The sequence below is a fragment of the Massilia rhizosphaerae genome (genome assembly GCF_016093545.1).
GTDB classification, from domain to species: Bacteria; Pseudomonadota; Gammaproteobacteria; order Burkholderiales; family Burkholderiaceae_D; genus Telluria; species Telluria rhizosphaerae.
In genome coordinates this window covers 27,170-84,840 of the sequence record NZ_JADKYX010000015.1, presented here as the reverse complement: position 1 = coordinate 84,840, position 57,671 = coordinate 27,170, and the positions used below count along the sequence as shown (strand labels likewise).

The following is a 57,671-nucleotide window of genomic DNA, read 5'->3' as shown; positions in this document are numbered from 1 at the left end:
ACGGGCACCGGCACGCTCCAGCTCAAGGTGACCGACAATGCCGGCAACGACGGCGCCGTCGCGAGCCAGGCCTACACGCTCGACGCAACCGCACCGGCGATCACGTTCGGCAACCTCGCGCTGTCGAACGACACCGGCACCAGCCATACCGACTTCGTCACGAACGCCGCGCTGCAAACCGTCACCGCCACCTTGAGCGCGGCACCGGCCGGCACCGACGTCGTCTACGGTTCGACCGACGGCGGCGCCACGTGGACGGACATCACGAGCAAGGTCTCCGGCACGACGCTGAGCTGGGACAACGTCACCCTCACCGGCGCCAACACATTGCAGTTCAAGGTCACGGACAGCGCCGGCAACGACGGCGCGGTTACCAGCCAGGCCTACACGGTCCGCAGCACCGCGCCGACCCTCAGCCTGGGCAACCTCGCCTTCTCGGACGACACCGGCACCAGCACGTCGGACTTCATCACCAGGACGGCCGTCCAAACCGTCACCGGTACGCTGAGCGCCGCGCCGGCGGGGAACGAGACGGTCTGGGGATCGGTCGACGGCGGCGCCACCTGGACCGACTTGAGCGGCAAGGTTTCCGGCACGGCCCTAAGCTGGGGCAATGTCACGCTCTCCGGCGCCAATACCCTGCAATTCAAGGTCACCGACGACGCGGGCAACCAGAGCGTGATCGGCAGCCAGGCCTACACGATCGACACGACCGCACCGGCCGCTTCGGCAACGTCGGTATCGTTCTCCAACGACACCGGCGCGAGCAATTCCGACCTCGTCACCGACGCGGCCGCGCAAACCATCAGCGGCACCTTGTCGGCGAACCTCGGCGCCGGCGAGACGGTGTCCGTATCGCTCGACAACGGCAAAACCTGGGCGGCAGCGACGGCCGGCGCAGGCAGCAATACCTGGTCGCTTGCCGGTCAGACGCTGGTCGCCAGCAGCACGCTCCAGGTGAAAGTCACCGACGTCGCCGGCAACGACGGCGCGGTCTTTTCGGCGACGTACGTTCTCGACACCACGGCACCGGCGATCACGTTCGGCAACCTGGCCCTGTCGAACGACTCGGGCACGAGCCATTCGGACTTCGTCACCAACATCGCCTCGCAGACCATCAGCGCGACATTGAGCGCGGCCCCCGCGAAAACCGACACGGTGTGGGGATCGCTCGACGGCGGCGCCACCTGGACCAACATCACGGGCAACGTCTCCGGCACGACGCTGTCGTGGAGCGGCGTCACGCTGGCGGGCAGCGGCACGCTGATGCTCAAGGTCACCGATGCCGCGGGCCACGACGGCGCGGCCGCCAGCCACACCTATACCGTCGACACCGCCGCGCCGGCCGCCCCGACCGCCACGGCCCTGGACACCACGAGCACGACACCTGCGCTCACCGGCACGGCGCAGCTGGCGAGCGGCGACGTGCTGACGGTCGCGGTCGGCGGCGCCACCTACAAGGTCACGCCCAGCGGCAACAGCTGGAGCCTCGACCTGACCTCGGCGACGCCGGCCAGCGGTGCGCTGTCGCTCGCCGTCGGCGGTACGTACGACGTCACCGCGACGGTCACCGATGCGGCGGGCAATGCCAGCACCGGCTCGAACGTGCTCCACGTCGTCGCCGTACCGCCGCCCGTGCCTGTGCCCCCGCCGGTCCCCGCACCGGCCCCCGCGCCGGTCGTCGTCAAGGACACGGGCGGCCAGGCCGTCCCCGGCAGCGGAGGTGCGACGCCGGCGCCATCGGTCCCGACCATCACCTTCCTGTCGCCCGCCGCGGAACCGTCTCTCGGCAACACCGCGGGCACGCCCAACATCGGCACGGGCAGCAGCCTCCCGGCCTTTACGAACGTGTCCGTCAACACGGGGCAGACGCTCCCGGCGGTCGGTCTGCTGACGCAAAGCGGCAGCGATCATTTCCCGGTCGTGGTCGTGAGCTCGACGCAGAGCGCGGGAGATGGCTTGATGGTCAATCGCGGGATGTCCGACCAGGCCATTCCATCGTCCGGTACGGCAACCATCAACGTCCCCGCGGACGCATTCGCCCATACGAACCCGAATGCCGTCGTCGAGTTGTCCGCGCAACAGGCCAACGGCCGCCCGCTGCCCAGCTGGGTCGCCTTCGATGCGGCGCACGGCAAGTTCGTCGTGAAGGCGCCGCCGGGAGTCAAGGGCGAACTGACCATCAAGGTCATCGCACGGGACGCGCAAGGACACGAAGCGGTGTCGACCTTCAAGGTTCACGTGGGCGCGAAGCGGCCCGGACAGGCGTCGCTCGACCATGGGGGACGCGCCGGCCTGACCGCGCAAATCCACGAGGCCGCGGTTGCGCATGCCAGGAACGCCGGACCGCTTGAACGCCTTGCGAAACTCGCGCAAGCGGCACGAAGGTCGAACGCATGAACGCGATGGAATCGCCTGTCAAAGCGGATCCGCTGCTCCAGCTCATCGGACTGTCGCGGCAGGCGCGCCTCGCAGGCAGCGTTGAGGAACTGGCCTTCCTGGCCGTCAACGAGAGCCGCCAGCTCTGCGCCTACCGCCAAGGCGCGCTGTGGTTCGCGGACGCCGGGGTCAAGGCGCTGTCCGGCGTGGTCGAGCCGGAAGCCAATGCGCCCTACGCGCAGTGGCTCGATCGGGTATGCCGCTTCCTGCACGGTACGCATACGGCCGCGGCGGCCGTCACGGCAATCGACCTGCCGGCGGCACTGGCGGGCGAATGGACCGAATGGCTGCCGCAGCACGCGCTCTGGCTGCCGTTCGCCGCGCCGGCAGCGGCGGCGGGCGGCTTGCTGCTCGCCGCGGACCATGCGTGGCATGAGGAAGACATCGCGCTGATGGAAGAGTGGACGAGTGCCTGGCATCACGCGTGGGTGGCGCGCATGCCGCGCACGGCATGGTCGTTGCATGGCTTGAAGCAAGCGTTCACAGGGAATCCCGGAGCGCCCTGGTGGAAGCAGCGCCGCGTCGCGGCGGCCGCCGCGGTGCTGGCCGCGCTGTGGTTTCCCGTGCACTTGTCCGTCCTCGCCCCCGCCGAACTCGTCTCGGCGAAGCCCGTGGTGATCCGCGCGCCGGTGGACGGCGTGATCGGCCAATTCGAGGTGCAGCCCAACCAGATGGTCAAGGCCGGGCAACCGTTGTTCAATTTCGATGAAGCGTCGCTCGACGCGCGGCGCGATGTTGCCGCACAGTCCCTGGCGGCTGCGCATGCGGAATACCGTCAGTACGAACAGCAAGCCGTTTCCGACACCAAGTCCAAGGCGCAACTTGCGCTCCTGCTCGGCAAGATCGAGGAGAAACGCACAGAGGCGGATTATCTGAAGGACCAGGTGGAACGCACCCGCGTGACGGCACCCCAGGACGGCATCGTGCTGTTCGACGACCCCAGCGAATGGGTCGGCAAGCCGGTACAGACCGGGGAACGCATCATGCGGATTGCCGCGCCGGGCGACGTCGAAGTGGAAGCCTGGCTGCCGATCGGCGACGCCATCCCGCTGCCGGACGACGCCAAGGTCAGCCTCTATCTGTCCGCCAGCCCGCTCTCGGCGATTTCCGCGCGGGTGCGCTATATCGCTCACGACGCCATGCCACGTCCGGACGGCACGTACGCCTATCGCGTGCGCGCCCGGCTGGACGATTCGACGTCGCAGCGTGTCGGCGCGAAAGGCACGGTCAAGATCAGCGGCGACCGCGTTCCGCTGATCTACTGGATCGTGCGCCGCCCGCTGGCGACGATCCGCCAGACCCTGGGCATCTGACACGGACTATTGGAACGCCGACATCATGCAGTCCCTCGCCCGTTCGACCGCCCCGTCCGCGATGCCCCTGCCTGCCCTGCGCGAAGAGCTGGCCCTGCTGCCCGGCCCGGTGCTGGCGGACGGCCAGCCTAGCCATACGCTGCACGACCCGGTACGCAACCAGTTTTTCCAGATCGACTGGCCCACCTTCGAGGTCTTGAGCCGCTGGCATCTTGGCAACGCCGCCGCGGTCGCTGCCGCCCTCGGCAGCGAAACGACGCTGCAGATGTCGGCCGACGAAGTCATGGAGATTGTCGAATTCCTGAGCGACAACCAATTGCTGCAACCATTGCCCGGTAGCGCGGCCGCGTTCGCGGCAAACCTGCGCAAGCGCCGCGGCACCCTCTGGCAGTGGCTGCTCCACAATTACCTGTTTTTCCGGATACCGCTGCTGAAACCCGACCGCTGGCTGGGCAGCTGGGCGCCCCGGCTGGATTTCTTTTATTCGCGGACGTTCCTGTTCCTGACGCTCGGCGCCTTCGGCTGGGGCGCGGTGGAAGTCTATCGGCAATGGGACCGCTTCGCCGCGACCATCGTCGACACCATGAGCTGGTCGGGCGTGGTCAGCTACGGTGTCACGCTGGCCGCGGTCAAGACGCTGCATGAACTCGGTCATGCCTTCACGGCCAAGCGGCTGGGCTGCAAAGTGCCGACGATGGGTGTGGCCTTCCTCGTCATGTGGCCGGTGGCCTATACGGACACGAACGAAGTGTGGAAACTGACCGAACGGCGCCAGCGCCTGGCTGTCGTCGCCGCCGGGATATTGACGGAATTGACCGTGGCAGCGTGGTCCACGCTGGCGTGGGCGCTGCTTCCGGACGGCACGCCGAAATCCCTCGCGTTCCTGCTGGCGACGACGACATGGGTCGCCAGCGTCGCCATCAATACCAGCCCTTTCATGCGATTCGACGGCTATTTCCTGCTGTCCGACTGGCTCGAGATGCCCAACCTGCATGCGCGCGCGTTCGCGCTCGCGCGCTGGGACATGCGCGAGCGGCTGTTCGGCCTCGGCATACCGGCGCCGGAACATTTCCCGCGTCCGCGCAAAACCGGCCTGATCCTCTTTGCCTATGCGACGTGGATCTATCGTCTGACCGTCTTTCTCGGCATCGCGGCGCTGGTCTATGCCTTTTTCATCAAGGCCGTGGGCATCATGCTGTTTGCAGTGGAAATCGGCTGGTTCGTATTCCTGCCGCTGTACCGGGAACTCAAGATCTGGAAGACCATGTGGCCCGTCCTGCGGCGCCTGCCGCGCGCGCGCGGCAGCATGGCGGTTGCCCTGGCGGCGGCCGCGCTCTTCGCGGTGCCGCTGCCGGCGCGCCTGACGGCCGGCGCCTTGCTGCGCCCCGCCGCGCAACTCGTCATTTACGCACCGCCGCACGCGCAGGTTGTCGCCTTGCCGGTCGCGGAAGGCCAGCATGTGGCGGCAGGCACATTGCTGCTCAAGATGACTTCCCCCGATCTGTCGAGCCGGCGCAACAGCGCCGCGGCACGCGCGGACAGCCTGCGCTGGCTGGCAACGTCGGGCGCGTTCGACAAGGATCTGCAAGCCCAATGGCAAGTCGCCAACGTACAGTTAAGCGCCGCCAAGGCGGAAATGGCGGCTGTCCAGGCGGATGCCGCGCGCTACGCACCGGCAGCGCCTTTTTCCGGCGTGCTGCGCGACCTGTCTCCGGATTTGCGTCCCGGCATCTGGTTGAGCGCACGGGAACCCTTGGCAACACTGATCGCGGATCAAGGGGAACTGGTGATCGCCTACGTCGACGAAGACGATGTCAGACGCATTTCAGCAGGCGATTCGGCAACATTTTACGCGGACAGCCCCGGCGGGCCGGTGATGCCGCTGAAGGTCGTCGGCATCGATTCCGACGCGAGCAGGGTATTGCCGGAGCCCGAGCTTGCCACACTCTTCGGCGGCAGCGTGGTCGCCCGCGAGAAGCATGGCGAGCTGTATCCTGAGCGTCCGGTGTACCGCGTCACCTTGAAACCGACGACGTCGAACGCAACGGCATCCCAGCATACCTGGCGCGGCAAGATCGTCATCTCGGGCCGCTGGATGCCGCCCGGCCTGCGCTATGCGCGCAGTGCCTTGGGACTGTTCAGGCGGGAGGCGGGGTTCTGATTGCGTTAACACGGCCTGCAAACCATCGACTAACTCGTTGATTTCCTGAAGAAGGCATGGCGCGGCTGGCGGGGATCAAACCCACGACCCTTGGCTTCGGAGGACGGTAGCAGAGCTCGGAAAAGTCGCGCGTTTTGCTATAAGTCCTTGAAACAAGGGCAGTCGATCAGCTCACCGACCGCAGCACATCATCAAAGGATCTTGCCACCAGATAACGCGCCGGGTTCTCGCCGGTAGCTAAGCTAGCGAAATGCGCTTTGCCACACTCGATCTTGCCCCACTCCTTGTCGCGTAAATCATCGGCGAACAGGCTGCTCTTGGTCTCCACCACGAAATACAAACGCTGCATGCCGTCTTTCTGCAACAGCACGGCCCAGTCTGGGTTGTAGCTGCCCAGCGGCGTAGGGACCTTGAACCAGTTAGGCAGCTTGGCGTAAAGGACAACGTCCCGGTTGCACTCCAGCGCCTGGGCGAAATCACGCTCGGTGGCGGAATCGTAAACGACATGCTCATGAATGGCCTTGGCCGTGTCCTCCAGCATACTTCTCAAATAGCCTGTCAGCTCCTGTTGCTCGAACAGCTCCTGAGCGTAAAACTGCTGCTCACCCAGCTTCTGGTACTTGATGCCATCCACCAGGGCCAAGCGCTTGCAACGGTTGATTCGCTCGGCCGCCTGCTCGATGAATTGCTGCGGATTGCGGCGGAAGTCTTCCAACCGGCCCGAATTGGTCAAGATCGTGACCAGGCTACGGCGTGTCAGGTGGGTGCGGTCCTGAAGGTCGGTCAACAGGTCGGGCAGCTCGATACCTGCATCCTCCAGCACCACGGTGTATGCACTGTTCTTCTGCTCGGCGGTCTGGACGCCAGCCTTGCCTATGGCGATATCGACTTTTCGCCATTGCAGACGTGCCTTGGGAATGGGCGGCGCGTCACGCAGCGCCTCCGTACAATCCTGAAGCAGCTTGGCGTTATCGAACTGAACCCGGTAGGTCGTCTTGTGCTTGATGCGGTCCCACAAGGCCTTGAATTCATCGCCTAGCGTGATCGCCTTACCGTCCGCGCCCTTGCGCAGTGCCACCGATTGACGCTCGTCCGCGTTCCTGACCTCCAGACGGCCGCTGACCTTGCGCAGCAGCTCCAGCACCTGCGCACGCTGTGCGGAGAACGCGTCGGGCAAGGCAAGCGTACCATCCTTCAAGGCCTGCTTGAGCGAGTCCTGCACCTTCCCCTTGGCGTCGATGTACCCGGTAACCCTCAAGTGCTCCCACAGCTGCTCGGATTGCTCTATCCCGAGGGCCGCCACCTGCCCATCGGCGCTCGTCACCGGGATGCCGGCGAACTGGTGCGGTTCCACGATGCCGAAGCGGATGCCCGTGTCGGCCTCGATTTCCTTCTGCAGGTTCTCCGCAAAGTCCTCGTAGGACTCGGTCGCGATCACGGTGAGCCGGTTGACGTCGAAACCTCGTACTCGCTCCCCGGCCTGGTTCACGCACAGGCGCAGGCCCCGGCCGATGGTCTGGCGACGCTCGCGCTCGGAGCCCATTTCACGCAGGGCGCAGATCTGGAACACGTTGGGATTGTCCCAGCCTTCCTTGAGAGCCGAGTGAGAGAAGATGAACTTCAGCGGCGTGGCGAAGTCCAGTAGCCGCTCTTTCTCCTTCATGATCAGGTTGTAGGCCCGCTCGGCGTTCTCGCGACCTGCGACGTTGTTGTCCGCCGTTTCCGTCCAGCCACCCTTCTTGTCGATGGAAAAGTAGCCGTTATGGACCTCCTCGGCCGCAGTGGTCAGGTCCACTTCGGCGAACAGGCTTTGGAAATTCGGGAGCTTGGCCGCACGGCGGTATTCTTCCTCGAAGATGCGTGCGTAGTCGCCCTTTACAGCCTGCCCCTGGGCATCGATCTTGCGGTAACGTTCCACCGACTCGATGAAGAACAGCGACAGCACCTTGATGCCCTTCGGCCGCAGCAATTTCTCCTTCTCGAGATGCTCGCGGATCGTGCGGCGGATCATTTCACGCTGCACAGCCAACTCGTCCACGGCGCCGTACGCCTGACCGATGACAAGGGCTTCTTCGCCTCCCGGGTAGCGCAGCTCCATGAACTCACCGCCCTTGGCGGTATTGATTTCGCCTACACGGATATCGGCATAGATCGCTCGTTTGGTGACCTGCTGCAAGTCGTCCCCATCGCTGACCGACACCTCCCTCGGCTTCGGTCCCCCGGCCTCCTGAACGTGCAATTCCACCAGCGCGCTGATGCGGCCGCGCTTGTTGGTGACGCCCAGCAGCCGCACGTAGGGCTTGTTGAAGGCGTCCTCCACAGTGGCCGCCGCCACCTCGATCTGCTTGACCAGCTTGCGCTCGTAGGCGTCCACCGCGTCCAGCCGAAATACCATATGGTGTTTATCAGCGTGGGTGGCCGAGTAACGCAGGGTGCACAGCGGATTCATGGCGTCCAGCGCGGTCTTGCCCGCGCCGCTCAGGCCGCCGTCCACGCTCTGGGGCTCGTCGACGATAACGATGGGGGAAGTGGCGCGGATCAGGTCGATGGGCTTCTCGCCGCCAGTCTTCTCGCTGTCCTTGTAGAGGTTGTTGACGTCCTTCTTGTTGATGGCCCCGACCGTGACCACCATCACCTGAATGGCAGAGCTGGTGGCGAAGTTGCGTACTTGCCCCAGTTTGGTGGAGTCGTACAGGAAGAAGTCCACCGGCACGCCCGCATACAGGGCCTTGAAGTGGTCCTCCGTGATCTGCAGCGACTTGTAAACTCCTTCCTTGATGGCGACGGAAGGCACCACGATGACGAATTTGGTGAAGCCATAGCGCTTGTTCAGCTCGAAGATCGTGCGCAGGTAGACATAGGTTTTGCCGGTGCCGGTTTCCATCTCCACCGTGAAGTCGCCGGACGCCAGCGCGCTGGCCGGGGCCAAGCCGTTGCGCAGCTGAACGTCCTGCAGGTTCTTCAGCAGCTGGTCATCCAGCAGGCTGAGACGGTTGCCGACCCCCAGGTCGGTTTCCGCCACGCCCAGGGTGAGTTGCTGTTCGGGCAGGCGCATGGTGACGGTGAACTCGGTACGACAAATCTCCTGGCCGCGGAACAGGTCGCAGACGGATTCGATGGCTTGCTGCTGGTAGTCCAGGTCAGGCTCGAAATGCAGCTTCATGCTCACAGGCTCCGAACGTTCTGAATGCCGTGCTGCTGCAGGATCGCTGCCATGTTCGTCTTGGCGACGTCATCGGCAAAAGCGCTGTCGCGGAACACGCACGTGACTTCGCCGACTGGCGCAAGCTGCCGATGCCACTGGACGATGCCTTCCGCCAGGACTTCCACCTCGTTGGCGGCGATGCTCTCAGTCAGACAGGCCAGCAGCACGCCGGCGCCCACTGCGTGAACGGACTTGCCTGCAATGACTTGCTGCTGGATGGGAACGCACAGGTCGAGGCCGAGTTTGAGTAGGAGTTCGTAGAGCAAGTCTTGCTCGGAACGCCCTGGCAACAAATGTTCCTGATGAGCCAAGAGGTCGGACTCAAGATTTCCGGACCCGGGCCTCCACGCTCGCAAATTGGACAAGTCAAGGCGAAACGCACGGAAGCCTAAATCGAGCGCAGCCTTTGTGTTGGATGCAATAACTCTTGCGGCGCGGCGCAGCCGCTGCTTTGTAATATCCGAGATACTTTTGAATGCGCCGTCTGTAATTGGTTCTTGCAACTGAACCAGAATAAACCTTCGATCCCCCCCATCCTCTTGGTTCGCAAGATAAACTGCGTGACCAGTCGTCCCAGAGCCCGCAAAAAAATCCATTACGATATCACTTTCGTCCTTCGACGTAGCCAATTGAAGCATTCGAAGAATCAATTTCGTCGGCTTCGGCGTATCAAAAGACTCGCTATCCGGAAACAAGGATCGAAGTTCATTCTTGGAGGTCCGATTACTTCCCACATCCTCTTTCTTCCAAAGCGTTCGCGGTGTGAGGTCTGCGACCTCAGTGAGGTACCTTTTGATGCTGGGCCGAGCGTCTTTTTTGGGCCCCCACCAAACGCGACCATCCGCGTCCAACTCTCTCAATCTCTCCTCTGATACACGCCAAAAACGTCCAGGAGGCGGCGCGAAAGTACGACCCGTTGGGCCAACAATTTCATAGTTGCCTTTGGAATAAGGTTTATTTGCAAACGGATCACCGGCGATCCACTCCCCCCTTGGATCGTTATCAGGGTTCGCGTAAATTGAGTTCGCCTCATCCGTGCGAGGCAGTTTGCTAGGAGCCCATTCGGGGCTTCTGGAGTAAACGAGAATGAAATCGTGATCTTCCGAGAATTGCCGTGCCGTATTGCGAGGGGAGTCTGCCTTTTCCCAAATTGCGGTTGCGCAAAAGCATTCGGAGCCGAAAATCTCGTCCATTACGTTTCTAAGGTGCTGCACTTCCTGATCCCCAATAGAAACAAATATTACGCCATCTTCCGTCAGCAAATTTCTTGCGACCTTTAGGCGCGGGTAAATCATATTCAGCCATTCTGTATGAAACCTACCGCCAGATTCAGTATTGCTAGTAATCTTCAGATTCCCATCAACTTGGCCTGTTAATTCCAAATAGTTTTTGACGCTGTCCTGGAAATTGTCGGGGTACACGAAATCCCTGCCCGTGTTGTATGGCGGATCGATGTAGATAAGCTTGACCTTGCCGGCATAGCTCTTCTGCAGCAGCTTCAATACCTCCAGATTGTCGCCCTCGATCATGAGGTTCTGAGTACTGTCCCAATCCACGCTTTCCTCGGGGCAGGGGCGTAACGTCCCGGTGCTGGGCGTCAGCGCCAGTTGACGTGCCCGTCGCTTGCCATGCCAGTTCAGGCCGTATTTCTCATCCGTGTCGGTGACTGTGGCGTCGCCCACCAAAGCCTTGAGTACGTCCACGTTGATTGCGGCGCCCTTGGAGCCTTCCGTGATGAGCTCCGGGAAAAGAGCTTTGAGTCGGGCGATGTTGCTGGCCACCAGGTCGGCGGACTGGGCCGCGGGCGAGGTGACGTCTATTTTCTGCATGGTCATGAGTCGTTGCTATGGTTCAATTCTGTGGCGATCCGGGGATTGTATATCGCTGATCGGGATGATTTTCCATTTCGGGAATGGTGTAGGCCAGCAAGCCCTCCGCTACCATGGGGCTGAGATGATTTCTGACGAGCTTCTTGACGTCTTGGCGGCCGAGTGCGGCAGCCAGTTCGCGCGAACTCAATGGGCGCCACTGGCACAGGGCCAGAAGAAGCCGGCGCACCTCTTTCTGGCGTGGTTTGGTTCCCGCCGCGACGATCTGGTCCCGGATAGCCTCGGGGATGGGCACCAGGGACTGGTGCCCAAAATCGGGAGGGGTGGTGCCCAAATCGGTACTGGGCACCAGTCTTGGCGTACTTTGAACAGCCATCGTTTCGAACACCGGTCCCGGAAGGTAATAGGTACGGCTCCCGCTCCCCTTCATGGTCAGCAACGCAAGGTCGCGCAGCCTACGCAGGTGGGTCGACGCATTCAGCGTGTCGGTGCGGTTGATCATCCGGTAGGCGGCGTTGTCAATGGCGCCGACTTCCCTGGCGAAGACGAGCGCACGCGCCTCCTCGTCGCTCAAGGCCTCGGTCGTCAACCGCCTCAGCCATATGAGGTCGTCCTTGCCCAGGAAATGGTGGAACAGGAAGGTGGCCACGAACTGGTCGGGCCTGCGCGTGGACTCGAAAGTCGGGGGCAGGAGGTCGTGCTGCACCATCAGCTCCCGCATGGCACGGATGCCGCTGCCCTTGGTTTCCGCCACGTTCACCTCGTGGAGCACTGCGGCGATGCGCGGGTTGCGCGTCTCGCTCCCCGGCTCCCCGAGCTGCTCCTCGGCCTTGATCGAGTGCCCGGGATTGCGGACTTCGAGCCGGTTCGCATACCGGATGACCTGGATGGCACCGTGAATGCGATAGCTGCGGTGCATCACCGCGTTGACGATGGCCTCACGGATCACCCGTAGCGGCAAGGTCGGCTCGTCTTCCCGCTCGATGGCGCCTTCCGGCAGGGAGAAGCTCTGAAACAGTTCGTCGCGCACGGCATTGGTCGCCCGCCGGATGGCAGTCAGCAGTGGCGCGCGGATCTCCATGGTGTCGAAACGATGCGACGGATCCTCGACCCACTGTCGACCAGGTACGCGGATATAGTCGATGCGCATCATGGGGAAACACCGCCGCAATGCCTGTGGAGAGCCGAACAGGAGCAGTCCAGCCACCGTTGGCTTCAACTGATCCCCTTGTCTCATAAGGGCACCAAGCGAGCGCAACAGGTCTTGGTCGTTCCAGGCGAGCTCCTCGGCGTTAGGGTTGATCTTGGACCGTTGACGTCGATAGTCGTCGACGGCGCCGGCGTCGATGTCGCTCAGGTCCGTGTCCGCCAGAACGGCCCCATCGAAGGTATCGGTCTGGTGTCCCGCATAGAGCGTTATGAGGTCATCCTCGCTGCCCTCCTGATCCGTCGGCCCGACACGTCTGAAGGCGCCGCGCGGCAAGCCCAGATTGCTGAAATAAATCGGCTTGTCGGTTGGCGCAGCTTCCGGCACATAGACGGCGATCACCGTCTTATCCTGGATGGTCTCGACGGCTATTCGGGGACGCAACGGCCGATTGAACACGCTGGCGCATTGGCTGGCCAGATCCGACTGCAACTTGTCGGGATTACTCACGCCGACGACCTCATAGGCCGTTCCAAACAGGTCATGCGGGTCCCGCACCACGCCCAGCAGCAAATGGCCCCCGCCCAGTCCCGGCTCGTTGGCAAATGCACAGACAGTCTCCATGACGGAACGATCGATCCGGGTGCACCGCTTTGCCTCTATACGGTGAGACTCGTCGATAGACTGCAATTCCTGCAGCAGGTCCTCCGCACTGCGGTTGGCGTCGTTCATGGTCAGAGCTCTTCCTTGACTGCAAGCAGTCTAGCCTGCACCTTTTGCAAGGCCAGGTTGTGTTCCACGCGTTTGGCCATCTGATGTTCCTTGGCAGCCAGCGCCCGCAAACGGGCCGCCTCCTGCTCAAGACGTTGATGCTCCCGCAAAGCGGCCCGGCGCGAAGCGGCCCGGTCCGGGGTCGCGGCAACGACAAAGTGACCGGTCACTCTCGCCGCGTGGGCCGCAATCACCGTGTCGATCCAGCCTTGGTACAACGCCATCAGGTGCTGGGAAGGTTGGCGATCGGTGGCAAGGGCCGCAAGCAACCCCTGCGGTACAGGTTGTTCCTCACCCAGGACCAGGCCGACCACCTCGCCATCCAGCACGATCCTGCCCGTCTCGTTCTGAGCGGCGCGCTTGTGCGCCAGGCTCAGTTCCACCAGGTCCGCGGTCAGGACCAGCAACAGTACCGGATAAGGCACAGCGCGATGAATCAGTTCACCGAGCCGCCGACGCTGAGCAGCCTGGGCATGGCTGGCACGAAGCTCCACAGTGAGTACGGCCAACTCCAGATAATCCCTCACCTCATCCCGCCACGCCGGCACCGCCAGCGTGGCGGGTTTGAGCGCCGCCAGCCAGTGGGCCTCGGCGATGCCCTCGGTCAGCAATCGGCGGTCGGCGGCGGTCGCGCCGCCATGCTCCACCAGCATTTTCTTGGGCACGCGCTGGTCCACCCTGCAACTGGCCGGCAAGGCAAGGGACGCCACGATGGTGTCGTGCAGGATACGCGCGCCGTCGCTCAAGCCGAGCCCACTTGAGCTGACGAGCCGCTCGGCAGGATCACCATGAACGCCAATACCTCGAAATCGTTTGCGCCGGCAAACTCACCCTTCATGGCGTGGGTGCCGCCCGGTGAGAACAGGCTGGCCACGGCACGCTCTTCCGCCTTGCCCACGACCGAGGCGATGGCCGCCGCCAGAAGCTTCTGCGCATGGCGCATGTCCTCACCCTGACGGGTCTGCCGGTCGAACCGGGCGCAAGCGCCGTCATCCGGGAGCTCACGGCCCAACGCCACACGTTTGAGCCTGTCCATGATGCGCTTCGCCTGCGGATAGGGCAGGAGGACGGCACCGTCATCGCCGACATGCACGAGGTAGATCGGTGCCAGCGGATAGTCCGAGGTCTCGCTCTTCGCCGCAGCCGCACCCTCCGCCCGAAGGCAGAAGACGATGCCGGGGGGAATGTCGGGATCAATGGTGGCGGTCACTGCGTAGACGCCCAGCGGCGCCTCCTCGAGCACGCCGGGATGCTCTTTCAGGAACTGCGCCAAGTCGATACGGAAGTCGGTCAAGGTCAGGTCGGTGATGGAAACGCCGCTCGAAAGGTCCTCGATGTCGATGACGGTATCCTGGAGTTTCAGCAGTTGCTTGCGCCGGTACTCCAAATCGTTCATCGGATTGCCCGACTGCTGCTCGATCAGGTTCTCCTCGCCGGTGGCCGACACGTCCAGCAACACCATGCGGCCGCTCACGCGCTGCTCCAAGCCGATGTACTCCTCCAGCTCCATATTGGGCCAGAAGTTGACGAGCTGGACACTCTGATTGGGCGAACCGATGCGGTCCACGCGTCCGAAACGCTGGATGATCCGCACCGGGTTCCAATGGATGTCGTAGTTGATGAGCCAGTCGCAGTCCTGCAGGTTCTGACCTTCGGAAATGCAATCGGTGGCGATCAACAAGTCGATTTCGCCCTCTTCCGCCAGCTCGGCCGGGCGCTCCTTGGAACGGGGAGCGAAGGCGGAGAGAACACTGCTCATGTTCTTGCGCAGGCCCGGCAGCGTGGATTGGATACCGGCCGTGCCGGTCACAAGACCGGATTCGAGCCCCAAGGCCTCCTTGGCCCACGGCGCAAGCTGAGCGTAGAGGTACTGAGCCGTATCGGAAAATGCGGTGAATATGATGACCTTGCGGTTGGGCCGGCCGCCCACATGGTTGATGGGCTCGCGGCATTTGAGCGCGATCACCTCACGCAGCCTGGCCAGCTTGGCATCGCGTGCCGGGTCCACCTGCTGCGCTGCCTTCAGCAGATTGTCCAGTCGATTGCGATCCTCGATGAGATCCTGCTTCCAGCGGTGCAGGTCCACGTCGCTGAGTAGTACCTTGACCTTGCGGCCGACCAGCAATTGCTCGAACGCCGGATCGTCGATGTCGACGTCGGCGATGCCCAGTTCCTCGACTTCCTCCGCCTCCACGGCATGCTCGTCGATGCGGGCCAACGTAGTCTCCACATCCTTGAGCTGCCGCTGGATGGTGAGCGCAAACGAGGAAACGGCACTCTCCATGCGCTTGAGCACGTTGACGCGCAGCAGATGAATCAGGCTCTCTTCACGGTCGGCCTGCCGGAATATGCTTTCGCCGCCGCGGATTTCGGTGCTGTACTTGGCGTCGTAGGCGTCCGCTTTATGCGGCAAGACGTAGCGCATGGGCGCGTAGCAGGCAAGGTTAAGCCGCCTGATCTCGAGGTTGATCTCACGGATCGCCCGAAACTGCCCGGCCGTGTCGACGTCGGCCTTGATGTTGATTGGTGTGCGGCGTTCCGGAAACCGGCCGGTCTCCTCCGTGCCGTAATATCGTTCGATGTGCTTCCTCGAACGGGCGATGGTCAGATGGTCGAGCAGAGTGAAGTAGTCGAATCCCAGCATCTCGACCAAGCGGCCAGGGTTGCGTTCCTCCTCGGGCAGGTCCAGCCAGCGATTGAACTGTACCTGCGCTTTGCGGGTCGTCTGCTCGATGCTGTCGATGCCATGGTTCTGCAGCGCCGTGTCGTCGCCTTCGGTGGCGAAAGCGATCTGATTGCGCAGGTCGGACAAGCGATTGTTAACCGGGGTTGCGGAGAGCATCAACACCCGGGTCTTGACCCCCTCGCGGATGATCTTGCGCATCAGCCGGTGATAGCGGGTCTCGGAACCCTGCTTGGGGGACTTCTTGTTGCGGAAGTTGTGCGACTCGTCGATCACGACCAAGTCGTAGTTGCCCCAATTTACGTGCGCGAGGTCAATGTCACCGGACTGCCCACCGTCGCGCGATAGGTCCGTGTGGTTCAGAACGTCGTAATTGAACCGGTCCGCGGCGAGGATGTTGCGGCGGTCGTTGGCCTTGTAGAGCGTCCAATTGTCACGCAAGCGCTTCGGGGCCAGTACCAGTACACGGTCGTTCCGTAGCTCATGGTACTTGATGATGGCCAGGGCTTCGAAGGTCTTGCCGAGACCCACGCTGTCGGCGATGATGCAGCCGCCGAAGCGGGCCAGCTTGTCGATAGCTCCCACGACGCCATCACGCTGAAACTTGAAGAGCTTCTTCCAGATGACGGTGTTGCGGATGCCGGTGGCCGCTTTGACGATACGGTCCTCGTCCAGCGTCTCGTCACGGTTGCCCAGCAGGTGATGCAGGATCAGGGCATATACCTCGAACGGCGGACGATGCGCCGCCATACCCTTCAGGGCGTCGATCAGGCTCTGGGCGCCGTCGGACTGATGCCGCAGCGCGCTCCACTGCTGGTCGAACCAGCGTGCCAGCGTGCGGGCCTCGTCGGCCGACTCCGAGGCCTGGATGAGGTTCAAAGGGTTACCTGGGGCCAGACCCAGGCCTTCGGAGCTGAGAGCGAAGGACCCCAGCACTACCTGAGCAGGCGCGTCGCCTGCACCCGTCAATACGGCGGCGCCTTGCGGAACTCGGCCATGCGCGCGACGGACCTCTGTCTTCTGCGCCAACCACTGCGCGCACTGGTTCGCCAACCATCGGGCCTGAAGACGGTTCCGCTGGACGCGATCGCCCTCTCCACCAAGAAGCTCCAACTGATCGTCGTCAGCGGGCAGGACGAGTTGGACTTGCTCCAGCCCATCCAACGCTTCGCGAAGTTCGGCGAACGCATGCAGCGAAAACGAAGGCGTGACGCAGCCCAGCCTGCTCCCAGGCACCAAATGCGGCAACAGGAGGTCGATCACGCGGTCTGAGCCGCTGTTTTGCACAAGCCTCATGAACTCTCCCCCAAATGTCCGCCAACTACCTGCGCCCGTTCTTCGGCTCAAACCGGCCCGACGTCGCCTCAGTGTCGACCCAACAGTCAGTATCCAATATCGGTAATGAAATCTTGTGCCTCTAGCTGGAACACGTCACCGGGCAGCACGACGCTCCATCAGACGCACGTCGCCTGGGGCACGCAGTCATTCTAGCAACTGACGGCTTCACTCTTGGTGTTTCCTCGTGAACACTATTCAACCTTGATGACGTGCGGCCTCACGACGTCCAAATCGACGCAAAACGTTACCGCAAGCCCTGTCGGAAGGCAATGTCTCAAAGAAGAGAACGTGCTGTTCAGACTGAACCAAGATGGCGTAAAAGCGCACGAGCACATCACCGCGAACGTGCGTCTAAAAAATATGCTGTGGGTCGATTGCGAGATGTCGGTCTACAGCTCGCGGTTTGGGGAGGTCGCTTTGCTGGCTTTTTCGGCACCCGGCTTGCCGCTCAGGTAGCCCAAATGCCCAGCGATGAGCAAGATATGCTGCTGGCTCTGTACGCCCAGTGCAATTCCGCCTCATCAAGAGGAATGCCAGATTTCTTAAGTGTCTGATTTTATGGCGCGGCTGGCGGGGATCGAACCCACGACCCTTGGCTTCGGAGGCCAATACTCTATCCACTGAGCTACAGCCGCGCTGGTCGAAGTGATGCGAAGGATACAGACTTTCGCGGGCGTCGTCTATGGGGCAGCGGCCATCACCGCCGGAAATTGCGTTTCCATTAAAAGTCTTTGCGTCTATAATCGCCCGGACGCATTGCATTTGGATAATCATCCGTAGGGCAGCAGCAGGTTTTTTTAATTTGTATTAAGGAAATCATGAGCGACGCACACACCGACCCCCAATCCTTCATCCGGACCCCCAAGCAACTCATCATTGTGGTGGCTGGTTTCTTCCTGGTCATCGTTCTCGGCATCATCTTGCTGGTGACCTTTGCCACCAACAAGCCGCTGGGCGGCGCCGGGACCGAAAGCCAGAGCGCGCAGGCCGTCGCCGCGCGCGTGCGCCCGGTGGCCGAGGAAGGGTTTGCGTTCAAGGATGTGAACGCGCCCAAGGTCCTGCAATCGGGCCAGGCCGTGTATAACGCCGTGTGCGTCGCCTGCCACGGCACCGGTGCGGCCGGCGCACCGAAGTTCGGCGACGCCGGTGCCTGGAGCGCCCGCATCGCCCAGGGCTACGACACCCTCGTCCAGCACGCGATACAAGGTATCCGCGCCATGCCGGCCAAGGGCGGCAATCCCGATCTCGACAATATCGAAGTCGCCCGCGCGGTCGCCTATATGGCCAACCAGGCGGGTGCCAAGTTCAAGGAACCGGAAGCGCCGGCCCAGGCCAACGCTGCGGCGCAGCCGACCGCGGCGGCACCTGCAGCGGCCGCGCCGGCACCGGCCCAGCCGGCAGCGACGCCGGGCACGCCGCCCACCGCCGGGGCAATCGCGACCCCGGCCATAGCGGGCAACAACGCGGCCGGCAAGGCCTTGTTCAACGCGACCTGCACGGCGTGCCACGGCGCCGGCATCGCCGGGGCGCCGAAATTCGGCGACAAGGCGGCCTGGGCGCCCCGTATCGCCCAAGGCAAGGACACGCTGTACCAGCATGCCATCAAGGGTTTCCAGGGCGAATTCGGCACGATGCCGCCCAAGGGCGGTTCCTCGGCACCCGATGCCGACGTAAAGGCCGCCGTGGACTACATGGTCGCGGCAGCGAAATAAACCAAAAAAACCGTCCTGCGGGACGGTTTTTTTATGGTAACGAAACAAATAAGGAATTGACGTGTCACCGTTGTACCCCCTCGTCGCGCGCACCCCGGCCCCCTCGCTGGCCGGCCTGTCGATCGCATCCCTGCTGTTGGCCATGACCGGCGCCGCCGGCGCCGCCACCCTGTCGGCGGGTCCGGGCAAGACCTATGTCGCCCCGTGCGCCGCCATCGGCGCCGCCAGGGACGGCGACACGGTCGAGATCGTCGGCGACTGGACGTACAACGGGGACGTCTGCGCCATCGCCCGCAACAACCTGACCATCCGGGGCGTGCAAGGCCGTCCGACCATCGACGCCGCCGGGCACCAGCACGGCGGCAAGGGTACCTGGGTCGTCACCGGCAACAACATCACGGTCGAGAACGTCGAGATGCTGGGCGCAAAGGTCCCGGATGGCAATGGCGCTGCGCTGCGCCTGGAAGGCACGAATTTCACGTTGCGCCAGGCCTTCATCCACGATAACGAGAACGGCATCCTGAGCAATGCCAATAAAAACAGCAACATCGTCATCGAGCATAGTGAATTCGGCCACAACGGCAGCGGCACGGGCCAGACGCACAACGTGTACATTGGCAGCGCCAAGAGCCTGACCTTCCGCTACAACTATTCGCACGACGCCGTCATCGGCCACGACCTCAAGTCGCGTGCGATGGTCAACATGATCGCGTACAACCGCTTCTCGAGCACGCCACCGGGCAAGACCGGCAGCACGGCCAGCGGCAAGCCCTCCTACGAGATCGACCTGCCGAATGGCGGCACGTCCTTCATCGTCGGCAACGTGATCGAACAGCCGGCCATCAACGACAACTCCACCCTCGTCGCCTACGGCGAAGAAGGCGCGACGAATCCCGGCCACGATTTATATGTCATCAACAATACGTTCCTGAACGATTTCACCGGCGGCACGTTCTTGTTCGTCAGCGGCAAGGTGTCGGCGCCGGCCCTGATCCAGAACAATGTGTTCGGCGGCCCCGGTAACGTGACATCGCAAGCCGGCGCCATCCAGAAGGACAACCGCCGCGTGGAAAAGCCGGGATTCATCGACCGTGCCGGCTTTACGTTGCGGCCGCTCGTCAATGACGTGGTCCGGAAAGCGGGCCCCGCATCCGATCCATGGTCGAGCGGCATCGATCCGAAAGGTGCCGCATACAATGACCGCCGGGCGGAGGCTGCCCGACGCTGAACCCAAGGACGCGTCGCGCGGTGCGCCACGCCCCCGCGGTCGCACCGCTGTCCCGCCATACCCCGTCGCGCCGTAGCGCACTCCCTGATTGACGCTTATACGCAACATTTCGCGTCCACGAGCGTTATTCCCGTTGATCTCCATCAAAAAAGCGAAAGAAGTAGTGCATGCATAAACGCTACCGCTTCTTGCCAAACTTCTACTTTTAATTTGTTGCTTTCAAAACCGGAAGTTTCATAGGAAGAATAAAAATTGAGTTGAGGAAACACAAACGACTTCAAACCGAATGAAATGTTCAAAAAGTCATCAAGATGGAATTTTTGCTACGAATAATTGCAGTCAATGCATCGATCCTCTTGCGCCAGGTCTTTTAAATTCAACAACCGCTGTTACATCTCGTTACAAGTCATGCTCTGGAAACCTCGTATCCTCCGTATTGCCCGTGGGAATTACTTCCCGCACAGAAACTTTACGAGGAATCCCATGCACACTCTGCGTCCCCATTCACTCCTGGCTGCCACCGTTCTGATGGCCTTCGCAGGTGTGACCTCCGCTTCCGCAGCCACGCTGTCGGTCGGCCCGGGAAAAACTTACGCCAAACCCTGCGCGGCCATCGCGGTGGCCCAGGACGGCGACGTCATCGAAATCACCGGTAACACCACCTACAGCGGCGACGTCTGCAGCATCAACCGCAACAACCTGACGATCCGCGGCGTCAACGGCCGTCCGAAGATCGATGCGGCCGGCAAGAGCGCCAACGACAAAGGTATCTGGGTCGTCAACGGCAACAACCTCACCGTCGACAACGTCGAAATGTACGGCGCTAAAGTCATGGACGGCAACGGCGCGGCCTTCCGTCTGCAGGGCACCGATTTCACCTTGCGTAACGCGTTCCTGCACGATAACGAGAACGGCATCCTGGCCAATGCCAATACGAACAGCAACATCCTGATCGAGTACAGCGAGTTCGGCCACAACGGCCGCGGCGACGGCCAGACGCACAATCTGTACATCGGCCACGTGAAGAGCCTGACGTTCCGCTACAGCTACACGCACGACGCCAACGTCGGCCACGACCTCAAGTCGCGTGCCGATACGAACATGATCGCGTACAGCCGCTTCTCGAGCACGCCGGCGGGCCAGACCGGCAGCACGGCCAGCGGCCAGCCGTCGTACGAGATCGACCTGCCGAACGCCGGCACGTCCTACATCATCGGCAACGTCATCGAACAGCCGGCGGCCAACCAGAATCCGACCATCGTCGCCTATGGCGAAGAAGGCGCGACCAATATCGGCAGCGACCTGTACGTCGTCAACAACACGTTCCTGAACGACTACGGCGACGGTACGTTCGTGTTCGTCAGCGGCAAGGTGCCGACCCCGGCACTGATCCAGAACAATATCTTCAGCGGCATCGGTACGCTCACCACGCAGGCCAGCGCCATCCAGAAGAGCAACTACCGTTCCGTCGCGCCGGGCTTCGTCGACCGCGCCAACTGGGACCTGCATCCGACCGCCAGCGCGCTCGTGATCAATGCCGCCACGGATCCGGGCAAGTCCGCCTCGGGCGTGTCGCTGCTGCCGGTCGCTCAATATAAAGCGACCGCTTACGGCGAAGCCCGTCCGGTGGCCAATCAGCTCGACATCGGCGCCTATGAAGCGACCGGAGACCTTGCGAATGCGGCCACGGTCACCTGGACGACTTGCGCCGCCGAAGGCGCCACCTGCTCGTTCAGCGGCACCCGTGAAGTCCGCTTCGGCGCCAACGGCATCTATACGTCGAAAATCATCACCAGCGCGACGCCGTGCACGTCCACCGTGTTCGGCGATCCGATCCACGGCGTGGCCAAGACCTGCAGCTACTCGAGCTCGACCGCGACGGCACCCACGGTCACGGCATCGTCGTCGTCGTGGATCGCCTGCGCCGGCGAAGGCGGCACCTGCACGTTCACCGGCACCCGCGTAGTCCGCTACGGCGCCGGCACCTCGTTCGTGACCAAGACCTTCACCGGCTCCGTCGTCTGCTCGAACACCGTGTTCGGCGATCCGGCACACGGCCAGCTCAAGACTTGCAGCTACTCCAGCGACCTGGTCGCGACCTCGAGCACGAGCGGCACGACGGCCACCGCAACGAGCGACGGCTGGACAGGCTGCGCGACCGAAGGCGGCGTCTGCTCGTTCTCGGGCACGCACCTGGTCCGCTACGGCGCCAACGGCTACTACACGAGCAAGACCGTCACCGGCTCGATCGCATGCACGAACACGGCGTTCGGTGGCGATCCGGCTTACCGCCAGGTCAAGTCGTGCAGCTACCAGTAATGGACTGACCGGGGCTCCGCCCCGCTTGCAGAACGCGGCCTCGTGCCGCGTTTTTCTTTTTGCGGCGTCCGAAATACGGCTTAGCTGCCTGCAATTACCGCGAAAACAACGCTTTTTCCGAAAATAGTTTCCATGCCTGAACTTTTTCTGTAAATTCACGGCAGATGTTGAACGCCATCACTCCTTTTTCACAAATAAAATGCGGCGTTCACGCAACATCGGCTTGATTTCGAAAATTATTTTCGAAGTCATTTCGACAATGACCGGGATCTCGGCACTTACCGAACAGATATGCATATTGTCAGTCTGGCTCTGTCGGTAAATTTGCCACCGGAAATTACATTCCATAGGGAAAGTAAGGATCTGGACTGTTTTTTCTTGCCGCCATGGCTAGAAAGACTGACCAGTAAATGTTCTTTAGCTCTACTAAATAACGCTAAAAGGAACATTCATTAGCCTCTTTTCAGGATTGCTCTTTAGTTATTTTCGGTTACACTTCGTTACAAAGCGTCGATCTCAAAACTCGTATTCTGCAACTTTCCAGCAGGAACAACTGCTGACAAGAACTTGCTTACGAGGACATCGACATGCAACAACTGCGTCAAATCGCATCGCGCAACACCCAATTTTCCGCATCGCGTCTGACCGCTACCGTTCTGCTGGCATTCGCAGGTGCGGCGACGGCTTCCGCAGCCACGCTGTCGGTCGGTCCGGGCAAGACCTATGCAAAACCGTGCGCGGCCATCGCTGCCGCCCACGATGGCGACGTCATCGAAATCACCGGTAACACCACCTACAGCGGCGACGTCTGCTACATCAACCGCAACAATCTCACCATCCGCGGCGTCAACGGCCGTCCGAAAATCGACGCTGCGGGCAAGAACGCCGGCGGCAAGGGCACGTGGGTCGTCGACGGCAACAACCTGACGGTCGACAACGTCGAAATGGTTGGCGCGAAGGTGCCCGACGCGAACGGCGCAGCCTTCCGCCTCGAAGCCACCAATTTCACGCTGCGTAACGCGTTCATCCACGATAACCAGAACGGTATCCTGGCCAATGCCAACACGAACAGCGACATCCTGATCGAGTACAGCGAGTTCGGCCACAACGGCGCCGGCGACGGCCAGTCGCACAACCTGTACATCGGCCACGTGAAAAGCCTGACGTTCCGCTACAGCTTCTCGCACGACGCCAACGTCGGCCACAACCTGAAATCGCGCGCGAACACCAATATGATCGCGTACAGCCGCTTCTCGAGCCTGAACCCGGGCGAAACGGGCAGCACCGCCGCCGGCAAGCCGTCGTTCGAGATCGACCTGCCGAACGCCGGCATGTCCTACGTGATCGGCAACGTCATCCAGCAGCCGGCGTCGAATTCGAACTCCACCATGCTGGCCTACGGCGAAGAAGGCGCGACCAACACCGGCAGCAACCTGTACGTCGTCAACAACACGTTCCTGAACGATATGGGCAGCGGCGGTACGTTCCTGTTCGTCAGCGGCAAGGTGCCGACCGCGGCCCTCGCCCAGAACAATATCTTCGGCGGCGTGGGCACGTTCAGCACCCAGTCGACGACCATCGACAAGACCAACTATCGCGCCGCCGCGCCGAGCTTCGTCAACCGCGCCGCGTACGACCTGCATCCGACCGGTTCGCTGATGATCAATACCGCGTCCACGCCGGGCACGTCGGCCGCGGGCGTGTCCCTGACGCCGGTCGCGCAATACAAGTCCGTCGCTTCGGGCGATGCGCGTCCGGTGGTCGGCCTGCTCGACATCGGCGCGTACGAAGCGGCCACGACGGCGACCACGACCACCACGACCACGACGCCGACGTGGACGCTGTGCGCGAAAGAAAACGGCACCTGCTCGTACAGCGGCAAGCGCGAAGTCCGCTACGGCACCAGCACGGTCTACACGTCGAAAGTGCTGACCGGTCCGGTCGCCTGCAACAACGCCACGTTCGGCGATCCGGCGCACGGCTACGTGAAGTCGTGCTGGTACTCGAGCGTGACGCAGTAATCGCCCCGCCCCGGCGCCGTCCGACGGCGCCGACAAAAAAGGCCGCGAATTTCGCGGCCTTTTTTTGTTGACGACCCGGCGCTTACCAGATGATCACGCGGTCCTGCGGCGCCAGGTACATCTTGTCGCCCTGCTTGACCTTGAAGGCGTCGTAGAAGCCCGGCTGGTTGCGCAGCGTGCCGTTGGCGCGGAACTGGCCCGGCGAGTGCGGGTCGACCTTCACCTGGACGATCTGCTGCTGCTCGCGCATCTTCATGCGCCACACCTGCGCCCAGCCCATGTACAGGCGCTGCTCGCCCGTCAGGCCGTCGATCACGGGGGCCTTCTTGCCCTTCAGGGAGATCTTGTAGGCCTTGTAGGCGATGGCGAGACCCGAGTTGTCGGCGATGTTCTCGCCCAGCGTCAGTTCGCCGTTCACGTGGTAGCCCGGGAGCGGCTCGAACTGGTTGTACTGGTTGACCAGCATCTGCGTCTTGGCCTTGAAGTTCTTGTGGTCCTCAGCCGTCCACCAGTCGCGCAGGTTGCCGTCGCCGTCGTACTGGGCGCCCTGGTCGTCGAAGCCGTGGCTGATTTCGTGGCCGATCACGGCGCCGATGCCGCCGTAGTTGACCGCGTCGTCCGCCTTCGCGTCGAAGAACGGCGGCTGCAGGATCGCGGCCGGGAACACGATCTCGTTCATCTCCGGGTTGTAGTACGCGTTGATGGTCTGCGGCGTCATGCCCCACTCTTCGCGGTCGATCGGCTTGCCGAGTTTATTCAGCTCGCGGTTGTACTCGACGTCGCGCGAACGCATCACGTTGCCCACCAGGTCGTCACGCTTGACGACGAGGGCCGAGTAATCCTTCCACTTGTTCGGATAGCCGATCTTCGGCGTGAACTTGGCCAGCTTGGCCTGGGCTTCCTTCTTGGTGGCCGGCGACATCCAATCCAGCTTGTCGATGCTCTGCTTGTAGGCGGCCAGCAGGTTCTTGACCAGCGCTTCCATGCGCGCCTTGCGCTCCGGCGGGAAGTACTGGGCGACGTACAGCTTGCCCAACGCCTCGCCCTGCGAACGCTCGATCGCGCCCACGCCGCGCTTCCAGCGCGGTTCCATCTCCTTCACGCCCGACAGGGTCTTGCCGTAGAAATCGAAGCGTTCGTCGACGAAGGCCTTGTTCAGGTAGTTCGCGTAGGCGTCCACCAGGTGCATCGTCAGGTAGGCCTTCCAGGTGTCCAGCGGGGTCTTGTTGGAGATCTCGGCGAAGCCCTTCAGGTAGGTCGGCTGGCTGACGATCACATAGGTCGTCTTGCCGGCGATGCCGGTGGCCTGCAGGTAGCTGCTCCAGTCGTAGTCCGGGGCGACCTTGGCCATGTCGGCCAGCGCCACCTTGTTGTAGGCCTTGACCGGATCGCGCAGTTCGACCTTGGTCCACTGCACCTTGGCGATCTCCGTCTCGAAGTCGACGATGGCTTTCGCGTCCGCGCCGGCGTTCTTGTCGCCGGCCATGGCCAGGACCTTCTCGACGTGGGTCAGGTACTTGGCTTTCGCGTCGGCCAGCTTGGCGTCGTCCGCCTTCAGGTAATAATCGCGGTCGGGCATGCCCAGGCCGCTCTGGTAGATGTCGGCGACGTACTTGGTCGAGTCCTTGTTGTCCTGGTGGATGCCGAAGTCGTACGGCACGTTCACGCCGATCCTGGCCAGGTGCGCCAGCAGCGCGGGCAGCTCGGACTTGTCCTTCAGCGCGGCGATTTTCGCCAGTTCGCCGTTGAGCGGCGTGATGCCCAGCTGCTCCAGCTTCGCTTCGTCCATGAAGCTGGCGTAGTAATCGCCGATGCGCTGGGCGTCCGTGCCCTTGGCCGGCTTGCCCGCGGCGGATTTCTCGATGATGCCGCGCAGCTGCGGCAGCGTGTCGTCGCGCAGCTTGGCGAACGAGCCCCAGCTCGATTTGTCGGCCGGGATCTCGACCGTCTTCATCCACTTGCCGTTCAGGTAGTCATAAAAATCGTCCTGCGGGCGCACGGACGGATCGATGTATTCGGTGGCGATGCCGGCGGCCAGCGTGTGGCCCTTCTTGATCGCCGTGTTCTTGGCGGCGGCGCCTTCCGCCGCATGGCCGGCGTTGGCAAACAGCGCCAGGGTCAAGGCGCTCAACAGATAGTGCTTCTTCATCTCTTCATCTCCCTCGGGTTGTTATGGGTGGGATGGGTGGGGCCGGCGGTGGTACCGCCGTCCCCGATTATCGCTGATGGCGATGGTTTTTTGTTACCAGATCGTGACGCGCTGCTCCGGCGGCAGGTACATTTTGTCGCCTTCCTTGACGCCGAACACCTCGTAGAAGGCGGCCTGGTTGCGCAGCGTGCCGTTGGCGCGGAACCGTCCCGGCGAGTGCGGGTCGGTCTTGACCTGCACGACCTGCTGGGCCTCGCGCATCTTCGAGCGCCACACCTGGCCGAAGCCCATGAAGAAGCGCTGGTCGCCGGTGAGGCCGTCGATCACGGGTGCTTGCTCGCCCTTCAGCGAGATTTTATAGGCCTTGTAGGCGATGGCCAGGCCGGCGTTGTCGCCGATGTTCTCGCCCAGCGTGAGGGCGCCGTTGACGTGGTAGCCCGGGATCGGTTCGAACGCGTCGTACTGCTTGACCAGCATGTCGGTCTTGGCCTTGAAGCGGGCCCGGTCCTCGGCGGTCCACCAGTTGCGCAGGTTGCCGTCGCCGTCGGACTGGCTGCCTTTGTCGTCGAAGCCGTGGCCGATTTCGTGGCCGATCACGGCGCCGATCGCGCCGTAGTTCACGGCGTCGTCGGCTTGCGCGTCGAAGAACGGCGGCTGCAGGATCGCGGCCGGGAACACGATCTCGTTCATGCGCGAGTTGTAGTAGGCGTTCACCGTCTGCGGCGTCATGCCCCACTCTTCGCGGTCGATCGGCTTGCCCAGCTTGTCGACGTTGCGGTTGTAGGCAAAGATCGCGGCGCGTTCGACATTGCCGACCAGGTCGTCCTGCTTGATCGCCAGGCGCGCATAATCGCGCCACTTGTTCGGGTAGCCGATCTTGGGCGTGAACTTGGCCAGCTTGGCCTGGGCTTCCTTCCTGGTGTCGGGCCCCATCCAGTCGAGGTGGTCGATCGATTCGCGGTAGGCGGCCAGCACGTTCTTGACCAGTTCCTCCATGCGCGCCTTGCGCTCCGGCGGGAAGTACTTGGCCACGTATTCGCGGCCCAGCGCCTCGCCCAGCGCCCCTTCGACGACGGCCACGCCGCGCTTCCAGCGCGGACGGTTGACGTCCACGCCGGTCAGCGTCCTGCCGTAGAAGTCGAAATCTTCGTCGACGAAGGCCTGCGACAGGTAGGGCGCGTACTCGTGCAGCAGCTGCCACTGGAAATAGGCCTTGACGGTTTCAAGGTCGGTGTCCGCGAGGACCTTGTCGAACGCTTGCAGATAGCTCGGCTGGCCGACGATCACGTAGCCGACCTTGTTGCCCACGCCGGCGGCGCCCAGCGCCGTCTTCCAGTCGTAGCCCGGCGTCAGCGCGGTCAACTGGGCCACGTCCATCTTGTTGTAGCTCTTGTTCGGGTCGCGCAGTTCGACCTTCGTCCACTGCGCCTTGGCCAGCGCGGTCTCGAACGCGACGATGGCTTGCGCCTTCGCTTGCGCGTCCTTGTCGCCGGCCAGCGCAAGGATGTTAGCCACGTGCCGCTCGTACTTCGCCCTGGTGGCCGCCATCCTGGCGTCATCGAGCTTCAGGTAGTAGTCGCGGTCCGGCATGCCGAGGCCACCCTGGCGGACGTAGGCGGCGTACTTCGTCGACGCCTTGGCGTCCTGCGCCACGCCGATGCCGTACGGGGTGGCGACGCCGATCCTGGCCAGGTGCGCGATCAGGTCCGGCACGCCCTTCTTGTCCTTCAGCGTGCGGATGCGGGCAAGCTCGCCGGTCAGCGGCTTGTAGCCCAGCGTCTCGAGCCTGTGCTCGTCCATGAAGCTGGCGTACAAGTCGGCGATCTTCTGCGCGTCGGTGCCCGGCTTCTTGTGCGGGTCCTGCCGGACGGCGTCAATGATGCCGAGGAGTTGCGGCTGCGTGTCCTCGCGCAGCTTCATGAAAGTGCCCCAGCTCGACCGGTCCGCGGGAATCTCGGTCGCCTTCAGCCATTTGCCGTTCAGGTAAGCGAAGAAATCGTCCTGCGCGCGCACGTTCGGGTCGATGTATTGCGTGTCGATGCCGGAACGGTCCGTCGTCGCGGCGCCCGCGGATGCGCAGGCGGCCAGCATGGACAGGGTCAGGGTGCTGAGAAGGTTTCGTTTCACGGAAGTCCTTGGTGATGCGGGTAAAAGCGGCTTGTGGCCATCGGCGAATGTAACACGGCCCGGCTTGCCGAATCCGGGCCGGTTGGGCATCTGCGACATCTTGTGTCGCAGCGCGTGAAGAAGTTGGTAACTGAAGAAGGCGGCAGCAGCTGCATTGCTGCCTGGATCAAACCAATTCTAGCGGGGAAGAATGGCCAGGATGCAGGTTTAGGGCGTTTTTTACTTAACGATACATGGTATGCATGCCCGGGCCGTTCAGCCGCCGAAATTGATCGACGCGCCGCCGGGTCCGCCCATGCCGCCCATGCCGCCGCGGCCGTGGCCGCCCATGCGTCTGTTGCCGCGTTCGCCACCACGTTCCCCGCCGCGCTCGCCGCCCGGATGCCCGTCCGGCACCACGCGCATCAATTGTTCGCCGACGAAGGTCGCCACCTGGACCCGCTGCTTGTCGTCGAGCGCGTCGTTCACTTCCAGCCACGCTTCGCGCAATTGCTTGTCCTCGGCGTTCGTCGCCGCGCTTTCCGCCTCGACGGCCCGGTTCAGGTCGCGCAATTCGACGTCCGGTTTGGCCAGCAGCGCCTTGGCCTGTTCCTGCAGCGCCTCGCGGCGGCGCAGGCGCTCGCGCAGGATGGAGCGCGAGCGGCCTTCCATCTGGTTCCACAGCGTCTGCTGGTTGGGCGTGAGGTTCAGGGATTTCTTGACGTCGGCGGACATGAACAGCAAGTCGTCGACCCGCAAGTCCATCAAGGGAACGGCGAACGACGGGGCGGCGCTGCCGATGGCGAACGCGCACAGGAGGACACGGGCAAACCGGGACGGGGTCATCTTCAAGCTCCAGGCATAAAAAAGCCCACGGTGGGGGAACCGTGGGCAAAGACCACTTCAAGAGTGGAGAGAGAGAAAAACTGATGAGAACTATATGCCCCTCTCCCCACCCTGTCCGGGCACTTTACAAATGCTTACGCGCTGTTTGTTGGGGGATACACGGATTTACAGGAACCGGGAGTTTGTATGGACGCATCCCGGACAGCGCAAAAGACAAAGGCTGCCGAAGCAGCCTTTGTCTTTACATGGACAGCGCACCGGATCAGGTATTGAGCTGCTCCGCGTCGCCCAGCTTGTCCTTGTACGAATCGAAGATCTTGACGAGGGCGTCGCGCATCGAGACTTCCGGCTTCCAGCCCAGTTCCGAGACCGTGTTCTCGATCTTCGGCACGCGGTTCTGCACGTCCTGGTAGCCGGTGCCGTAGTAGGCGCCCGAGCTCGTTTCGACCAGTTTCACCCGCTTGGCCGTGTCGCGGTATTCCGGATACTCGGCGGCCAGGTCCAGCATCATGCCGGCCAGTTCGCGGATCGAGTAGTTATTGGTCGGGTTGCCGACGTTGAAGATCTTGCCGGTGGCACGGCCGTCCTTGTTCTCGATGATCTTCATGAGCGCCGAGATGCCGTCGTCGACATAGGTGAACGAACGCTTCTGCTGGCCGCCGTCGACCAGCTGGATCGGTTCGCCGCGCACGATGTGGCCCAGGAACTGGGTCAGCACGCGCGAGGAACCCTCTTTCGGCGTGTGGATCGAATCCAGGCCGGCGCCGATCCAGTTGAACGGACGGAACAGCGTGAAGTTCAGGCCTTCCATGCCGTAGCCCCAGATCACGCGGTCCATCAGCTGCTTGGCGCAGGCGTAGATCCAGCGCGGCTTGTTGATCGGACCGTAGACCAGTTCCGAGTTCTCCGGGTCGAATTCGGCGTCGTGGCTCATGCCGTAGACTTCCGACGTCGACGGGAAGATCAGGTGCTTCTTGTACTTGGCGGCCGAACGGACGATCGGCAGGTTCGCCTCGAAGTCCAGTTCGAAGACGCGCAGCGGCTCCTTCACATAGGTCGACGGCGTCGCGATCGCCACCAGCGGGAGGATCACGTCGCACTTCTTGACGTGGTATTCGACCCACTCCTTGTTGATGGTGATGTCGCCTTCGAAGAAGTGCATGCGCGGCTTAGTTACTGGATTAGCGAGCAGATCCTGGATCCGATCGGAGCTCATGTCCATGCCATACACTTCCCAATCGGTCGTCTCCAGGATGCGTTTGGAGAGATGGTGGCCGATAAAACCATTGACGCCGAGGATGAGGACTTTTTTCATTTCAGGTAGGAAACATTTTCACGTATCGCCCGATTATACCACTGCGCAAATTCACGCAAGCCCGCCTCCAGTGACGTCGTGGGCTTGTAACCCACCCAGGCCTGCAGCTTGCTCGTATCGGCATGCGTGGCCGGCACGTCGCCCGGCTGCATCGGCTGGAAATCCAGCTGCGCCTTGACGTCGAACGCGCCCTCCAGCGTACGGATGAAATCCAGCACCTGCACCGGCGTCTGGTTGCCGATGTTGAAGATGGCGTGCGGCGGCTTTCCTTCCGGCGTGGTCGGCTTGAACAGCAACCGCACGACACCTTCGACGATGTCGTCGATATAGGTGAAGTCGCGGTACAGCTTGCCCTCGGCGAACACGGGGATCGGCTCGCCCGCGAGCATCTTGCGCGCGAAGCTGAAATACGCCATGTCCGGCCGGCCCCACGGTCCGTACACCGTGAAGAAGCGCAGGCCGGTCGTCGGGATGCCGTACAGGTGGCTGTACGAATGGGCCATCAGCTCGTTCGACTTCTTCGTCGCGGCGTACAGCGACACCGGCGCGTCCGTCACGTCGTCCTCGCTGAACGGCGTCTTGGCGTTGGCGCCGTAGACACTGCTGCTGCTGGCATACAGCAGGTGTTCCACCTTGTGGTTGCGGCAGGCTTCCAGCATGTGGCCGAACGCGACGAGGTTCGCCTGCACGTAGGCGGCCGGGTTCTTCAGCGAATAGCGTACGCCGGCCTGGGCGGCCAGGTGCACGACGAGCGCCGGCTTGACACGGTCGAACAGCGCGGCCACCTGCTCGCCGTCGCTCAGCTCGACGGTCTCGCACGGCACGCCGGCCGGCTTCAACAAAGCTTCGACGCGGTGGTGCTTGAGCGCCGGGTCGTAGTAATCGTTGAAATTGTCGCAGCCGACAACGGTGTACCCCATGGCGGTCAGGCGCACCGCCACCGCGCTGCCGATGAAGCCGGCGGCGCCGGTGACGAGGACCGTGCCTTTATTGCTCGCTGCCGTCATTGGGCGGCTTTCCCGGAGCGGCGGCCGATGCCTTCGTAGACGAGGCCGGCGGCGCTGAAGGCTTCCGGATCATAGATGTTGCGGCCGTCGAACACGGCCTTCAGTTTCAGGGTCTCGGCCAGGAACGGCAGGTCCGGCGCGCGGAATTCCTTCCATTCCGTGACCAGCACGAGCACGTCCGCGCCTTCGGCGGCTTCGCGGGCCGACGGGACGATGCGCAGGCGGGTGTTGCACAGCGCTTCGCCGTGTTCTGCCACCAGGACACGTTGCGCTTCCGTGCTGGCGACGGGGTCGTACGCGACCACGTTGGCGCCCGCGTCGAACAGCGACTTGATCAGGATGCGGCTCGGCGCTTCGCGCATGTCGTCCGTGTTCGGCTTGAACGACAGGCCCCACAGGGCGATCGTCTTGCCCTTCAGCTTGTCCGCGCCGCCGAAGAAGCGCACCAGCTTCGTGTACAGCACGTTCTTCTGCGCGTCGTTGACGGTCTCGGTCGCGGTCAGCAGGTGCAGCTGCTGCTTGTGGTCGGACGCCGTCTTGATCAGCGCCTTGACGTCTTTCGGGAAGCAGGAACCGCCATAGCCCATGCCTGCGTACAGGAAGTCCGGGCCGATGCGCGGGTCCATGCCGATGCCCAGGCGCACGGCCTCGATGTCGGCGCCCAGCAGTTCGGACAGGTTCGCCAGCTCGTTCATGAAGCTGATGCGGGTGGCCAGCATGGCGTTCGCCGCGTACTTCGTCAGCTCGGCGCTGCGGATGTCCATCTCGACGAATTTCTCGTGGTTGCGGCTGAACGGCGCGTACAGCTGGCGCATCTGCTTGCCCGCCTCAAAGTCGTCGAAGCCGACCACGATGCGGTCCGGCTTCATGAAGTCGTCGATCGCGGCGCCTTCCTTCAGGAATTCGGGATTGCTGACGACGTGGAACGCCACGTTGACGCCGCGCTTTTCGAGCTCGCCCGCGATCGCGCGCTTGACCTTTTCAGCGGTGCCGACAGGCACGGTCGACTTGTCGACGATCACGGCCGGCTTCGTCAGGCGCTCGCCGATGCTGCGCGCGGCCGACAGGATGTGGGTCAGGTCGGCGCTGCCGTCCTCGTCCGGCGGCGTGCCGACGGCCAGGAAGATGATGTCGGCGTGGCTGACGGCATCGTCGTAGTTCGACGAGAACAGCAGGCGGCCGGCGGCGGCGTTGCGCTGGACGAGGTTGTCCAGGCCCGGTTCATGGATCGGGATGATCCCGTCCTTCAACATCGTGATCTTGCGCGTGTCGACATCCAGGCACAGCACGGTGTTGCCGACGTCGGCGAAGCAAGCGCCAGACACCAGTCCGACGTAACCAGTCCCGATAACTGAAATTTTCATGATTTCTACAGATTGAGGTGTTGGACAATGAGACGCCCGCGCTGCATGCCGGTTCGCCACATGAGGGAATGGGCCGGTGGCCTTACCGCCGGGCTAAAAACTAGACGAATTTATCATAGATTTCTGACGAGCACGCTACACGTTTGCTTTTTTGCTATTAAACTACCGCACGTTTCGCCAGAAATTGCAAACCATTACATAATAGGTGGTAGGCTCTGCCCTCCTTCCGCCCAGCGAAGATCGTCGATGAAGCTCCTTACATTCAGTTCCCTGTTCCCGAACACGGTCAAACCCAGCCACGGCATCTTTGTCGAGACCCGCCTGCGCTACCTGCTCGCCAGCGGACAGGTCGAATCGAAAGTCGTCGCGCCCGTGCCCTGGTTCCCGTCCCAGCACCCGCGCTTCGGCGACTACGCGGCCTTCTCCAAGGTGCCGGCCGCGGAAACCCGCTACGACATCGAGGTCACGCACCCCCGCTACCTCGTCATTCCCAAGGTCGGGATGACGGCGGCACCGTGGCTGATGGCCCAGGCCTGCAAGAAAGAGATCGGCCGCATCATCGACGAAGGCTATGACTTCGACGTCATCGACGCGCACTACTTTTATCCGGACGGCGTCGCCGCAGTGATGCTGGGCAAGTATTTCAACAAGCCCGTCGTGATCACGGCCCGTGGCACCGACATTAACCTGATTCCGCAGTTCGCGCTGCCGAGAAAGCAACTCATGTGGGCGGCAAACAACGCCGCCGGCATGATCACCGTCTGCCAGGCGCTGCGCGAGGAGATGATCGGCCTCGGCATTCCCGGCGAGCGCATCGTCGCGCTGCGCAACGGCGTCGACCTGCAGCGTTTCGTACCCATGGACCGGGCCGCCGCGCGTGCCCGGCTGGGCATGGACGGATTTACGGTCATTTCCGTCGGTGTGCTGGACCCGCGCAAGGCGCACGATCTCACCATCGGCGCGCTGCCGATGTTGCCCGACGTAAAACTGCTGATCGCCGGCATCGGTCCGGAGCGCAAGAAGCTGGAAGCGCTGGCCGCCAGCCTGGGCGTGGCCGATCGCGTGTCTTTCCTCGGCGCCGTCCCCCAGACCGAGCTCAAGCATTACTACAACGCGGCCGACGCGATGATCCTCGCCTCCAGCCGCGAAGGCTGGGCCAATGTCTTGCTGGAATCGATGGCTTGCGGCACGCCGGTCGTCGCGTCCAACGTCTGGGGCACGCCGGAAGTCGTGGCCGCGCCGGAGGCCGGCGTGCTGATGAAGGAGCGCACGGCCAAGGGCATCGCGGAGGCGCTGACGGCACTGCGCCGCAACGACCCGGACCACGCCGCCACCCGCCGCTATGCCGAAGGTTTCAGCTGGGACGACACGACCAATGGCCAATTGACGTTGTTTTCGCGCATCATCAACAGCCGCGGCAGCTTGCCGGCCGGCCGCCGCGCCGTCGCCTGACGGCGTTCTCGCGGTCCGGGTGCCACACCCGGGCTGCGGGACGGTTATACTGGACCGCAGTCTCCATTCGTTCCATCGCCCATGCGCTCCAGCTTCAAGAACGTCGCCCTCATCACGCTCGGTGTGATCCTCGGGGTCGGCGTCACGATGCAATACTCCGCCCTGGCCAACAAGCCGGTGGACGGCATGCCCGTCGACGGCCTGCGCCAGCTGGCCCACGCCTACAACACGATCAAGGCCGACTACGTCGAGCCCGTCGGGGACCGCAAGCTCATCACGCAAGCCATCGCCGGCATGGTGGACGCGCTCGACCCGCACTCGGCCTACCTGGACCGCAAGGCCTACCGCGAGCTGCGCGAGGGCACGGAAGGGAAATTCGTCGGCCTGGGCATCGAGATCAACCAGAGCGAGGAAGGCTATGTCCGCATCGTCACCCCGATCGAGGACGCGCCGGCCGCCCGTGCCGGCATCCAGGCCGGCGACCTGATCACGCACATCGACGGCGCGCTCGTGACGGACATGGACCTGGACGAGGCCATCAAGCGCATGCGCGGCGAGCCGCATACGAAGGTCGTCCTCACCGTGCTGCGCAAGAATGCGCCCGCGCCGCTGACGTTCACGATCGTGCGCGACGAGATCGTACAGAAAAGCGTCAAGGGCAAGATCGTCGCGCCCGGCTACGCCTGGGTGCGCATCTCGCAATTCCAGGAGCCGACCGTCGAGGATCTCGCCAACAAACTGGCCGAGCTGGCGCGCGCGGAGCCGGACCTGAAGGGCCTCGTGCTCGACCTGCGCAACGACCCGGGCGGCCTGCTGCAGGGCGCGATCGGCGTGGCGGCCGCGTTCCTGCCCAGGAATGCCGAGATCGTGTCGACAAACGGCCAGCTGGAAGATTCGAAGGCCCGGTTCTACGGCAACCCCGACTACTACCTGCTCAGCCGCGGCAACGATCCGCTCGACAAGGTGCCGGACCTGTGCAAGACCATTCCGATGGTCGTGCTGGTGAACACGGGTTCCGCGTCGGCGTCCGAAATCGTCGCCGGCGCCCTGCAGGACCACAAACGCGCCCTCATCGTCGGCAGCCAGACGTTCGGCAAGGGTTCCGTGCAGACGATCCGCCCGCTGGCGGGCGACACCGCGGTCAAACTGACGACGGCGCGCTATTACACGCCGAGCGGCCGCTCGATCCAGGCGCGCGGCATCGTGCCCGACATTCCCGTCGACGAGAACGCCGACGGCGACGGCCTGAACGCCCTGCGCATGCGCGAGGCCGACCTGCAGCACCACCTCAAGAACGACACCAGCCGCGCGCCCGAGGACGCGACGAACCACGACGACATCGAAGAACAGATGCGCATCCTGGCACTCGAACGCACCCGCAAGCCGCTCGAATTCGGCAGCGCCGACGATTTTCAATTGACCCAGGCGCTGCATCATCTGCAGGGCTTGCCGGTGCAGTTGTCGAAGCACGCCACGTCGTCGCCCTCGCTCGCGCAGCAAGTGCACGAGAAGATGCGCTGATTCCGCACAAGGCCCGTACTGACGGGCTTCCTGTCGAATAGACCCTCGGTTCCCACCCTCGGTGCGATTGTGTAGAATCGCCTGATTCGGGGAGTGTTGCCTCCCGTTACTGGAAATGAAAGTCAAACATGAAATCTGTCGTCATCAGCGGCACCGGCCTGTTCACGCCACCGAATTCGATCTCCAACGATGAGCTGGTGACGGCCTTCAACCAATACGTCGAACTGTTCAACGCCGAGCACGCGGACCGGATCGCGGCCGGAGAACTCGCCGCGCTGGAACCGTCCAGCAGCGCCTTCATCGAAAAAGCGTCGGGCATCAAGTCGCGCTACGTGATGGAAAAGGCCGGCATCCTCGATCCGGCCCGCATGACGCCGCGCATCAAGGAGCGCGCCGACGACGAACTGTCGCTGCAGGCCGAGATCAGCGTGGCCGCCGCGCGCCAGGCCCTGGCCCGCGCGGGCCGCACGCCGGCCGACATCGACATGGTCCTCGTCGCCGCCAGCAATATGCAGCGCGCCTACCCGGCGATGGCCGTCGAGGTGCAGGACGCGCTCGGCATCGAGGGCTTCGGCTTCGACATGAACGTGGCCTGCTCGTCGGCGACCTTCGCCATCCAGACCGCGGCCGCCGCCGTCCAGACGGGCCAGGCGCGCGCCGTGCTCGTGCTGGATCCGGAAATCACGAGCGCCCACCTGAACTTCCGCGACCGCGACAGCCATTTTATTTTCGGCGACGCGTGCACGGCGATGGTCATCGAGGCGGCCGACACGGCCACGAGCGCGCATCAGTTCGAGATCCTCGAATCGAAACTCAAGACGAAGTTCTCGAACAATATCCGCAACAACTTCGGCTTCATGAACCGCTTCGACGAGGACGGCATCGGCCAGCCCGACAAACTGTTCCGCCAGCAGGGCCGCAAGGTGTTCAAGGAAGTGTGCCCGATGGCGGCCGCGATGATCCGCGACACGGTCGAAGGCGCGGGCCTGCACATCGGGGACATCGCCCGCTTCTGGCTGCACCAGGCCAACCTGAGCATGAACCAGCTGATCGTGCGCACCCTGCTGGGCCGCGACGCCACGCCGGAGGAAGCGCCGGTGATCCTCGACCGCTACGCGAACACGTCGTCGGCCGGTTCGATCATCGCCTTCCACTCCTACCAGGACGATCTGCCCAGCGGCACCAATGGCGTGATCTGCTCGTTCGGCGCGGGGTATTCGATCGGCTGCGTCGTCGTGCGCAAGAAGTAGCGTTACGCGTGGGCGGAGGGCCGCCCACCCTACCCGTAGTTCCAGTCCTACAAAGGTGCGCTCCCTGTTCCTCTGGAAGAGCGGATTCCCCGCGCGCATGATCCTCCTGTCAGCGCATCAGCATGCGCAGCTCACAGGAGGACACCATGTCGAAACAAAAGGGACCGGACACCACGCATTCGCGCGGCATCGCCAAGGAAAAGACCGTCACCGTCGCGGCAGACAGCCAGCAGCCGCGCGCGCCGGGCTGGGTGGCGCCGGGCAGCGCCAACGTCCAGTCGGCGAACATCGAACAGCTGGGTGCCTCCTTGCGCGCCCGCGGGTCGCTGCAGGGTGGCCTCGAGAATCCGAACGTGGGCAGCCAGCGCGGCGGCGCCGGCGCCCAGCAGGCCGGCTGGAGCGCGCGCCAGAGCGCGCAGCGCATGCAGGCGCGCGGTGAGGAAGACCGCCTGAACGCGTCGCGCCAGTCGGGCTACGGCGGCATGGAATCGTCGACCGGATCCCGGCAAAGCGATATCAACGCCCCGCGCCAGGGCGACCAGACGGCGCAGCCGGGGTCGGATTCTCGCAGCAAGAAGAGCAAGAAAAAAAGCACCGGAGCCGGACAGTAAATCGAACGCCGTATCGGCGGCCCGCCTTACAGACGCGCCGCCAGCGCCGCCCCTTCCCGGATCGCCCGCTTCGCATCCAGCTCCGCCGCCAGCGCCGCACCGCCGATCTTGTGGAACGCCGGCCCGCCCCGTTGGTCTTCCGGCGGCATCAGTTCCGCCAGGCTTTCCTGCCCGGCGCAGATCACCACATTGTCCACTTCCAGCAGCTTGGCCTGGCCGCCCACCGTGATGTGCAGCCCCGCGTCGTCGATGCTGTCGTACTGCACGCCCGCCAGCATGACGACGCCGTTGCGGGCGAGCGTCGCGCGGTGCACCCAGCCCGACGTCTTGCCCAGGCCCGCGCCCGGTCGCGTGGTCTTGCGCTGCAGGAGCCAGATGCTGCGCGCCGGCGCCGCGCCTTGCGGTTTCACGAGCCCGCCCGGCGTGGCGACGTCGAAATCGACGCCCCATTCGCCGGCCCAGTCCTGGACCGGTTGCGGCCGCGGTGCAGTAGCGTCGTGGATCAGGTATTCGGCCGTGTCGAAGCCGATGCCGCCGGCGCCGACGATCGCCACCCGGCGGCCGACCGACGCCCGGTCGCGCAGCACGTCCAGGTAGGACAGGACTTTCGGATGGGCGATGCCCTCGATGCGGGGATGGCGCATGACGACGCCCGTCGCCACGATCACGTCGTCGTATCCCGCCGCGACGAGTTGCTCGCGCGTGACGCGCTGGCCCAGGCGCACCTCGACACCCGTCAACTCCAGTTGGCGGCCGAAATAGCGGATGGTCTCCGCGAATTCCTCCTTGCCGGGAACACGCATGGCGACGTTGAACTGGCCGCCGATGCGGTCCGCCGCGTCGAACAAGGTGACGGCATGGCCGCGCTGCGCCGCCACCGTCGCCGCGGACAGGCCCGCCGGTCCGGCGCCGACGACGGCGATGCGCTTGCGCCGCGCGGTGGGCGCGTACACGAGCTCCGTCTCGTGACAGGCGCGCGGGTTCACGAGGCAGCTCGCGCGCTGGTTGGCGAACGTGTGGTCGAGGCAGGCCTGGTTGCAGGCGATGCACGTGTTGATGCGGTCCGCTTGTCCCGCCGCGGCCTTGTTCACCCAATCGGGATCGGCCAGGAACGGCCGCGCCATCGACACGAGGTCCACGCCGCCCGTGGCCAGCAGGCGCTCGGCGTCGGCCGGCATGTTGATGCGGTTCGACGCGACGACCGGGATGTTCACCGCCGCGCGCAGCCGCGCCGCGACGGATGCGAACGCGGCGCGCGGCACCGACGTGACGATGGTGGGGATTCTCGCCTCGTGCCAGCCGTAGCCCGTGTTGAGGATCGTGGCGCCGGCGCCTTCCAGCGCCCGCGCCACCTGCACGATCTCGTCCCACGTGTTGCCGCCGTCGACGAGGTCCAGCACGGAATGGCGCACCATGACGATGAAGTCGCGCCCGACGGCCGCGCGGATGCGGCGCACGATCTCCACCGGCAGGCGCATGCGGTTCTCGATCGATCCGCCCCAGGCGTCGCCGCGGCGGTTCGTGCGCGCGCACAGGAACTGGTTGATCAGGTAGCCCTCGCTGCCCATCACCTCCACGCCGTCGTAGCCGGCTTTCCGGGCGAGGCGCGCGCAGCGGACGTACGATGCGATGGTCGACTCGATGCCGCGCGCCGTCAGCGCGCGCGGGCGGAACGGAGAGATCGGCGACTTGACGTTGGAGGCGGAGACGACGAGCGGCTGGTAGCCGTAGCGGCCCGCGTGCAGGATCTGCAGCAGGATCTTGCCGCCCTCCTCGTGCACGGCGCGCGTGACGCGGCGGTGGTTGAACACGTCGCCGCGGAAGTTCAGCGTGCCGCCGAACGGCAGCAGCCAGCCCTGGCGATTCGGCGCAATGCCGCCCGTGACGATCAGGCCCGCGCCGCCGCGCGCCCGCTCGCGGTAGAACGCGGCCAGTTTGCCGTAGTTCCAGAAGCGGTCTTCGAGGCCCGTGTGCATGGAGCCCATGATCACGCGGTTCTTCAGCGTCGTGAAGCCGAGATCGAGGGGAGACAGCAGGTTCGGATAAGCGGTGGCGGGGAGCGAAGCGGTCATGGGCGCGGCTGGAGTGGCAATCCCGGCATTACACCGGGATTTCCTGGAGCCGGGCTTCTAATCGCTCACGCGGGATAACTCTCCGGCGTGCGCAGTTCGGCGAACTGCTCGATGCTGCCGATGCGCACCGTGACGGGATTCAGGCTCGTATGCGGCGCCAGCGAGCGCCAGGCGAATTTCCACTCCTTTTCGCGGGCGTCGCCCGCCGAGCCGGTGAACGCCTGGCCGAGGCGCGAGCGCACGCCGTATTCGACGGGACCGTCGATGCCGGCCCAGTTGGGCAAGGTGCGCTGGACGGCGCGGTGCAGGCGCTCGCCGAATTCCTCCGTGTTGTGGATGACGAGGCAGCTGTCGGCCGGGCCGAGGACGTCGAACAGGTTGCGGTTCCAGGCGGTGGAGAACGACAGCGTCAGGAAGCCGTTTTCCGGCTGGAGTTTGAACTGGCCGGCGGACAGCGCCAGTTCCAGCTCGGCGCGCAGGCCGTAGCGGTGCAGGGTGGGGGGGCGTTGATAGTCGTGCATGATGGTCTCGATTCGTGAGTCTAGTCTGGCCGCGCCGGAGCGTCGTGACGGTGGATGTGCATGTAGCGGAACGAGACGGATACTTCGCGCAGCAGGAAAAGGAAACTGGCAATCAGGGCGATCATGGCGATCACGAACATGCCGGCGATGTAGCGGTCCAGCGGCAGGTCCGCGGTATCGCCGAGGAACAGGCCGGCGATGATCATGCAGATCAGGAAGCCGCAGCAGGTGCTGGACGTGATCGCATAATTGATCAGCCGCCAACGCTGGTACAGCACGTCGAGCTCCTCGCTGCACTCCGGATCCGGCCCCTTGCGCAGCTCGACCTTGAGGTCGCGGGTACGGTCGATGATGCGCGCCAGGCGGTTCATCAGGACCGTCAGCTTGGTCGCCACGCCCGTGAGCAAAAACACGGGCGCGATCGCCAGCTGGATGACATGGCCGATGTCGTTGGTCTGGATATTCATGCGGGTAGCTTGTCGTTATTGTAAGAAGCTGGGGACAGTGTAGCAGGCGGCGGCCTGGGTCCCGCGCCTGGTTTCAATCGAAGCGGCCGTAGCGTTTGAACTGTTCCGTGGCGGCGACGAGCGCGCGGGCGATGCCCACCTCCAGCGCGCCGTGACCGGCGTCGGGAATCATGCGCAGACGCGACCCGGCCCAGGCCTGGTGCAGGCGGTAGGCCGACAGCGGCGGGCAGATCACGTCGTAGCGGCCCTGCACGATCACGGCCGGCAGGTGGGCGATGCGGCCGACGTCGCGCAGCAGCTGGTCCGGCTCGAGGAAGCCACGGTGCGCCATGTAGTGCGATTCGAGCCGGCCCACGCCCAGGTCGAGCGTGTCGGACATGTGTTCCTCTTCCTGCGGCAGCAGGAACACGCGGCGGCCCTCGAAGCGGCTCCACGCGCGCGCGGCGGGCCAGTACTGCTGCGGATCGTCGCACAGCAGGCGCTTCGCGTATGCCGCCAGCAGGTCGCCGCGCTCGTCAAGCGGGATCGGCGCGATGAAATCGTCGTACAGCTCCGGATAGAACCACTGCACGCCGTACAGAAAAAATTCGATCTCGGCCGGGGTGCAGAGAAAAATCCCGCGCAGGACGAAGCCCAGGCAGCGCTCCGGATGCGCCTGTCCGTAGGCCAGCGCCAAGGTCGAGCCCCACGAGCCGCCGAACACGAGCCAGCGCTCGATGCCGAACATCGCGCGCAGGCGTTCGATGTCCTGGATGAGCAGCTGCGTCGTGTTGTTGCGCCACTCGCCCAGCGGCGTCGACTTGCCGGCGCCGCGCTGGTCGAACAGGATCACGCGGTACGTGGCCGGGTCGAAGAAGCGGCGGTGCTGCGGCGACAGTCCGGCGCCCGGGCCGCCGTGCAGGAACACGACGGGGATGCCGTTCGGGTTGCCCACCTCTTCCCAATAAATCGTGTGCAGGTCGTCCACGGCCAGCATGCCGTGGCGATTCGGGAGGATGGGCGGGAACAGCGACGGCGGGGTGGCGGGCATGGCGGATCGGTCAGCGAAAAAACGACAACCGATTGTAGCCTACCGCCCGGCCGTTCTAGAAGAAAGTGTTGAGCGCGAATTCCACGGCGTAGTCGTCGTCCACGGCCAGCAGCAGCGGCCAGCGGTCGAACGTCGTGCACGGATGCGAGATGCCGCAGCCGACCAGGTCGCCCACCGCGAGCATGTCGCGGATCGGGCCTTCCGGCAGCTGCAGGTAGGCGTGCTGGTCGTTCATCTTGACGATCTCGCAGCCGTCCGGCAGCCCGTGCGCGGCGCCCGGGCCGGGATGGTGGTGCCACAGCGGCAGCGGCAGGCCGGCGTCGTGCGACGCGTCGCGCTTGCCCATCGTGAGGATCGCGAGGCCCGGTTCGGGACGCGACAGCACGACGCTCCAGATCTCCAGCGCCGGCCGCAATCCGTGGTCCGGCGCCGTGCGTTCGCGCGCGTCGAGCGCCGCGATGTGGCGCTGGTACATGCCGTGGTCGCTCGTCAGGTAGCAGCCGCTGCGCAGCACGGGAACGAGCGGCAGCGACAGGCCGTGCAGTTCCTGGAAGCCGCGCGCGACGAGGTCGAAGTAGGACGAGCCGCCGGCCGTCACGAGGATCTCGCGCGCGCCGAACAGGCCTTCGTCGTCGGCCTCGCGCACGAGCGCGCACAGGCGCGCGACGAAGCTGGACACGGCGCGCAGGTCGGCGTCGTGGTCATCCGACACGAGCAAACCTTCATAGCCTTCGAAGCCGGCCAGCACGAGGCCCGGCGCCCGTTCGACGGCGCGCGCCACCGTCAACGCTTCCTCCGGCGTGCGGCAGCCGGCGCGCTTGCCCGACAGGCCCAGCTCGACGAGCACCGACAAGGGCCGCGTGAGCGGATGATTGTCGACTTCCTCGGACAGGCGCGCGACGCCCGCCAGCGAATCGGCCAGCACGACGCATTCGAAGCCAGGATCCTCGTGCAGCAGTTGCAGCACCATGCGCACGTCGCTGCGCGCGACGAGCTGGTTCGCGACGAGCACGCGGCGCACGCCGAAGCGGTGCGCCACCCGCACCTGCACGGCGTTCGCCAGGGTGATGCCCCAGGCGCCGTTGGCCAGCTGGGCGCCGAACAGCTGCGGGCACATCGTCGTCTTGCCGTGCGGCGCGATGCGCACCCCGTGACGCGCGCAGAAGTCGCGCATCCATTCGAGATTATGGCGCAGCGCGGACGTTTTCAATACCGCGACGGGATAGCTCGTATCGCCATGCAGCACGTTCCACCCCTGCACGCCGATGGCGCCCTGGCGCAGCGGCGCCGTCAACGGCAAGCCCTTCACGCCGGGCTGCAGCATCTGTTCTTCCAGGCTGGACAAGGCGAGTGCGCCGTGCGGCAATGCGTTCATGGTGTCCCCTTCTCGGTTGGCGTCGACCGCATGATCGTAGCAGAGTCGTCACGCGTCGAGGCTGCGCAATTCGTCCTCGAGGTCCACGCGCAGCAGGCCCGGCGTCGGCATCACGCCTTTCGAGCCAGGGGTGCGGAAGATGCCGGGCACGAGGCCGTCCTGCTGCAGCTGGGGCAGCAGCTCGCCCAGCAGCTCGTCCAGCGAAAACGCGTGCGGCTCATAGCCTTCCCACTCGAATTCGGCGCACAGCTGGGCGAATGCGCGGTCCGGCCACATCGCGAACACGAGCGTGCCGTCATCCTTCTTCGCCAGCGCCCAGCCGTTACGGTACAGGCCCCACACGACGCCCGTGGCGGCCACCCGCTTGACGAAATATTCATAGCGCTGCGGCGCCGGCAAGCGCACCACGGCCTTCACTTGTTCAGTATCGATCATCGCCCAGTCCCTCGCACGCCCGGCGGCGGCCCTCGCCACGAGCATACGACACATGGCCCCACCGCCGGCGCGCAAGCCAAATTCGGGCCCCAAATTCGGGGTCAGAGCATATTTTTTTCGAAATTCGGGGTCAGAGCACTTTTTCGCGGCGAGCGTGGACGCAACGGTGTTGTGCCAATCGCGCGGCTTTCGCATCGAATCGACGAGGTTACGCTTTCAGACTTTCCCGCTGACCATGTTTCGAAAAAGTGCTCTGACCCCGAATTTTGCGAAAAAAATGCTCTGACCCCGAATTTTGGCAAAAAAAACACCGCCCGGAGGCGGTGTCGATGCGGGGCGGGCGGCCGCGCTTATTGCATGTGCTGGCCGCCGTTGATGGCGATGTTGGCGCCGGTGACGAAGGCTGCCTCGTCCGAAGACAGGTAGGCGACCAGGCCGGCCACTTCTTCCGGCTTGCCCAGGCGACCCATCGGGATCTGCGGCAGGATCTTCGATTCCAGCACTTCGGCCGGGATGTCGGTGACCATCTTGGTGCCGATATAGCCCGGCGAGATGGTGTTCACGGTCACGCCCTTGCGCGCCACTTCCAGCGCCAGGGCCTTCGTGAAGCCGTGGATGCCGGCCTTGGCCGCCGAATAGTTGGTCTGGCCGAACGCACCCTTCTGGCCGTTGACGGACGAGATGTTGATGATGCGGCCCCAGCCGCGCTCGACCATGCCGTCGGCCACGGGCTTCGTCATGTTGAACACGGAATCGAGATTGGTCTTCATGACCGCGTCCCAATTAACCTTGTCCATCTTCTTGAACGTCATATCGCGCGTGATACCGGCGTTGTTGACCAGCACGTCGACCGGGCCGACTTCCTGCACGACCTTGGCCACGCAGGCCTGGGCCGAGTCGTAATCGGACACGTCGCATTCGTAGGCCTTGAAGTCGTGACCTTGTTCGCGCATCGCGGCAAGCCAGCCTTCCGCCTTCTTGCTGCCCGGCGAGTACGTCGTCACGACCTTGTAGCCGAGCGCCGCCAGCTTGATGCAGATTGCTTCACCCAGGCCGCCCATGCCGCCGGTCACTAATGCCACTCTTGCCATCGTCTTCTCCTAGTTTTTCACTTATTTCGAATAGATTTGTCGATTCAGCGCTCGACCGCCAGGGCGACGCCCATGCCGCCGCCGATGCACAGGGCGGCCAGGCCCTTCTTGGCGTCGCGACGGATCATTTCGTGCAGCAGGGTCACCAGCACGCGTGCGCCCGAGGCGCCGATCGGGTGGCCCAGCGCGATCGCGCCGCCGTTGACGTTGATCTTCGACGTATCCCAGCCCATCTGCTTGTTGACGGCGACGGCCTGGGCGGCGAAGGCTTCGTTGATTTCCATCAGGTCGACGTCTTCGTGCTTCCAGCCGGCCTTTTCCAGGCACTGGCGGGCGGCGTCGACGGGACCCATGCCCATGATGGCCGGGTCCAGGCCGGCCGACGAATAGGCCTTGATGCGGGCGATCGGGGTCAGGCCCAGTTCCTTGGCCTTCGAGGCCGACATCATGATCACGGCGGCGGCGCCGTCGTTCAGGCCGGACGCGTTGCCGGCGGTGACGGAGCCCTCTTTATTGAACGCCGGACGCAGGCTCGTCAGGCCTTCCAGGGTGGCGCCGTGCTTCGGATACTCGTCGGTATCGAACACGGTGGTGCCCTTCTTGGAAACGATCTCGACCGGGATGATCTCGTCCTTGAACTTGCCGGCCTTCATGGCCGCTTCCGCCTTCAGCTGCGATTGCAGCGCGAATTCGTCCTGTTCCTGGCGCGAAATCTCGTACTTGCGCGCGACGTTCTCGGCCGTCACGCCCATGTGGTACTGGTTGTAGACGTCCCACAGGCCGTCGACGATCATCGTGTCGGTCAGCTTGGCGTCGCCCATGCGGAAGCCGTCGCGCGAACCGTTCAGCACGTGCGGCGAGGCGCTCATGTTTTCCTGGCCGCCGGCGATCACGATGGAGGCGTCGCCGCACTTGATGGCCTGGGCCGCCAGGTGGGTGGCGCGCAGGCCGGAGCCGCACACCATGTTGAGGGTGAAGGCCGGCACTTTGTCCGGCAGGCCGCTCTTGATCACGGCCTGGCGGGCCGGGTTCTGGCCCACGCCGGCCGTCAGGACCTGGCCCATGATGACTTCGCTGACGGCGGCCGGATCGATGCCCGTCTTCGTCAGCAGGTGCTTGATGACCTGGGCGCCTAGCTCGGCAGCCGGAATTTTTGAGAGCGTGCCGCCGAACTTGCCGATTGCAGTACGGCCGGCGGCCACGATTACGACATCTTCCATATCAATCTCCGGTATCCCGGCCCCAACGGCCGGGGTTCAATGAGTGGACAGCCCTGCTGTCGGCCTTGTTCTGGCCAGGCCTGGAAGAATCCGAAAACCAGCACAACGATTGCAACGGGCCGGTGGCGGATCCGCATGCATGGATCGCATGGGATGCGGCTAACACCGGCGAAGCTCGAAAAACCTGCTGCGCGTTGCATTTGCGGTCTGCGATGCTCGCTGTACTCCTCGTACAGCTGCGCTTCTCAACCGCAACTGCGGCCGCTCGCTTACGGTTTTTCGAGGTTCCCACCGGTGTGCGCGGCAGGTCGACCACGTCGTGCGCTTGATGAATCACAATCTCCGCTCAGGCTTGGACAGAAAGCCAACAATATTAGTGACCTCGCTTAAAGTTTGTTTAAGCAAAATCAATCTTATCAGCTTATTCATCGGAAAAAACAGTCTTTCTATTGATTTTGCTTAATGATGAGCTCTTTTATTGTTCATTTTTTTTGTTCAGGAAACATGGGTTTCCCGCTGTATAAGCCAAGCCAAAACCCTTTTCCGTTGGGCGAAATTTCACAGTAGAATGCACGGGCTAAGCCAACCACATTGATTTATGCCCAAAAGCCCGAGCTCCCTGCCCATCGAAATCAAGATCTCCACGGTCGTGGCCATTTCGACCATCCTGCACTCGGCCGATCCGATCGCGATCGACGCCGCGCTCAAGCAGATGACCGGGGGTGTCTCCGATTTCTTCGAGGATGAATTCGCCGTCATCGACGTCGCCGGCATCGCCGACGACGCCGCGCACATCGATTGGGAGGCGCTCGTCGCGCTGCTCAAGAAGTACCGGCTGAACGCCGTCGCCGTGCGCGGCGCGCCGGCCAAGCTGCACGACGTGATCCGCGCCCACGACCTGTTCCTGGACGACGGTTCCAGCGGCCTCTCGACCGGCGCGGGACGCGAACGCGAACAACCTGCGGCCGCGCCGGCCGAAACGGCGGCCCCGGCGCCGGTCCCCGCGCCGGCACCGGCCCCGGTGCACGCGATGATCGTCGACACGCCGGTGCGCGCCGGCCAGCGCATCTATGCGCGCGGCACCGATCTGATCGTGACCGCCGTCGTGAACAACGGTGCCGAGCTCATCGCCGACGGCAGCATCCACGTGTACGCGCCGCTGCACGGCCGCGCGCTGGCCGGTGCGTCCGGCAATGCGGGCGCGCGCATCTTCGCGCTGCAGTTGCAGCCCGAACTCGTGTCGATCGCGGGGGTTTACCGGACGTTCGACGAAGGTTTCCCCGCAGACGTCGCACGCCAGCCGGCACAAATCCGTTTGGTCGGCGACCGAATCGATATATCATCGCTGGGTTCGGCGACCCGCAGCTAAAGCGCCCCTATATCAGCACTGACCAGATACTTAAAAGGACACAATTTTTTCATGGCAAGAATTATCGTTGTAACGTCCGGCAAGGGCGGTGTGGGCAAGACCACTTCGAGCGCAAGCTTCTCGAGCGGCCTCGCGTTGCGCGGCCACAAGACGGCCGTCATCGACTTCGACGTCGGGCTGCGCAATCTCGACCTGATCATGGGATGCGAGCGCCGCGTCGTGTATGACCTGATCAACGTCATCAACGGCGAAGCGAGCCTGACGCAGGCCCTGATCAAGGACAAGCACTGCGACAACCTGTTCATCCTGCCGGCGTCGCAAACGCGCGACAAGGACGCGCTGACCGAGGAAGGCGTGGAAAACGTGCTGAACGAGCTGGTCAAGATGGACTTCGAGTACATCATCTGCGATTCGCCGGCCGGCATCGAGCACGGCGCCCTGATGGCGCTGACGTTCGCCGACGAGGCGCTGATCGTCACCAACCCGGAAGTGTCGTCCGTGCGCGACTCCGACCGCATCCTCGGCATCCTGCAGGCCAAGTCGCGCCGCGCCCAGAGCGGCGGCGAGCCCGTCAAGGAACACCTGCTGATCACCCGCTACTCGCCGCGCCGCGTGGAAAACGACGAAATGCTGTCGTTCCAGGACGTGCAGGAAATCCTGCGCATCCCGCTGCTCGGCATCATCCCGGAATCGGAAGCCGTGCTGCACGCGTCGAACCAGGGCAATCCGGCGATCCACTTCAAGGACACGGACGTGGCCCAGGCCTACCAGGACGTCGTGTCGCGTTTCCTCGGCGAAGAGATCCCGCTGCGTTTCACCAGTTACGACAAGCCGGGTTTCCTGCAGCGTCTGTTCGGAGCAAAGTGACATGCCTCTGCTCTCATTCCTGTTCCCCAAGAATCAGAAAAGCGCGACAGCGGCCAAGGAAAGGCTGCAGATCATCATCGCCCGCGAACGCAGCGGCCGCGGCGGCCCGGATTTCCTGCCGGCCCTGCACCGCGAGCTGATCGAAGTGATCTCCAAGTACACCAAGGTCAACGCCGAGGACATCAAGATTTCCCTCGACCGCCAGGGCAACCTGGAAGTGCTCGACGTCAACGTCGTCCTGCCGGACGCCTGAATCGTTGTCCGGCCGCGCCGATTCACGCCGGCGCGGCCGCTACCTCGCGCGCCACGCGCGTGCACGCCTCCACGTGCTGATAGCCCATCTGCCTGAATAACGCGAAACCAAGCACCGCCGAGGCGACCTGTCCCGCCAGCGGCACGATCTTCGCCGTCGACTTGGCCGCCAGCTTGGCACCCGATTTCCGCAACAGTTTCAAGACGAGTTCCTTCGTCACGATTTTGCCCACCAACGTACCGCCCAGCGCCGCGACGGCCTGGTAGGCGGCGATGCGCATGTGCGGCTGCAGGCGGTCGATCTGCTCGGGCGACAGGCCGAACGCCCGGTTGATCTCTTCCACCATGACGGCAAAGCTGGACAAGTCCGCGACGACGTCCACGCCCGGCACCGGAATCACGGACACGCCCGCGGAAAAGGCCGCCCGCTTGCGCACGATGCCGCGGCAACGTTCGCGCACCCGTTCGATGTCGTCGCCGGAGACCGGCAGCAGGGCCGGCTCCTCGCTCTTGTCTTTACGCTTCTTGAACATATCCGCTCCCAACCAAAGGATTCAGGACCAGTGTAACCGCGAGTGTGTCGTCGAACTGACACGACTATGACGTAATTACCCAACGAAAATGTGAATTTATCTGAGGCATCGGTAGCTTTGCTTTTTAAAAGTCTGATATATTTAGTGACATTGTAGGAATGTTCCTACATAGACGTCCTACAGTCCCACAATCCGAGACAGCCTGAACATCATGAGAATATCCGTACTGGACAACGACACGACCCAGGCAGAACTCATCTGCCAAGTTCTGAACGGAGCTGGGCACAGCTGTCAAGCGTTCGACAGCGGCAAAGACTTGCTGGGGCAGTTGCGCAAGGACAGCACCGATCTGCTGATCGTCGACTGGCAAGTGACCGACGTGCCCGCAGCGGAACTCCTGCGCCGCGCCAAGGAAAAACTGGCACCGAATACCCCGACAATGTTTCTTGCCGGCAGCGCTGCGGAAGACGACATCGTCGCCGGCGTCACGGCCGGCGCCGACGACTACCTCGTCAAGCCGCTGCGCCGTGGCGAGCTGGTCGCGCGCACGCAAGCCCTGCTGCGCCGCGCCTACCCGTCGCAGAACGGCGCCGAACAGCTGCAGTTCGGTCCCTATGTGTTCGAAACCCGCCCGGGACGCCTGATGATGGACGGCGAGCAGATCGACGTCACCCACAAGGAATTCAACCTGGCGCTGCTGTTTTTCCGCAACCTCGGCCGTCCGCTGTCGCGCGCCTATATTCACGAGTCGATCTGGGTGCGTGAAACGGCCGTGCCGTCGCGCACGATGGACACGCACGTGTCGCGCGTACGGAACAAACTGCGCCTGCGTCCGGAGAACGGATTCCGCCTCGTGCCGGTCTACAGCTACGGCTATCGGCTGGAAAAGCTGGGGGCGTGAAACCCTGCTGCGGTAAGGGTATAATGGGCGCGCTGCCCAATTTTTGATCACCCATGCAACTGCTCGCCGTCGGCCTCAATCACACCACCGCACCGGTCTCGCTGCGCGAGCAACTGGCGTTGGCGCCTGAGCAGCTCGGGGATGCGGTGCGTGCCGCGCGCGGGTGGTTCGCGCGGGTGAATACGCAAATGGGTACGCGGGGCGAGGACGAAGCGGCGCTGCTCTCGACGTGCAACCGCACCGAGATGTACGCCGCCAGCTGCGCCCCCGACCCGATCGACGCCTCCGCGCGCTTCCTCGCCGACTATCACCAGCTGAGTTTCGCCGAGCTGCGCCCGCACCTGTACATGCTGCCGCAGCACGACGCCGTGCGCCACGCGTTCCGCGTCGCCTCCGGCCTCGATTCGATGGTGCTGGGCGAAGCGCAGATCCTCGGCCAGATGAAGGATGCCGTGCGCGTCGCCGACGCGGCGGGCGGCCTGGGCACCTATCTGCACCAGCTGTTCCAGCGCAGCTTCGCCGTGGCCAAGGAAGTGCGCACGACGACCGAGATCGGCGCGCACAGCGTCTCCATGGCCGCCGCCGCCGTGCGCATGTCGGAACGCATTTTCGACCGCGTCAGCGAGCAGAACGTGCTGTTCATCGGCGCCGGCGAGATGATCGAACTGTGCGCCACGCACTTCGCCGCCCACAATCCCAAGTCGATCACGATCGCCAACCGCACGCTGGCGCGCGGCGAGGCGCTGGCCGCGCGCTTCAACGGCAGCGCGATCGGTCTCGCCGACCTGTCCGAACGCCTGCCGCAATTCGACATCGTGATCGCGTCGACCGGATCGACCCTGCCCCTGATCGGCAAGGGCCTCGTCGAACGCGCCATCAAGGCGCGCCGGCACCGGCCGATGTTCATGGTCGACCTGGCCGTCCCGCGCGACATCGAGCCGGAAGTCGGCCGCCTGAACGACGTCTTCCTGTACACGGTGGACGACCTGGCCGAGGTGGTCCGCACCGGCGTCGAAAGCCGCCAGGCGGCCGTCGCCCAGGCCGAGGCCATCATCGAGACGCGCGTGCAATCGTTCATGCACTGGATCGGCGACCGCGCCGTCGTGCCCGTGATCCGCGACCTGCACGAATCGAGCGAATCGATGCGCCTGGCCGAACTGGAACGGGCGCGCAAGCTGCTGGCCAAGGGCGAAGACATCGACACGGTGCTCGACGCCCTGTCGAAAGGCCTCACGGCGAAATTCCTGCACGGCCCGCAACAGGCCCTGCACCGCGCCCAGGGCGACGAGCGCGCCCGCCTCGCGAGCCTCTTGCCCCAGCTGTTCCGCGGCCGCCGTTAGCGGTCTGCTATCCTTCCGGCACCGCGCCGGTACCGCATGCCGCGCCCGCGGCTTGTCCGTTGTCATTTCCTATAAAAACACTATGAAACCATCCATGCTGGCCAAGCTGGACCAACTGGCCAACCGCCTCGTCGAACTGGACGAACTCCTGATGTCCGAAGGCGCCACCGCGAACATGGACAGCTTCCGCAAGCTGAACCGCGAACATGCCGAACTGAGCCCGCTCGTGGCCGTCTATCGCCAGTACCAGACCGCGCAGGGCGACATCGCCGCCGCGCAGGACATGCTGTCCGACCCGGACATGAAGGAATTCGCCCAGGACGAGATCGACGCGGCGAAGGCACGCATGGCGGAACTGGACGTCGAGCTGCAGAAGATGCTGCTGCCGAAAGACGAGAACGACGAGCGCAACATCTTCCTCGAGATCCGCGCCGGCACGGGCGGCGACGAATCCGCGCTGTTCGCGGGCGACCTGCTGCGCATGTACACGCGCTACGCGGAGCGCAACCGCTGGCAGGTGGAGATGGTGTCGGAATCGCCGTCCGACCTGGGCGGCTACCGCGAGGTCATCGTGCGCATCGTCGGCCAGGGCGCGTATTCGAAGCTGAAATTCGAATCGGGCGGCCACCGCGTGCAGCGCGTGCCGGCGACGGAGACCCAGGGCCGCATCCACACCTCCGCCTGCACGGTCGCCGTGATGCCGGAGGCGGACGAGGTCGAGGACGTGCAGATCAACCCAGCCGACCTGCGCATCGACACCTTCCGCGCCTCGGGCGCTGGCGGCCAGCACATCAACAAGACCGATTCCGCCGTGCGCCTGACGCACCTGCCGACCGGCATCGTCGTCGAATGCCAGGACGACCGCAGCCAGCACAAGAACAAGGCGCAGGCGATGAAGGTCCTCGCGGCGCGCATCAAGGACGTGCAGTTGCGCGAGCAGCAGAGCAAGGAAGCGGCCACGCGCAAGAGCCTGATCGGCTCGGGCGACCGCAGCGAGCGCATCCGCACCTACAACTTCCCGCAGGGCCGCCTGACCGACCACCGCATCAACCTGACGCTGTACAAGCTGGACATGATCATGGACGGCGACCTGGCCGAGCTGACCAACGCCCTGTCGGCCGAGCACCAAGCCGAACAGCTCGCAGCGCTAGGCGACTAAAATTCAGGGTCAGAAAATTCAGGGTCAGAGCATAATTTTGCAAAAATTCGGGGTCAGAGCACTTTTTCGAACCATGTCCTGACGACATAAATTCAGCCATACGACGGCTGGCCTTCCGGATATCCGCCGATGTGAGCGCGCCGGTTGGGCGAAAACAGTCTTCAGGCTATTTCTTCAAAATGTGCTCTGACCCCGAATTTATGCTCTGACCCCGAATTAAGATGGTTCTAAGTTGCCAGACTGAAAATACCTAACCGATAACGTCAACCAGGAAACCCATGCCCTCGTCCCGCAATCTCTTGCTCGCCATCGCCGCCGTCAGCATCGCCCTGGTCGGCGCCGCCCTGTATCTGCAGCACGTGAAGGACATGCTGCCCTGCCCGCTGTGCGTGATCCAGCGCTATCTGTTCCTCGGCATCGCTCTGTTCAGCCTGATCGGCGCCTTCGCTGGCAAGATCAAGGCCGGCGCCGGGCTGGCGCTGCTGTGCGCGCTGGGCGGTCTCGGTGTCGTCGGCAAGCATTTGTATGTGCTGGCGCACCCGGGCTTTTCGTGCGGCATCGATCCGATGGAGACGGCGCTCAACAAGATTCCGACCGCGACCCTGCTACCCTGGCTGTTCCGCGCGGACGGCCTGTGCGAAGCGGCCCAGGACACCGTGTTCGGCCTGAACGTGCCGCAGTGGTCCGCCGTCTGGTTTGTGCTCCTCACGCTGGCCCTCGTCTGGGTGCTGGTGCGGCGCGCGCGTTGATGGCCATCGAACCCGGCGCCAGCATCGCGGCGGTGCAGGCGAGCCTGCCCCTCGATCCGCTGGAAAACCGCATCTTGCTGTGCCAGGCGACGGGTCTCACGCGCGTCCAGCTGATCACGCAGGGCGACCGCCCGCTCGCGCCGGACGAGGCGCAGCGCCTCGACGCGCTGGTGGCGCGCCGGCTGCGCGGCGAGCCGATCGCCTACATCGTCGGCAAGCGCGAATTCTTCGGCCTCGATTTCCAGGTCGGCCCCGCCGTGCTGATTCCCCGTCCCGACACGGAACTGATCGTCGAACTGGCGCTCGAACGCCTGCCGCAAGGGCCTTCCCGCCTGCTCGACATGGGCACCGGCAGCGGCGCGATCGCCGTGGCCGTCGCGCACACGCGGCCGGACGCCGACGTCACCGCGCTGGACGTCAGCCCCGACGCGTTGGCCGTCGCCCGGGCGAATGCGGCCGCCAACGGCGCCAGTGTGCGCTTCCTGGAAAGCAGCTGGTTCGACGCGCTCGCCCCCGGCGAGACCTTCGACGTCATCGCCTCGAACCCGCCCTACATCGCGGCCGGCGACGCCCACCTGGCCCAGGGCGACCTGCGCTTCGAGCCGGTGGGCGCGCTGACCGACCATGCCGACGGCCTGTCCGCGCTGCGCATCATCGTCGCGGGCGGTCCGCGCCACCTCGTGCCGGGCGGCTGGCTGCTGCTGGAGCACGGCTACGACCAGGCGGCCGCCGTGCGCGCGCTGCTGGCGGACGCCGGCTTCGCGGACGTGCAAAGCTGGCAGGACCTGGCCGGGATCGAGCGCGTGAGCGGCGGACGATTCGGATAACGGCGTACCCGGCGCAGCCCGGGCGCTCCGTTTGTTACAATTTCGGGTCCACTACCCGGAGCCACAGATGCGTCGACTGTTCGCGACCCTCATCCTGCTGGGACCCCTGGTTGCACTCGCGGCGGACGTCGTCACGCCCGTGCCGGCCGACGCCGCCGAACAGGCGCATGCCCTGTTCGAGCGCGACTGGCAATGGCGCCTCAAGCACCAGCCCGAATTCGCCACGAGCGTGGGCGACCACCGCTACGATGCGCAGTTGTCCGACACCTCGCTCGCGGGTCAAGCGGCCGCCATCGAGCACGCGCGCCGCATGCTCGATCTCGCGCACCTGATCGACCGCGCGCAGCTGGCCGGCCAGGACCGGCTGTCCTGGGACCTGTTCACCGGCGACCAGGAACGGATCCTCGCGCGCGCCGCCTTCGTCGCCTTCGACCCGCAGCCGATCAGCGCCGTAGACGGCCTGCAGATCCGCTTTCCGCAGCTGGTCGCGCAGATGCCCTTCTTTACGGAAGACGACTACCGCAACTACATCGCGCGCCTGAATGCACTGCCGCGCCACGTCGACGGCATCATCGAACAGATGCGCGAAGGGATCCGCACCGGCTGGACGGCGCCGAAAGCCATCATGGCCGGCCTGCCCGCGCAACTGCGCGCCATGCGCGAGCACGTGCAGGACGGCGCCCTGGGCGCGCCGTTCCAGCGCCTGCCCGCGACCATCGACGAAGACACGAGAACGAAACTCGCCGCGGACGGCGCGGCCGCCCTGCGCACGGCGGCGCTCGCGCTGCAAAAGCTGGAAGACTTCGTGCGCACCGAGTACCTGCCGGCCGCGCGCACGACCATCGGCGCGTCGAGCCTGCCCGGCGGCGCGGCGTGGTACGCGGTCCTCGTGAAGACCGCGACGACGTCGGCGCTGACCCCGGCCGAGATCCACATGCTGGGCGTGAACGAAGTGGCGCGCATCCGCGCCGAGATGGAAGCGACGGCGGTCCGCACGGGCTTCAAGGGCAGTTATCCGCAATTCGTCGCGTTCGCGCGCAGCGACCCGCGCCTGTTCCCGACGAGCGCCGACGCGCTGCTGGAACGCTACCGGCGCACCATCGCGCGCATCTACGCGCAGCTGCCGCTGTTGTTCGACACGATTCCGCAGGAAGAGCTCACGGTCAAACCCGTGCAGCAGGAAGGCGCCGACACGCAGGGCGGCGCCTACTACGAAGCGGGCACGCCGACGCGCACGGCGGCCCTCGTCGTCAACACGAGCCGCCTGGATACGCGGCCGCTGTGGGAAGTCGAGACGCTCGCCCTGCACGAGGGCGTGCCCGGTCACCATCTGCAGGTCGCGCGCGAACACGCCATCGACGACCTGCCGGCGTTCCGCCGCCACGCCTGGTATCCGGCGTTCGGTGAGGGCTGGGCGCTGTACGCCGAAGGCCTCGGGCCGACGCTCGGCCTGATGCGCGATCCGTTCTCGCAGTTCGGCCGCCTGGCCGACGAGCAGCTGCGCGCCGCGCGGCTCGTCGTCGACACGGGCATCCACGCGCTGGGCTGGTCGCGCCAGCAGGCCGTCGACTACCTGAACGCGAACACGGCCAATCCGGCGGCCGACAACGAGGTCGAAGTCGACCGCATGATCGCCCGGCCGGGCCAGGCGCTGGCCTATAAAATCGGCCAGTTGCGCATCGTCGCGCTGCTGGCGCGGGCCGAGGCGGCGCTGGGCGCGCGCTTCGACGTGCGCGCCTTTCACGACGCCGTGCTGGAAAACGGCGCCCTGCCGCTGGACGTGCTGGAGCGCCGCATCGACCGCTGGATCGCGGCGCAAAACACGCCGGCCGCGCCCGACGTGCCCGCCGAAACGGCGGAACCGGCCCTGTTCCAGTAACCGGAAAGTCTCGGAAAGTCATCGGAAAGTCATATTTGAAGGTCCCCGGCGCGCTCGGCCGATTTCGGTTACTCTCTTCGTCTCAAAGCAGTATAAGAAAGGAAACCTCGTGTCGAACCAACTGACCCGCCGCCTGGCCCTGCTGGACGACGATGCCCACCGCGGCCTGCTCCTGCAGGGCCTGCGCGGCATCGAGCGCGAGACTTTGCGCATCGACGAACAAGGCCACTTGGCCCGGACCCCGCATCCGGTAAAACTCGGCTCGGCCCTGACCCATCCGCAGATCACGACGGATTACGCGGAAGCGCTCCTCGAATTCATCACGCCGGCCGAGCACGACATCGGACTGGCCCTGCACCGCCTCGACGCGATCCACCGGTTCGCCTATTCCAAGCTGGACGGCGAGCTGCTGTGGAGCCAGTCGATGCCCTGCGACCTGCCGGCCGAGGAAGACATCGAGATCGCCTGGTACGGCAAGTCGAACATCGGCATGCTCAAGCACGTGTACCGCCGCGGCCTGGCCCTGCGCTACGGCAAGGCCATGCAATGCATCGCGGGCATCCACTACAACTACTCGCTGCCGGAAGCGCTGTGGAAGCTGCTGGCGGAACACGAAGGCATCCCGGAAGAACGCCGCAACGCCCTGCGCGACTTCCAGTCCGAAAGCTATATCGCGACCATCCGCAACTTCCGCCGCTACAGCTGGCTCCTGATGTACCTGTTCGGCGCGTCGCCCACGCTGTCGACGGGCTTCCTGCGCGGCCGCCAGCACAATCTCGAGACGCTGTCGGACGACACCTTGTACCTGCCGTACGCGACGAGCCTGCGCATGAGCGACCTGGGTTACCAGAACGACGCGCAGTCCGGCCTGCGCCCGCACGAGAACAGCCTGGAAAGCTACGTGACGTCGCTGATGGACGCCGTCAAGCGCCCGTATCCGCCGTACGCGGACATCGGCACGAAGAAGGACGGCGAGTGGGTCCAGCTGTCGACCAACATCCTGCAGATCGAGAACGAATACTATTCGACGATCCGGCCCAAGCGCGTGATCCGCACCGGCGAGCGCCCGGTGCAGGCGCTGTGCGCGCGCGGCGTGCAGTACATCGAGGTGCGCTGCATGGACGTCGATCCGTTCGAGCCGGTCGGCATCGCGCTCGAGACGGGGCGCTTCCTGGACGCCTTCCTGCTGTTCTGCGCCCTCGAGGAAAGCCCGATGATCAATGCGATGGAGGGCCAGATCCACGCGCGCAACTTCGCGCGCACCGTGAAGGAAGGCCGCCGCCCGGGCCTGACCCTGACGCGCAACGACCACGAGGTCCTGCTCACGGATTGGGCGGATGAACTGCTGGCGCGCATCCGTCCCATCGCCGAGCTGCTGGACCACGAGCACAATTACAAGGGCGCGCACGTGGACGCCCTGGATGCGCAACAGGCCAAGGTGCGAGATCCCGACAAGACGCCGTCCGCGCGCGTGCTGCAGGAAGTGCGCACGCTCGGCTCGTTCGCCAGGTTCGGCCTGCGCCAGAGCGAACTGCACGCCCAGGCGTTCCGCGCGGAGCCGCTGATGCCGGCCGAGACGGCGCTGTTCGACGAGATGGCCCGGGTGTCGCTGGCCGAGCAGGCGCAGATCGAGGCGACGGATACCGGGTCGTTCGACGATTTCGTCGCGGCGTACAACAGTAGTACACTGTGCCGTAACAGCTGACCGGACGCTACACCACGTCGCGGGGAGTCGTGTGCGGCGGGGGCGGGAACGAACCGGGAGCCGGAACCCGGCCCCCGGGAGTAACAGCGGGA

41 protein-coding genes and 1 tRNA gene (1 of these 42 cut by a window edge) are annotated in these 57,671 nt (G+C 64.2%); 21 read left to right on the top strand and 21 right to left on the bottom strand.

Annotated features, from left to right (window positions below):
* The 3 genes in view from ISF28_RS20625 to ISF28_RS20615 are tightly spaced (at most 25 nt apart) and all read left to right on the top strand, a layout consistent with a single transcriptional unit that may run on beyond the window.
* Window positions 1–2,400 carry the 3' end of an Ig-like domain-containing protein gene (locus tag ISF28_RS20625; protein WP_198119057.1) on the top strand. Its footprint begins 8,826 nt before the window's first position, so only the last 2,400 of its 11,226 coding nucleotides appear in the window; its start codon lies beyond the left edge, outside the window; its stop codon occupies window positions 2,398–2,400.
* Window positions 2,397–3,752: an efflux RND transporter periplasmic adaptor subunit gene (locus ISF28_RS20620; protein ID WP_198119056.1), complete on the top strand. Its 1,356-nt coding sequence runs from the start codon at window positions 2,397–2,399 to the stop codon at window positions 3,750–3,752. The genes ISF28_RS20625 and ISF28_RS20620 overlap by 4 nt, the downstream gene beginning before the upstream one ends.
* 25 nt (window positions 3,753–3,777) lie before the next feature.
* Complete coding sequence (locus tag ISF28_RS20615; protein WP_229519245.1) at window positions 3,778–5,913, top strand: site-2 protease family protein; 2,136 nt, start codon at window positions 3,778–3,780, stop codon at window positions 5,911–5,913.
* A gap of 166 nt (window positions 5,914–6,079) precedes the next feature.
* On the opposite strand, the gene ISF28_RS20610 is transcribed toward ISF28_RS20615, so the two are convergent.
* The 6 genes from ISF28_RS20610 to ISF28_RS20585 all read right to left on the bottom strand — a co-directional run bounded on the left by ISF28_RS20610 (window position 6,080) and on the right by ISF28_RS20585 (window position 17,521).
* Complete coding sequence (locus tag ISF28_RS20610) at window positions 6,080–9,076, bottom strand: type III restriction-modification system endonuclease (protein WP_198119055.1); 2,997 nt, start codon at window positions 9,074–9,076, stop codon at window positions 6,080–6,082.
* 2 nt (window positions 9,077–9,078) lie between these two features.
* Entirely contained in the window at window positions 9,079–10,947 is a 1,869-nt protein-coding gene (locus ISF28_RS20605; protein WP_198119121.1) for a site-specific DNA-methyltransferase, read from the bottom strand.
* Window positions 10,948–10,969: 22 nt separating this feature from the next.
* Window positions 10,970–12,826 (bottom strand): DUF8451 domain-containing protein, encoded by a 1,857-nt coding sequence (locus ISF28_RS20600; protein ID WP_198119054.1) that lies wholly within the window; start codon window positions 12,824–12,826, stop codon window positions 10,970–10,972.
* 2 nt (window positions 12,827–12,828) lie between these two features.
* Window positions 12,829–13,611: a DUF4391 domain-containing protein gene (locus ISF28_RS20595; RefSeq protein WP_229519244.1), complete on the bottom strand. Its 783-nt coding sequence runs from the start codon at window positions 13,609–13,611 to the stop codon at window positions 12,829–12,831.
* The gene (locus ISF28_RS20590) at window positions 13,608–16,844 is read right to left on the bottom strand and encodes a helicase-related protein (protein WP_198119053.1); all 3,237 of its coding nucleotides are present in this window, start codon (window positions 16,842–16,844) and stop codon (window positions 13,608–13,610) included. The genes ISF28_RS20595 and ISF28_RS20590 overlap by 4 nt, the downstream gene beginning before the upstream one ends.
* 601 nt (window positions 16,845–17,445) lie before the next feature.
* A tRNA-Arg gene (locus ISF28_RS20585) sits at window positions 17,446–17,521 on the bottom strand.
* Between the two features lie 183 nt (window positions 17,522–17,704).
* Between ISF28_RS20585 and ISF28_RS20580 the strand changes: the two genes are divergently transcribed.
* The 4 genes from ISF28_RS20580 to ISF28_RS20565 all read left to right on the top strand — a co-directional run bounded on the left by ISF28_RS20580 (window position 17,705) and on the right by ISF28_RS20565 (window position 24,166).
* On the top strand, window positions 17,705–18,598 hold the full coding sequence (locus ISF28_RS20580; protein ID WP_198119052.1) for a c-type cytochrome: 894 nt from the start codon (window positions 17,705–17,707) through the stop codon (window positions 18,596–18,598).
* 61 nt (window positions 18,599–18,659) lie between these two features.
* Window positions 18,660–19,826: a right-handed parallel beta-helix repeat-containing protein gene (locus ISF28_RS20575; RefSeq protein ID WP_198119051.1), complete on the top strand. Its 1,167-nt coding sequence runs from the start codon at window positions 18,660–18,662 to the stop codon at window positions 19,824–19,826.
* 543 nt (window positions 19,827–20,369) lie between these two features.
* A complete protein-coding gene (locus ISF28_RS30610; RefSeq protein WP_229519243.1) occupies window positions 20,370–22,145 on the top strand; it encodes a right-handed parallel beta-helix repeat-containing protein in 1,776 nt (591 codons plus the stop codon).
* Window positions 22,146–22,732: 587 nt separating this feature from the next.
* A complete protein-coding gene (locus tag ISF28_RS20565) occupies window positions 22,733–24,166 on the top strand; it encodes a right-handed parallel beta-helix repeat-containing protein (RefSeq protein WP_198119050.1) in 1,434 nt (477 codons plus the stop codon).
* Between the two features lie 82 nt (window positions 24,167–24,248).
* Here the strand turns inward: ISF28_RS20565 and ISF28_RS20560 are convergent, their stop codons facing one another.
* The 6 genes from ISF28_RS20560 to ISF28_RS20535 form a co-directional block, all read right to left on the bottom strand.
* The gene (locus ISF28_RS20560; protein WP_198119049.1) at window positions 24,249–26,315 is read right to left on the bottom strand and encodes a M13 family metallopeptidase; all 2,067 of its coding nucleotides are present in this window, start codon (window positions 26,313–26,315) and stop codon (window positions 24,249–24,251) included.
* A gap of 93 nt (window positions 26,316–26,408) precedes the next feature.
* Window positions 26,409–28,442, bottom strand: coding sequence for a M13 family metallopeptidase (locus ISF28_RS20555; RefSeq protein WP_370663476.1), 2,034 nt, complete (start codon window positions 28,440–28,442; stop codon window positions 26,409–26,411).
* 255 nt (window positions 28,443–28,697) lie between these two features.
* A complete protein-coding gene (locus ISF28_RS20550; protein ID WP_198119048.1) occupies window positions 28,698–29,267 on the bottom strand; it encodes a Spy/CpxP family protein refolding chaperone in 570 nt (189 codons plus the stop codon).
* A 262-nt stretch (window positions 29,268–29,529) separates the two neighbouring features.
* Window positions 29,530–30,582 carry a bifunctional UDP-4-keto-pentose/UDP-xylose synthase gene (locus ISF28_RS20545; RefSeq protein ID WP_198119047.1) on the bottom strand — a complete coding sequence of 351 codons (1,053 nt, stop codon included), beginning with the start codon at window positions 30,580–30,582 and terminating at the stop codon, window positions 29,530–29,532.
* On the bottom strand, window positions 30,579–31,589 hold the full coding sequence (locus ISF28_RS20540) for an NAD-dependent epimerase/dehydratase family protein (protein WP_198119046.1): 1,011 nt from the start codon (window positions 31,587–31,589) through the stop codon (window positions 30,579–30,581). The genes ISF28_RS20545 and ISF28_RS20540 overlap by 4 nt, the downstream gene beginning before the upstream one ends.
* Window positions 31,586–32,953 (bottom strand): UDP-glucose dehydrogenase family protein, encoded by a 1,368-nt coding sequence (locus ISF28_RS20535; RefSeq protein ID WP_198119045.1) that lies wholly within the window; start codon window positions 32,951–32,953, stop codon window positions 31,586–31,588. The genes ISF28_RS20540 and ISF28_RS20535 overlap by 4 nt, the downstream gene beginning before the upstream one ends.
* A gap of 246 nt (window positions 32,954–33,199) precedes the next feature.
* Between ISF28_RS20535 and ISF28_RS20530 the strand changes: the two genes are divergently transcribed.
* The 4 genes from ISF28_RS20530 (at window position 33,200) to ISF28_RS20515 (ending at window position 37,787) form a co-directional block, all read left to right on the top strand.
* Window positions 33,200–34,405 carry a glycosyltransferase family 4 protein gene (locus ISF28_RS20530; protein ID WP_198119044.1) on the top strand — a complete coding sequence of 402 codons (1,206 nt, stop codon included), beginning with the start codon at window positions 33,200–33,202 and terminating at the stop codon, window positions 34,403–34,405.
* Between the two features lie 81 nt (window positions 34,406–34,486).
* Window positions 34,487–35,926: a S41 family peptidase gene (locus tag ISF28_RS20525; protein ID WP_198119043.1), complete on the top strand. Its 1,440-nt coding sequence runs from the start codon at window positions 34,487–34,489 to the stop codon at window positions 35,924–35,926.
* 128 nt (window positions 35,927–36,054) lie between these two features.
* On the top strand, window positions 36,055–37,176 hold the full coding sequence (locus ISF28_RS20520; RefSeq protein WP_198119042.1) for a beta-ketoacyl-ACP synthase III: 1,122 nt from the start codon (window positions 36,055–36,057) through the stop codon (window positions 37,174–37,176).
* A gap of 146 nt (window positions 37,177–37,322) precedes the next feature.
* Window positions 37,323–37,787, top strand: a complete 465-nt coding sequence (locus ISF28_RS20515; protein WP_229519242.1) for a hypothetical protein — start codon at window positions 37,323–37,325, stop codon at window positions 37,785–37,787.
* Between the two features lie 26 nt (window positions 37,788–37,813).
* Here the strand turns inward: ISF28_RS20515 and ISF28_RS20510 are convergent, their stop codons facing one another.
* The 8 genes from ISF28_RS20510 to ISF28_RS20475 form a co-directional block, all read right to left on the bottom strand.
* On the bottom strand, window positions 37,814–39,859 hold the full coding sequence (locus ISF28_RS20510) for an NADPH-dependent 2,4-dienoyl-CoA reductase (protein ID WP_198119040.1): 2,046 nt from the start codon (window positions 39,857–39,859) through the stop codon (window positions 37,814–37,816).
* A 65-nt stretch (window positions 39,860–39,924) separates the two neighbouring features.
* Window positions 39,925–40,380 carry a hypothetical protein gene (locus ISF28_RS20505; RefSeq protein ID WP_198119039.1) on the bottom strand — a complete coding sequence of 152 codons (456 nt, stop codon included), beginning with the start codon at window positions 40,378–40,380 and terminating at the stop codon, window positions 39,925–39,927.
* A 20-nt stretch (window positions 40,381–40,400) separates the two neighbouring features.
* Window positions 40,401–40,847 carry a DUF2721 domain-containing protein gene (locus ISF28_RS20500; RefSeq protein WP_198119038.1) on the bottom strand — a complete coding sequence of 149 codons (447 nt, stop codon included), beginning with the start codon at window positions 40,845–40,847 and terminating at the stop codon, window positions 40,401–40,403.
* A gap of 73 nt (window positions 40,848–40,920) precedes the next feature.
* Window positions 40,921–41,877 (bottom strand): prolyl aminopeptidase, encoded by a 957-nt coding sequence (gene pip / locus ISF28_RS20495; protein ID WP_198119037.1) that lies wholly within the window; start codon window positions 41,875–41,877, stop codon window positions 40,921–40,923.
* 55 nt (window positions 41,878–41,932) lie between these two features.
* Entirely contained in the window at window positions 41,933–43,252 is a 1,320-nt protein-coding gene (locus ISF28_RS20490) for an amino acid deaminase (protein ID WP_198119036.1), read from the bottom strand.
* Between the two features lie 48 nt (window positions 43,253–43,300).
* Complete coding sequence (locus ISF28_RS20485) at window positions 43,301–43,687, bottom strand: DUF2750 domain-containing protein (protein WP_229519241.1); 387 nt, start codon at window positions 43,685–43,687, stop codon at window positions 43,301–43,303.
* A 350-nt stretch (window positions 43,688–44,037) separates the two neighbouring features.
* The gene (gene phbB, locus ISF28_RS20480; RefSeq protein WP_036231283.1) at window positions 44,038–44,778 is read right to left on the bottom strand and encodes an acetoacetyl-CoA reductase; all 741 of its coding nucleotides are present in this window, start codon (window positions 44,776–44,778) and stop codon (window positions 44,038–44,040) included.
* A gap of 44 nt (window positions 44,779–44,822) precedes the next feature.
* Window positions 44,823–45,998, bottom strand: coding sequence for an acetyl-CoA C-acetyltransferase (locus tag ISF28_RS20475; protein WP_198119035.1), 1,176 nt, complete (start codon window positions 45,996–45,998; stop codon window positions 44,823–44,825).
* A gap of 598 nt (window positions 45,999–46,596) precedes the next feature.
* On the opposite strand from ISF28_RS20475, the gene minC reads away from it, so the two are divergent.
* From minC to minE, 3 genes are read left to right on the top strand one after another with little or no spacing between them, the layout of a single operon-like run.
* The gene (gene minC, locus ISF28_RS20470; RefSeq protein ID WP_198119034.1) at window positions 46,597–47,367 is read left to right on the top strand and encodes a septum site-determining protein MinC; all 771 of its coding nucleotides are present in this window, start codon (window positions 46,597–46,599) and stop codon (window positions 47,365–47,367) included.
* Window positions 47,368–47,418: 51 nt separating this feature from the next.
* On the top strand, window positions 47,419–48,234 hold the full coding sequence (minD, locus tag ISF28_RS20465) for a septum site-determining protein MinD (protein ID WP_198119033.1): 816 nt from the start codon (window positions 47,419–47,421) through the stop codon (window positions 48,232–48,234).
* Between the two features lies 1 nt (window position 48,235).
* Window positions 48,236–48,487: a cell division topological specificity factor MinE gene (minE, locus tag ISF28_RS20460; RefSeq protein ID WP_036231293.1), complete on the top strand. Its 252-nt coding sequence runs from the start codon at window positions 48,236–48,238 to the stop codon at window positions 48,485–48,487.
* Between the two features lie 22 nt (window positions 48,488–48,509).
* Here minE and ISF28_RS20455 read toward each other — a convergent pair whose 3' ends face one another.
* Window positions 48,510–49,019 (bottom strand): hypothetical protein, encoded by a 510-nt coding sequence (locus ISF28_RS20455; protein ID WP_198119032.1) that lies wholly within the window; start codon window positions 49,017–49,019, stop codon window positions 48,510–48,512.
* A 211-nt stretch (window positions 49,020–49,230) separates the two neighbouring features.
* On the opposite strand from ISF28_RS20455, the gene ISF28_RS20450 reads away from it, so the two are divergent.
* The 7 genes from ISF28_RS20450 to gshA all read left to right on the top strand — a co-directional run bounded on the left by ISF28_RS20450 (window position 49,231) and on the right by gshA (window position 57,579).
* Window positions 49,231–49,920 (top strand): response regulator transcription factor, encoded by a 690-nt coding sequence (locus ISF28_RS20450; RefSeq protein ID WP_056445216.1) that lies wholly within the window; start codon window positions 49,231–49,233, stop codon window positions 49,918–49,920.
* 53 nt (window positions 49,921–49,973) lie between these two features.
* Window positions 49,974–51,260, top strand: a complete 1,287-nt coding sequence (gene hemA, locus ISF28_RS20445; protein WP_198119031.1) for a glutamyl-tRNA reductase — start codon at window positions 49,974–49,976, stop codon at window positions 51,258–51,260.
* 82 nt (window positions 51,261–51,342) lie between these two features.
* Window positions 51,343–52,419 (top strand): peptide chain release factor 1, encoded by a 1,077-nt coding sequence (prfA, locus tag ISF28_RS20440; protein WP_198119030.1) that lies wholly within the window; start codon window positions 51,343–51,345, stop codon window positions 52,417–52,419.
* Window positions 52,420–52,697: 278 nt separating this feature from the next.
* Entirely contained in the window at window positions 52,698–53,168 is a 471-nt protein-coding gene (locus tag ISF28_RS20435; protein WP_198119029.1) for a disulfide bond formation protein B, read from the top strand.
* On the top strand, window positions 53,168–53,995 hold the full coding sequence (gene prmC, locus ISF28_RS20430; protein ID WP_198119028.1) for a peptide chain release factor N(5)-glutamine methyltransferase: 828 nt from the start codon (window positions 53,168–53,170) through the stop codon (window positions 53,993–53,995). The genes ISF28_RS20435 and prmC overlap by 1 nt, the downstream gene beginning before the upstream one ends.
* Window positions 53,996–54,062: 67 nt before the next feature.
* Entirely contained in the window at window positions 54,063–55,874 is a 1,812-nt protein-coding gene (locus ISF28_RS20425) for a DUF885 domain-containing protein (protein ID WP_198119027.1), read from the top strand.
* Window positions 55,875–55,983: 109 nt separating this feature from the next.
* A complete protein-coding gene (gene gshA / locus ISF28_RS20420; protein WP_198119026.1) occupies window positions 55,984–57,579 on the top strand; it encodes a glutamate--cysteine ligase in 1,596 nt (531 codons plus the stop codon).
* Window positions 57,580–57,671: the final 92 nt, after the last annotated feature.

Excerpts from the sequence above, each read along its gene's own strand:
- ISF28_RS20620 (WP_198119056.1), top strand. The coding sequence starts at position 2,397 with ATGAACGCGATGGAATCGCCTGTCAAAGCGGATCCGCTGCTCCAGCTC.
- ISF28_RS20615 (WP_229519245.1), top strand. The coding sequence starts at position 3,778 with ATGCAGTCCCTCGCCCGTTCGACCGCCCCGTCCGCGATGCCCCTGCCT.
- ISF28_RS20610 (WP_198119055.1), bottom strand. The coding sequence starts at position 9,076 with ATGAAGCTGCATTTCGAGCCTGACCTGGACTACCAGCAGCAAGCCATC.
- ISF28_RS20605 (WP_198119121.1), bottom strand. The coding sequence starts at position 10,947 with ATGCAGAAAATAGACGTCACCTCGCCCGCGGCCCAGTCCGCCGACCTG.
- ISF28_RS20600 (WP_198119054.1), bottom strand. The coding sequence starts at position 12,826 with ATGAACGACGCCAACCGCAGTGCGGAGGACCTGCTGCAGGAATTGCAG.
- ISF28_RS20590 (WP_198119053.1), bottom strand. The coding sequence starts at position 16,844 with ATGAGGCTTGTGCAAAACAGCGGCTCAGACCGCGTGATCGACCTCCTG.
- ISF28_RS20580 (WP_198119052.1), top strand. The coding sequence starts at position 17,705 with ATGAGCGACGCACACACCGACCCCCAATCCTTCATCCGGACCCCCAAG.
- ISF28_RS20565 (WP_198119050.1), top strand. The coding sequence starts at position 22,733 with ATGCAACAACTGCGTCAAATCGCATCGCGCAACACCCAATTTTCCGCA.
- ISF28_RS20560 (WP_198119049.1), bottom strand. The coding sequence starts at position 26,315 with ATGAAGAAGCACTATCTGTTGAGCGCCTTGACCCTGGCGCTGTTTGCC.
- ISF28_RS20550 (WP_198119048.1), bottom strand. The coding sequence starts at position 29,267 with ATGACCCCGTCCCGGTTTGCCCGTGTCCTCCTGTGCGCGTTCGCCATC.
- ISF28_RS20545 (WP_198119047.1), bottom strand. The coding sequence starts at position 30,582 with ATGAAAAAAGTCCTCATCCTCGGCGTCAATGGTTTTATCGGCCACCAT.
- ISF28_RS20540 (WP_198119046.1), bottom strand. The coding sequence starts at position 31,589 with ATGACGGCAGCGAGCAATAAAGGCACGGTCCTCGTCACCGGCGCCGCC.
- ISF28_RS20535 (WP_198119045.1), bottom strand. The coding sequence starts at position 32,953 with ATGAAAATTTCAGTTATCGGGACTGGTTACGTCGGACTGGTGTCTGGC.
- ISF28_RS20530 (WP_198119044.1), top strand. The coding sequence starts at position 33,200 with ATGAAGCTCCTTACATTCAGTTCCCTGTTCCCGAACACGGTCAAACCC.
- ISF28_RS20525 (WP_198119043.1), top strand. The coding sequence starts at position 34,487 with ATGCGCTCCAGCTTCAAGAACGTCGCCCTCATCACGCTCGGTGTGATC.
- ISF28_RS20520 (WP_198119042.1), top strand. The coding sequence starts at position 36,055 with ATGAAATCTGTCGTCATCAGCGGCACCGGCCTGTTCACGCCACCGAAT.
- ISF28_RS20515 (WP_229519242.1), top strand. The coding sequence starts at position 37,323 with ATGTCGAAACAAAAGGGACCGGACACCACGCATTCGCGCGGCATCGCC.
- ISF28_RS20510 (WP_198119040.1), bottom strand. The coding sequence starts at position 39,859 with ATGACCGCTTCGCTCCCCGCCACCGCTTATCCGAACCTGCTGTCTCCC.
- ISF28_RS20505 (WP_198119039.1), bottom strand. The coding sequence starts at position 40,380 with ATGCACGACTATCAACGCCCCCCCACCCTGCACCGCTACGGCCTGCGC.
- ISF28_RS20500 (WP_198119038.1), bottom strand. The coding sequence starts at position 40,847 with ATGAATATCCAGACCAACGACATCGGCCATGTCATCCAGCTGGCGATC.
- pip (WP_198119037.1), bottom strand. The coding sequence starts at position 41,877 with ATGCCCGCCACCCCGCCGTCGCTGTTCCCGCCCATCCTCCCGAATCGC.
- ISF28_RS20490 (WP_198119036.1), bottom strand. The coding sequence starts at position 43,252 with ATGAACGCATTGCCGCACGGCGCACTCGCCTTGTCCAGCCTGGAAGAA.
- ISF28_RS20485 (WP_229519241.1), bottom strand. The coding sequence starts at position 43,687 with ATGATCGATACTGAACAAGTGAAGGCCGTGGTGCGCTTGCCGGCGCCG.
- phbB (WP_036231283.1), bottom strand. The coding sequence starts at position 44,778 with ATGGCAAGAGTGGCATTAGTGACCGGCGGCATGGGCGGCCTGGGTGAA.
- ISF28_RS20475 (WP_198119035.1), bottom strand. The coding sequence starts at position 45,998 with ATGGAAGATGTCGTAATCGTGGCCGCCGGCCGTACTGCAATCGGCAAG.
- minC (WP_198119034.1), top strand. The coding sequence starts at position 46,597 with ATGCCCAAAAGCCCGAGCTCCCTGCCCATCGAAATCAAGATCTCCACG.
- minD (WP_198119033.1), top strand. The coding sequence starts at position 47,419 with ATGGCAAGAATTATCGTTGTAACGTCCGGCAAGGGCGGTGTGGGCAAG.
- minE (WP_036231293.1), top strand. The coding sequence starts at position 48,236 with ATGCCTCTGCTCTCATTCCTGTTCCCCAAGAATCAGAAAAGCGCGACA.
- ISF28_RS20455 (WP_198119032.1), bottom strand. The coding sequence starts at position 49,019 with ATGTTCAAGAAGCGTAAAGACAAGAGCGAGGAGCCGGCCCTGCTGCCG.
- ISF28_RS20450 (WP_056445216.1), top strand. The coding sequence starts at position 49,231 with ATGAGAATATCCGTACTGGACAACGACACGACCCAGGCAGAACTCATC.
- hemA (WP_198119031.1), top strand. The coding sequence starts at position 49,974 with ATGCAACTGCTCGCCGTCGGCCTCAATCACACCACCGCACCGGTCTCG.
- prfA (WP_198119030.1), top strand. The coding sequence starts at position 51,343 with ATGAAACCATCCATGCTGGCCAAGCTGGACCAACTGGCCAACCGCCTC.
- ISF28_RS20435 (WP_198119029.1), top strand. The coding sequence starts at position 52,698 with ATGCCCTCGTCCCGCAATCTCTTGCTCGCCATCGCCGCCGTCAGCATC.
- prmC (WP_198119028.1), top strand. The coding sequence starts at position 53,168 with ATGGCCATCGAACCCGGCGCCAGCATCGCGGCGGTGCAGGCGAGCCTG.
- ISF28_RS20425 (WP_198119027.1), top strand. The coding sequence starts at position 54,063 with ATGCGTCGACTGTTCGCGACCCTCATCCTGCTGGGACCCCTGGTTGCA.